The 57,671-nt window shown below is 71.2% G+C and carries 44 protein-coding genes, 2 tRNA genes and 1 riboswitch; of the genes, 15 read left to right on the top strand and 31 right to left on the bottom strand.

Features of this window, described 5'->3' with window-relative positions; all coding sequences use genetic code 11:
• The coding region (locus KUF83_RS01055; RefSeq protein ID WP_217452565.1) for an aromatic amino acid lyase at positions 1 to 553 on the bottom strand (553 nt) is incomplete at its 3' end.
• A 248-nt stretch (positions 554 to 801) separates the two neighbouring features.
• Between KUF83_RS01055 and KUF83_RS01060 the strand changes: the two genes are divergently transcribed.
• Entirely contained in the window at positions 802 to 1,230 is a 429-nt protein-coding gene (locus tag KUF83_RS01060) for a hypothetical protein (RefSeq protein ID WP_217452659.1), read from the top strand.
• A gap of 486 nt (positions 1,231 to 1,716) precedes the next feature.
• Here the strand turns inward: KUF83_RS01060 and KUF83_RS01065 are convergent, their stop codons facing one another.
• Positions 1,717 to 3,108, bottom strand: a complete 1,392-nt coding sequence (locus KUF83_RS01065) for a cystathionine beta-synthase (protein ID WP_217452566.1) — start codon at positions 3,106 to 3,108, stop codon at positions 1,717 to 1,719.
• A gap of 147 nt (positions 3,109 to 3,255) precedes the next feature.
• Here KUF83_RS01065 and KUF83_RS01070 point away from each other — a divergent pair, with 147 nt between their 5' ends.
• The 3 genes from KUF83_RS01070 to KUF83_RS01080 all read left to right on the top strand — a co-directional run bounded on the left by KUF83_RS01070 (position 3,256) and on the right by KUF83_RS01080 (position 7,106).
• Entirely contained in the window at positions 3,256 to 4,272 is a 1,017-nt protein-coding gene (locus tag KUF83_RS01070; RefSeq protein WP_217452567.1) for an SGNH/GDSL hydrolase family protein, read from the top strand.
• Positions 4,273 to 4,792: 520 nt separating this feature from the next.
• Positions 4,793 to 6,013 (top strand): acetyl-CoA C-acetyltransferase, encoded by a 1,221-nt coding sequence (locus KUF83_RS01075; protein WP_217452568.1) that lies wholly within the window; start codon positions 4,793 to 4,795, stop codon positions 6,011 to 6,013.
• Positions 6,014 to 6,314: 301 nt separating this feature from the next.
• Positions 6,315 to 7,106 (top strand): hypothetical protein, encoded by a 792-nt coding sequence (locus KUF83_RS01080; protein ID WP_217452569.1) that lies wholly within the window; start codon positions 6,315 to 6,317, stop codon positions 7,104 to 7,106.
• Positions 7,107 to 7,234: 128 nt separating this feature from the next.
• On the opposite strand, the gene KUF83_RS01085 is transcribed toward KUF83_RS01080, so the two are convergent.
• Positions 7,235 to 7,546 (bottom strand): hypothetical protein, encoded by a 312-nt coding sequence (locus KUF83_RS01085; protein WP_217452570.1) that lies wholly within the window; start codon positions 7,544 to 7,546, stop codon positions 7,235 to 7,237.
• A 102-nt stretch (positions 7,547 to 7,648) separates the two neighbouring features.
• Here KUF83_RS01085 and KUF83_RS01090 point away from each other — a divergent pair, with 102 nt between their 5' ends.
• On the top strand, positions 7,649 to 7,879 hold the full coding sequence (locus KUF83_RS01090; RefSeq protein WP_217452571.1) for a DUF4287 domain-containing protein: 231 nt from the start codon (positions 7,649 to 7,651) through the stop codon (positions 7,877 to 7,879).
• An 81-nt stretch (positions 7,880 to 7,960) separates the two neighbouring features.
• Here the strand turns inward: KUF83_RS01090 and KUF83_RS01095 are convergent, their stop codons facing one another.
• The 3 genes from KUF83_RS01095 to KUF83_RS01105 all read right to left on the bottom strand — a co-directional run bounded on the left by KUF83_RS01095 (position 7,961) and on the right by KUF83_RS01105 (position 10,520).
• Entirely contained in the window at positions 7,961 to 8,866 is a 906-nt protein-coding gene (locus KUF83_RS01095) for a Bax inhibitor-1/YccA family protein (protein WP_217452572.1), read from the bottom strand.
• Between the two features lie 184 nt (positions 8,867 to 9,050).
• Positions 9,051 to 10,226 (bottom strand): 4-hydroxybenzoate 3-monooxygenase, encoded by a 1,176-nt coding sequence (locus tag KUF83_RS01100; RefSeq protein ID WP_217452573.1) that lies wholly within the window; start codon positions 10,224 to 10,226, stop codon positions 9,051 to 9,053.
• Between the two features lie 211 nt (positions 10,227 to 10,437).
• Positions 10,438 to 10,520, bottom strand: a tRNA-Leu gene (locus KUF83_RS01105).
• A gap of 392 nt (positions 10,521 to 10,912) precedes the next feature.
• On the opposite strand from KUF83_RS01105, the gene KUF83_RS01110 reads away from it, so the two are divergent.
• Positions 10,913 to 11,683, top strand: a complete 771-nt coding sequence (locus KUF83_RS01110; protein ID WP_217452574.1) for an ABC transporter ATP-binding protein — start codon at positions 10,913 to 10,915, stop codon at positions 11,681 to 11,683.
• A gap of 66 nt (positions 11,684 to 11,749) precedes the next feature.
• A complete protein-coding gene (locus tag KUF83_RS01115) occupies positions 11,750 to 14,272 on the top strand; it encodes an ABC transporter permease (RefSeq protein WP_217452575.1) in 2,523 nt (840 codons plus the stop codon).
• A 67-nt stretch (positions 14,273 to 14,339) separates the two neighbouring features.
• Here the strand turns inward: KUF83_RS01115 and KUF83_RS01120 are convergent, their stop codons facing one another.
• From KUF83_RS01120 to KUF83_RS01185, 14 genes are all read right to left on the bottom strand, one after another.
• A complete protein-coding gene (locus KUF83_RS01120) occupies positions 14,340 to 15,629 on the bottom strand; it encodes a class I SAM-dependent methyltransferase (protein ID WP_217452576.1) in 1,290 nt (429 codons plus the stop codon).
• Between the two features lie 192 nt (positions 15,630 to 15,821).
• Positions 15,822 to 17,204, bottom strand: coding sequence for an NAD(P)/FAD-dependent oxidoreductase (locus KUF83_RS01125; RefSeq protein ID WP_217452577.1), 1,383 nt, complete (start codon positions 17,202 to 17,204; stop codon positions 15,822 to 15,824).
• A gap of 477 nt (positions 17,205 to 17,681) precedes the next feature.
• A complete protein-coding gene (locus tag KUF83_RS01130) occupies positions 17,682 to 18,632 on the bottom strand; it encodes a Ppx/GppA phosphatase family protein (RefSeq protein WP_217452578.1) in 951 nt (316 codons plus the stop codon).
• Between the two features lie 148 nt (positions 18,633 to 18,780).
• A complete protein-coding gene (locus KUF83_RS01135) occupies positions 18,781 to 19,302 on the bottom strand; it encodes a DUF501 domain-containing protein (protein ID WP_217452579.1) in 522 nt (173 codons plus the stop codon).
• Between the two features lie 29 nt (positions 19,303 to 19,331).
• A complete protein-coding gene (locus KUF83_RS01140; protein WP_217452580.1) occupies positions 19,332 to 19,808 on the bottom strand; it encodes a septum formation initiator family protein in 477 nt (158 codons plus the stop codon).
• A gap of 104 nt (positions 19,809 to 19,912) precedes the next feature.
• Positions 19,913 to 21,199 carry a phosphopyruvate hydratase gene (eno, locus tag KUF83_RS01145; protein WP_217452581.1) on the bottom strand — a complete coding sequence of 429 codons (1,287 nt, stop codon included), beginning with the start codon at positions 21,197 to 21,199 and terminating at the stop codon, positions 19,913 to 19,915.
• 404 nt (positions 21,200 to 21,603) lie between these two features.
• Positions 21,604 to 22,302, bottom strand: coding sequence for a transglycosylase family protein (locus tag KUF83_RS01150; RefSeq protein WP_217452582.1), 699 nt, complete (start codon positions 22,300 to 22,302; stop codon positions 21,604 to 21,606).
• Positions 22,303 to 22,306: 4 nt separating this feature from the next.
• Positions 22,307 to 22,477: riboswitch (cyclic di-AMP (ydaO/yuaA leader) on the bottom strand.
• 201 nt (positions 22,478 to 22,678) lie between these two features.
• Positions 22,679 to 23,602 (bottom strand): transglycosylase family protein, encoded by a 924-nt coding sequence (locus tag KUF83_RS01155; RefSeq protein ID WP_217452660.1) that lies wholly within the window; start codon positions 23,600 to 23,602, stop codon positions 22,679 to 22,681.
• Between the two features lie 208 nt (positions 23,603 to 23,810).
• Positions 23,811 to 25,097: a cytochrome P450 gene (locus tag KUF83_RS01160; RefSeq protein WP_217452583.1), complete on the bottom strand. Its 1,287-nt coding sequence runs from the start codon at positions 25,095 to 25,097 to the stop codon at positions 23,811 to 23,813.
• Positions 25,098 to 25,176: 79 nt separating this feature from the next.
• Positions 25,177 to 26,163: a nucleoside triphosphate pyrophosphohydrolase gene (locus KUF83_RS01165; protein ID WP_374105950.1), complete on the bottom strand. Its 987-nt coding sequence runs from the start codon at positions 26,161 to 26,163 to the stop codon at positions 25,177 to 25,179.
• A 49-nt stretch (positions 26,164 to 26,212) separates the two neighbouring features.
• Positions 26,213 to 26,860, bottom strand: a complete 648-nt coding sequence (locus KUF83_RS01170; protein WP_217452585.1) for a SurA N-terminal domain-containing protein — start codon at positions 26,858 to 26,860, stop codon at positions 26,213 to 26,215.
• A gap of 228 nt (positions 26,861 to 27,088) precedes the next feature.
• The gene (locus KUF83_RS01175) at positions 27,089 to 28,570 is read right to left on the bottom strand and encodes a serine/threonine-protein kinase (protein WP_302828471.1); all 1,482 of its coding nucleotides are present in this window, start codon (positions 28,568 to 28,570) and stop codon (positions 27,089 to 27,091) included.
• Positions 28,571 to 28,608: 38 nt separating this feature from the next.
• The gene (locus KUF83_RS01180) at positions 28,609 to 29,199 is read right to left on the bottom strand and encodes a hypothetical protein (protein WP_217452587.1); all 591 of its coding nucleotides are present in this window, start codon (positions 29,197 to 29,199) and stop codon (positions 28,609 to 28,611) included.
• Between the two features lie 143 nt (positions 29,200 to 29,342).
• A complete protein-coding gene (locus tag KUF83_RS01185) occupies positions 29,343 to 31,394 on the bottom strand; it encodes an N-6 DNA methylase (protein WP_217452588.1) in 2,052 nt (683 codons plus the stop codon).
• A 234-nt stretch (positions 31,395 to 31,628) separates the two neighbouring features.
• Between KUF83_RS01185 and KUF83_RS01190 the strand changes: the two genes are divergently transcribed.
• A complete protein-coding gene (locus KUF83_RS01190) occupies positions 31,629 to 32,396 on the top strand; it encodes a hypothetical protein (protein ID WP_217452589.1) in 768 nt (255 codons plus the stop codon).
• A gap of 182 nt (positions 32,397 to 32,578) precedes the next feature.
• Here the strand turns inward: KUF83_RS01190 and KUF83_RS01195 are convergent, their stop codons facing one another.
• The 5 genes from KUF83_RS01195 to KUF83_RS01215 all read right to left on the bottom strand — a co-directional run bounded on the left by KUF83_RS01195 (position 32,579) and on the right by KUF83_RS01215 (position 41,571).
• Positions 32,579 to 33,322 (bottom strand): GNAT family N-acetyltransferase, encoded by a 744-nt coding sequence (locus tag KUF83_RS01195; protein ID WP_217452590.1) that lies wholly within the window; start codon positions 33,320 to 33,322, stop codon positions 32,579 to 32,581.
• Positions 33,323 to 33,411: 89 nt separating this feature from the next.
• Entirely contained in the window at positions 33,412 to 34,155 is a 744-nt protein-coding gene (locus KUF83_RS01200; RefSeq protein ID WP_217452591.1) for an HNH endonuclease family protein, read from the bottom strand.
• A 148-nt stretch (positions 34,156 to 34,303) separates the two neighbouring features.
• A complete protein-coding gene (gene mfd, locus KUF83_RS01205) occupies positions 34,304 to 37,858 on the bottom strand; it encodes a transcription-repair coupling factor (RefSeq protein ID WP_217452592.1) in 3,555 nt (1,184 codons plus the stop codon).
• A 354-nt stretch (positions 37,859 to 38,212) separates the two neighbouring features.
• Complete coding sequence (locus tag KUF83_RS01210; protein WP_217452593.1) at positions 38,213 to 40,786, bottom strand: ABC transporter permease; 2,574 nt, start codon at positions 40,784 to 40,786, stop codon at positions 38,213 to 38,215.
• Entirely contained in the window at positions 40,783 to 41,571 is a 789-nt protein-coding gene (locus tag KUF83_RS01215) for an ABC transporter ATP-binding protein (RefSeq protein WP_217452594.1), read from the bottom strand. Before KUF83_RS01215 ends, KUF83_RS01210 begins: the two co-directional genes overlap by 4 nt.
• A 496-nt stretch (positions 41,572 to 42,067) precedes the next feature.
• Here KUF83_RS01215 and KUF83_RS01220 point away from each other — a divergent pair, with 496 nt between their 5' ends.
• A complete protein-coding gene (locus KUF83_RS01220) occupies positions 42,068 to 43,588 on the top strand; it encodes an MFS transporter (RefSeq protein WP_217452595.1) in 1,521 nt (506 codons plus the stop codon).
• 90 nt (positions 43,589 to 43,678) lie between these two features.
• Positions 43,679 to 46,090, top strand: coding sequence for a hypothetical protein (locus tag KUF83_RS01225; RefSeq protein WP_217452596.1), 2,412 nt, complete (start codon positions 43,679 to 43,681; stop codon positions 46,088 to 46,090).
• 45 nt (positions 46,091 to 46,135) lie between these two features.
• On the opposite strand, the gene KUF83_RS01230 is transcribed toward KUF83_RS01225, so the two are convergent.
• The gene (locus KUF83_RS01230) at positions 46,136 to 46,525 is read right to left on the bottom strand and encodes a hypothetical protein (RefSeq protein ID WP_217452597.1); all 390 of its coding nucleotides are present in this window, start codon (positions 46,523 to 46,525) and stop codon (positions 46,136 to 46,138) included.
• Between the two features lie 72 nt (positions 46,526 to 46,597).
• Positions 46,598 to 46,945, bottom strand: coding sequence for a hypothetical protein (locus tag KUF83_RS01235; protein WP_217452598.1), 348 nt, complete (start codon positions 46,943 to 46,945; stop codon positions 46,598 to 46,600).
• A gap of 230 nt (positions 46,946 to 47,175) precedes the next feature.
• Between KUF83_RS01235 and KUF83_RS01240 the strand changes: the two genes are divergently transcribed.
• Together KUF83_RS01240 and KUF83_RS01245 are read left to right on the top strand one after the other, a co-directional pair.
• Entirely contained in the window at positions 47,176 to 47,655 is a 480-nt protein-coding gene (locus KUF83_RS01240; protein ID WP_217452599.1) for a DUF485 domain-containing protein, read from the top strand.
• Positions 47,656 to 47,681: 26 nt separating this feature from the next.
• Positions 47,682 to 49,259, top strand: coding sequence for a cation acetate symporter (locus tag KUF83_RS01245; protein ID WP_217452661.1), 1,578 nt, complete (start codon positions 47,682 to 47,684; stop codon positions 49,257 to 49,259).
• A gap of 148 nt (positions 49,260 to 49,407) precedes the next feature.
• On the opposite strand, the gene KUF83_RS01250 is transcribed toward KUF83_RS01245, so the two are convergent.
• From KUF83_RS01250 to KUF83_RS01260, 3 genes are all read right to left on the bottom strand, one after another.
• Positions 49,408 to 50,295 (bottom strand): cellulose-binding protein, encoded by an 888-nt coding sequence (locus KUF83_RS01250; RefSeq protein ID WP_217452600.1) that lies wholly within the window; start codon positions 50,293 to 50,295, stop codon positions 49,408 to 49,410.
• Between the two features lie 234 nt (positions 50,296 to 50,529).
• A complete protein-coding gene (locus KUF83_RS01255; RefSeq protein WP_217452601.1) occupies positions 50,530 to 53,406 on the bottom strand; it encodes an SUKH-4 family immunity protein in 2,877 nt (958 codons plus the stop codon).
• Positions 53,407 to 53,413: 7 nt separating this feature from the next.
• Complete coding sequence (locus tag KUF83_RS01260; protein WP_217452602.1) at positions 53,414 to 54,409, bottom strand: SMI1/KNR4 family protein; 996 nt, start codon at positions 54,407 to 54,409, stop codon at positions 53,414 to 53,416.
• A 315-nt stretch (positions 54,410 to 54,724) separates the two neighbouring features.
• Between KUF83_RS01260 and KUF83_RS01265 the strand changes: the two genes are divergently transcribed.
• Positions 54,725 to 55,228 (top strand): YwqJ-related putative deaminase, encoded by a 504-nt coding sequence (locus KUF83_RS01265; RefSeq protein WP_217452603.1) that lies wholly within the window; start codon positions 54,725 to 54,727, stop codon positions 55,226 to 55,228.
• Between the two features lie 95 nt (positions 55,229 to 55,323).
• Positions 55,324 to 55,824 carry an SUKH-3 domain-containing protein gene (locus KUF83_RS01270; RefSeq protein ID WP_217452604.1) on the top strand — a complete coding sequence of 167 codons (501 nt, stop codon included), beginning with the start codon at positions 55,324 to 55,326 and terminating at the stop codon, positions 55,822 to 55,824.
• Positions 55,825 to 55,861: 37 nt separating this feature from the next.
• Here KUF83_RS01270 and KUF83_RS01275 read toward each other — a convergent pair whose 3' ends face one another.
• Positions 55,862 to 57,190 carry a sensor histidine kinase gene (locus tag KUF83_RS01275; RefSeq protein ID WP_217452605.1) on the bottom strand — a complete coding sequence of 443 codons (1,329 nt, stop codon included), beginning with the start codon at positions 57,188 to 57,190 and terminating at the stop codon, positions 55,862 to 55,864.
• A gap of 362 nt (positions 57,191 to 57,552) precedes the next feature.
• On the opposite strand from KUF83_RS01275, the gene KUF83_RS01280 reads away from it, so the two are divergent.
• A tRNA-Gln gene (locus KUF83_RS01280) sits at positions 57,553 to 57,628 on the top strand.
• Positions 57,629 to 57,671: the final 43 nt, after the last annotated feature.

Here is a 57,671-nt window from a genome sequence, read left to right on the forward strand (position 1 = left end):
CGCGCACACCGGTCGGCGCGTCCGCCCCCCGCCAGGGGTGCTCCCCCGCCAGGGCCAGCCCCAGCTGGGCCAGCGCCGCGATGTCCCCGGTCCCCACCGAGCCGAACTCGTTCACGACGGGGTACGCCCCGGTCTCCAGCGCCTCGCACAACGCGGTGACGACGGTGGGGCGCAGGCCCGCCCCGCCCGCGAGGAGCTGGTTGGCGCGCACGGCGAGCATCGCCCGGACCTGCCGCGCGGGCAGCTCGTCCCCGATGGCCCCGGCATGGCTGCGCAGCAGGCGCAGGCCGTGCTCGGCGGCCGCCTCGGTGGGCACGTCCTCGTTCCGGTTGGCGCCGACTCCGGTGGACCGGCCGTACACGCGGCCGGTCGCGGCGATGCGCCGGGCCGCGTCCCAGGACTCCTCGACGCGCTTCATCCCGTCGGCGGCGGGGACGGGCCGCGCGGACCCGTGGGCGAGTCGTACGACGTCGTCGACACACGTGCTGTGGCCGTCCAGCACCACGAGGCCGGTTGCTGCCGCACGCGGCTCGTCCGCATCACGGGACGCCATAGAGCGCACCCCCTTCGGTCCGGGAGACGGTTCCTGCCCGGCGGCCACGGGCAACAGCGTCCGGCACCGCACCATCGACAAGCTATTCACGTACGGAGAACTCTGCATGACTATATGCAGCCGGGCAAGGGACACCCCTGCTCCACGCCGTCCTCTCGGACCCGGTGGGGAACAGCCCAGTGCGGACCGGGGGGCTAACCCCCGTGCCAATAGGGCTCCGGCTCCCTACCTTGGACACCATGACCGGTATGGAAGCCCCCGACGCCGAACTGAAGAAGGAACTCGACGCCACCTTGCACGCACGCAGGGAACTGGGCGAGGAGTACGAGTCCGCACTGATCGACTCGTTCCTGGAAAAGGTCGAGCAGCGCCTGGACGGCACGGTCGACCGCCGCGTGCGCCGCCAGCTCGCGGAACAGCAGATGGCGGTGGCCCGCGACGCACGGTCCCCCAAGGGGTCCTCCGACTCCTGGGGCGAGCGTTTCGGCTTCGGCATCGTCTCCCTCGTCCTCGCGATCCCCCTGTCCGCCATCGGCGGCGGTGTCGCCGAGCTGCCCGGCCTCCTGGTCGCCTGGGCGGGCATCGTGGGGGTCAACGTGGTCCAGGCCGCGCGCCTCTCGCCGGACTTCTTCAGCAAGCGCCGCAAGTCCTCCAAGGACAGCGAGTGGGAGGGATGAGCCGCCCCGAGGCGATGCCGGCGGCCTCCTGCTGAGGGACCACGACGGCGGGCGGCCACGCCCGCGGGAGCAGCGCCGGTCCAGGCGTGACGAAGGGCCCGGTACCAGTCAGGTACCGGGCCCTTCGTGAAGCTTGCGCGGGAACCGCCGCACCCCCGTTGCCGGGGGGCGGGACGACGGCGGTCCCCGCGAGGGACGCGCGCCGGGTCAGGGCCGGGCTTACGCGTCCGTGGCGTCCATGGAGGTCCGGGAGCCGCTCCGGAAGGTCCTTGACGCCGTTTCGGTGCCGGCCCGGACGGGGAGCCTCCCCCAGCGCTGAACGCCTGGGAGGTACCTCCGCCGCCTTGCCGACATCCACCAATCTGCCGTACGCGTGTTAAGCGTGTGCTGCGCGGACGTGACGTGCTCGTACCACTTCCGCGAAGTTCCACCGTGATCGCTCACGCCGCAAGTTCCCCTCCGACGCCAGCAGTTCACCGGAACTTCCTACTGCCGACCACCCTTGGCCAGGAAGGACAGCAGGTCCTGCCGGCTGACGACTCCGGTGGGCTTGCCCTCGACGAGGACGATCGCCGCGTCGGCCCCGCCGAGCACGGTCATCAGGTCGCCGACCGGCTCACCGGAGCCGACCTGGGGCAGCGGCGCCGACATGTGCTTCTCCAGCGGGTCGGAGAGCGAGGCCCGCTGGGTGAACAGGGCGTCGAGCAGCTCCCGTTCGACGACGGAGCCCACGACCTCGGCGGCCATCACGTCCGGGTGACCCGCGCCCGGCTTCACGATCGGCATCTGCGAGACGCCGTACTCGCGCAGCACCTCGATCGCCTCGCCGACCGTCTCGTCCGGGTGCATGTGGACGAGGGACGGGATGGCCCCGTGCACCTTGTCGCTGAGGACGTCGGCGACCCGGGCGCTGGGGCCCTCGTCCTCCAGGAACCCGTAGTCGGCCATCCACTCGTCGTTGAAGATCTTGCTGAGGTAGCCGCGCCCGCTGTCGGGCAGCAGCACGACCACCACATCGTCCGGACCGAGCCGCTCGGCGACGCGCAGCGCGGCCACGACGGCCATGCCGCAGGAGCCGCCGACGAGCAGCCCCTCCTCCTTGGCCAGCCGCCGGGTCATCTGGAAGGAGTCCTTGTCGGACACGGCGACGATCTCGTCGGCGACGGTCCGGTCGTACGCGGTCGGCCAGAAGTCCTCGCCGACGCCCTCCACCAGATACGGCCGCCCGGACCCGCCGGAGTACACGGACCCCTCGGGGTCGGCGCCGACTACCTGGACCTTCCCGTCACTGGCGTCCTTGAGGTAGCGCCCGGTGCCGGAGATGGTGCCGCCGGTCCCCACACCCGTGACGAAGTGGGTGATGCGCCCCTCCGTCTGCTCCCACAGCTCGGGGCCGGTGGAGTGATAGTGCGAGAGGGGATTGTGGGGGTTGGAGTACTGGTCGGGCTTCCAGGCTCCGGGCGTCTCCTTCACGAGCCGGTCGGAGACGTTGTAGTACGAGTCGGGGTGCTCGGGGTCGACGGCGGTGGGGCAGACGACGACCTCGGCCCCGTAGGCCCGCAGCACGTTGATCTTGTCGGTGCTCACCTTGTCGGGGCACACGAAGATGCACTTGTAGCCCTTCTGCTGGGCCACGATGGCGAGGCCCACACCCGTGTTGCCGCTGGTCGGCTCGACGATCGTGCCACCGGGCTGGAGCGCGCCGCTCTTCTCGGCGGCCTCGATCATGCGCACGGCGATGCGGTCCTTCACGGAGCCGCCGGGGTTGAAGTACTCGACCTTCGCGAGGACGGTCGCCTGGATGCCGGCGGTCACGCTGTTGAGCCTCACCAGCGGGGTGTTGCCGACGAGACTGATCATCGAGTCGTGGAATTGCACCGTTGTCTCCGGAGCTGGAAAAGAAGTGGTCGGGGTGGTGCCGTCAGCCTAAGCCCCCTCCTGGGCGTTCACGTCGCGTTGAGATTGGCCGACGGTCTGTACGGGGCAAGGAGTGGGTGTACGGCTAGAAGGAGGTGGCGGCTTCGCATGACGAGTTTGTCGAGAGCGAGGGTGGCACGGCGGATCGCCGCGGGCGCGGCGTACGGCGGCGGCGGGATCGGGCTGCTGGGCGCGGCGACGGTCGGAGTGGTGCTGGCCGAGGTGCAGCTGGCGAAGCGGCAGGTGGGAAACGGGCACAGTCCCCGTCCGCCGAGCGCGGAGGGACTGTACGGGTATGCGTACGCCGGCTCGCAGGTCCCGTTGCGCCTGACGATGCTCGGTGATTCGACGGCGGCCGGGCAGGGCGTGCACCGGGCCCGGCAGACGCCGGGGGCGCTGATCGCGTCCGGGCTCGCCGCAGTGGCGGAACGGCCGGTGCGGCTGCGGAACGTGGCTCTGCCGGGCGCCCAGTCGGACGACCTGGACCGCCAGGTCGTCCTGGCCCTCGGGGACCCGGACGGGGTGCCCGAGGTGTGCGTGATCATGATCGGCGCGAACGACGTGACGCACCGGATGCCACCGACGCGGTCGGTCCGGCACCTTTCGGCGGCGGTTCGCAGACTCCGCACGGCGGGTGCCGAGGTGGTCGTGGGCACCTGTCCCGACCTGGGGTCCATCGAGCCGGTCCAGCAGCCGCTGCGGTGGCTGGCGAAGCGCGCCTCGCGTCAGCTGGCGGCCGCGCAGACCATCGGCACGGTCGAACAGGGCGGGCGGACGGTGTCGCTGGGCGACCTGCTGGGCCCGGAGTTCGCGGCGAACCCGCGGGAGCTGTTCGGCCCCGACAACTACCACCCCTCGGCGGAGGGGTACGCGACGGCGGCGATGGCCGTGCTGCCCACGGTCTGTGCCGCGCTGGGCCTGTGGCCCGCGGACGAGGAGCGCCCGGACGTCTCCCGCCGCGAGGGCTTCCTGCCCGTGGCACGAGCCGCCGCGGAGGCGGCCTCGGAGCCGGGCACGGAGGTGGCGGCCGCGATGCCCACGGGCCCGCGCGGCCCCTGGGCCCTCCTCAAACGCCGCCGCCGCAGGCGCGTCCCAGCCACAGACCCGGCCCCCACATCAGCCTGACCACACACTTCCCCGCTCCCGAAGGGTCGCGGGGAACCGAATGGCGACCAGGGCACGGAACCTGCCCCGCCAGGGGCGCCCGGAACGGCGTGGCGGCCAGGCCGCAGACCCCCGCCCCGTCAGGAGCACAAGGACCCTGCGGCGGCCAAGGCCACGGGCCCCCACCCCCGCCCCGTCAGGGGCGCGAGGAACCCCGCGGTGGTCAAGGCCGCAGGGCCCCCGCCCCGTCAGGGGCGCGGGGAACTGCGCGCCCAGCCCCCACCGAACCCGCAGCCAAATCCCAAGGGGACCGGGGGGCGAACCCCCAGGTGGCCCCCAGACCGAAGCCCAAGGGGGCCTGGGGCGAAGCCCAAGGGGGCCTGGGGGCAAAGCCCCCGGGGCTGGGACATGCAGCGAGGAAAAAGCAAGCGCTTGGAAAGTGCGTCCCGCGTCACACCCCCACCCCCGTGACCCCGCCCATACCTACGGGTAGCTTCCCAGTCAGGTCCGCCTACACCCTCGTAACGCCAATGGAGCCGTGATGCCCGAAGCCGTGATCGTCTCGACCGCCCGCTCCCCCATCGGCCGCGCCTTCAAGGGTTCCCTCAAGGACCTGCGCCCCGACGACCTCACCGCGACCATCATCCAGGCGGCCCTCGCCAAGGTCCCGGAGCTCGACCCGAGGGACATCGACGACCTGATGCTCGGCTGCGGCCTCCCCGGCGGCGAGCAGGGCAACAACCTCGGCCGCATCGTCGCCGTGCAGATGGGCATGGACCACCTCCCCGGCTGCACGATCACCCGTTACTGTTCCTCGTCGCTCCAGACGAGCCGCATGGCCCTGCACGCCATCAAGGCCGGCGAGGGCGACGTCTTCATCTCGGCGGGCGTCGAGCTGGTCTCCCGCTTCACGAAGGGCAACTCCGACAGCCTGCCCGACACGCACAACCCGTTCTTCGCGGAGGCGGAGGCCCGTACCGCGGAGGTCGCCGCGAGCGAGGGCGCCTCCTGGCACGACCCGCGCGAGGACGGCGTCGTCCCGGACGCGTACATCGCGATGGGCCAGACCGCGGAGAACCTCGCCCGTATCAAGGGCGTCACCCGCCAGGACATGGACGAGTTCGGTGTCCGCTCGCAGAACCTCGCCGAGGAAGCCGTCAAGAACGGCTTCTGGGAGCGCGAGATCACCCCGGTGACCACGCCGGACGGCACGGTCGTCAGCAAGGACGACGGCCCGCGCGCCGGCGTCACGCTCGACGGCGTCCAGGGCCTCAAGCCGGTCTTCCGCCCCGACGGCATGGTCACGGCGGCCAACTGCTGCCCCCTCAACGACGGCGCCGCCGCCCTCGTGATCATGTCCGACACGAAGGCCCGCGAGCTCGGCCTGACCCCGCTGGCCCGGATCGTCTCGACCGGTGTCACCGGGCTCTCCCCCGAGATCATGGGCCTCGGCCCGGTGGAGGCGTCGAAGCAGGCCCTCTCCCGCGCCGGTCTGACCGTCGGCGACATCGACCTGTTCGAGATCAACGAGGCGTTCGCCGCCCAGGTGATCCCCTCCTACCGCGACCTGGACATCCCGCTGGAGAAGCTGAACGTGAACGGCGGCGCCATCGCGGTAGGCCACCCCTTCGGCATGACCGGTGCCCGCATCACCGGCACCCTCATCAACTCGCTCCAGTTCCACGACAAGCAGTTCGGCCTGGAGACGATGTGCGTGGGCGGCGGCCAGGGCATGGCGATGGTCATCGAGCGCCTGAGCTAGTACCCGGGAACGCGTCCGAGCCGAAGACCCCGCACAGTAGCGGGAGTTGAACGCACAGTCACCGAAACGACCCGAAGTCCCGTAACCGCAGGGACTCCGGGTCGTTTTGTGATCCAATCTCCCCCAGGATGTGACCTATCTCCCTCCGGAAAGGGATTTACGCAGGTCAGGGCGGTTACGCAACTAAACACCAGGCCGAAAGTCCTGCCCCTTTCGTGACGTTACGCACTGACAGCTGGTTAGTCCGCCCTTCAAGCTGATGTAGGAAGTCGGGGGTCGACTTTGAACCGGGAGTACGTCAGTGAGCACCACGTCTCTTGCTCTGCTGCTCGCCACAGCCACCACCACGGCCGTGGGCGTCGCCGTTCTGCGCACCCTGCTGGCACTGCGCCGGCAGGTGGCCGCCCTGCACACCGAGCTCGCCCGGAGCCGTGCCACGGCCGTACGCGGCCTCGTGCCGGCCGCCCGCGGGACCGCGGACGCCGACGAGATACGCGCGGCGGTCGCCGAGGCGCTCGCCGAGGAGCGCGAGCGTGAGCTCGCCGAGGCCCGGGCGTTCTGGGCCGCCCAGGAGGCGCGTGACGTCACCGACGCGCCGACCCTGCTCGGTCTGCCCGACAGTGAGCTGTTCCTGCCCCGTCAGTCGGACTTCGCGGGTCTCGAACACCTGGAGCCGGTGACCGAGCCCGCCGCCGACGCCGACGAGTTCGCCGGGGACTCCCCCGAACTGGCCGCGGCCCGCCGGCGCCACCCCTCGCACCCCGACTTCGTACCGGTCCAGTCACCCGTGGCGAACGACCACGAACGTACGGTGGCCTGCCTGGAGGACCTCGCCGACTCCCGCACGGAGCTGGCGGACGTCCGTCCCGGCCCGCTCGGCACCCTCGACGTGTACGTCTTCGCCGACGGCACCACGCTCTGCATGACCCCGGGCCATCGTGAGACCGCCGAACGCCTCGCCGAGTCGCTGCGGACCGGCCACCCGCCGGTCCTGCTCGGCGGCTCGGGGGTCTCGGGCGCCTACGCCCTCACCTTCGAGTGCGGCGAGGAGAGCGTCTACGTCCTGGCGGACAGGGTCATAGCCTCGCTGTAGGGGTCAGGTCACGGCCTCGTCGTGACGGCACGCCCCGGCAGAAAGCGCCCCCTTCGAGGGGCGCTTTTTCATGCCGTCCGCGGCTCCGCCGCGTGGGCGCGACCGGCCACGGCCGGACCACGCACCCTTCAGATCCCCGCCCTCTTCTGCGCCTCCTCCACGAGGTTCACCGCCTCCATGACCTCGTCCTCGGCCGTCAGCACCTCGGCAAGATCGTTCCCGGCCACGGTGACCTGGTCCGCCGCGGCGAACATCCCCGCGTCGGGCATCTGGCGGGGGTCACGCGAGGGGTCCTCCAGCCGCTGGGCACGCAGTGACAAATCCCTGGCCAGCTCCAGCGCCTCGGCGGCGGCTCCCCGCTGCAGCCGGCTCTGCGGAGCGGCGCGCAACCGGTCGGCGAAATGTTCCACGGCCCGCGTCAAAGGCGTCGTATCAAGCACGCGCCGACCCTACGCGCCTCATCTGGACTGTTGCCAACGGGCCGACCCTCAGGCACGGTGACTTGAAGGACCGGCTTACATCCCATGCGTCCGGAGGCGCCGATGTCCCAAGTCTTCTCCGCGGAGACCCATCGCAATCTGCTCGCCCGCATCCCCCACTGCACCGGTCGTGAGATCTCCGACTGGCTGCGCACCGTCGACGAAGGCCCCGCTCTCTTCCGCTTCGAGGAGAAGGTCAGCTGGCTCCGCGCCGAGCACGACCTCGCGTACGGCCACGCCAAGGCAATCATCCACGAGTACGACCTGAGGAGGGCCGCGCGCAAACTGCTCTGAGCGGTTTCGCTCACCTCCTTCACCCGAAAATACCGAAGGGCCCGCGAACCTTGGTTCGCGGGCCCTTCGATCGTGGGTTCGCTAGTCGTTGCCGCTGAAGATGGCGACCAGACGCAGCATCTCCAGGTAGATCCACACGAGGCTCATGGTCAGGCCGAACGCGGCCAGCCAGGCTTCCTCGCGCGGCGCGCCGTAGGCGATGCCGTCCTCGATCTGCTTGAAGTCGAGCGTCAGGAAGAACGCGCCCAGGACGATCGCGAGGATACCCACGATCGCGCCCAGCGGGCCCATGCTGCGCAGGCCACCGTCATCGGCGACACCGAAGACGACCAGCAGCAGGTTGACCGCCATGACCAGCACGAAGGCGATCGCGATGGCCATACCGATGCGCGCGTACCGGGCGGTGACGCGGATCCAGCCCGCCTTGTAGATCAGCAGGGTGGCGCCGGACACCGCCATGGTGCCGAGCACGGCCTGGAAGGGCGCTCCGCTCCACCGGCTGTTGAACATCTCGCTGATCACGCCGAGGAAGACACCCTCGAAGGCGGCGTACGCCAGGATCAGCGCGGGCGAGGCCTTGCGCTTGAACGACTGCACCAGCGCGAAGACCATCGCGATGAGTGCTGAGCCGATGGCCAGGCCGAAGCTGCTCGACGTGACCGGCAGCAGGACCCAGGCGAGGACGGCGCCGACGGTGACGGTGCCGAGCGTCATGGCCGTACGCGCGACGACGTCGTCCATCGTCATGCGGCCGGCGGCGGGCGGGGCCTGCGGCGGTGCGCCGTGCTGCAGGTCCTGCGGGGCGTACGGGTTCTGAGCGTAAGGATTCTGCGCGTACGGGCTGCCGCCCTGCGGGGCGCCCTGCGCGTACGGGTTTCCCTGCGTTCCGACAGCGGGGCCCCCGGCCTGCGGCTGGGCGTTGAAGCCCGCGTGGCCGTTGTCGCGGCTGAACCCCCGTCGCGAGAAGACCGGGTTGCTGCTCCTCATTTCACTCCTCCATAGCCACCGTGCGTGGCCTTGGCTCAAGAGTAATGGGTAGGCAAAAGAAAGCCTCTAGTGCCTGGGGAGGATCTTTCCCCTCTTGTGACCGGGAACACCAGGGTTCGACCTGGCATTCCCCGCACCGTTACAACGCCGGTACGGACCCCTCCGGTTCCCCCGTCCGTGGCTTTCAGTCGAGGGCGAAGCCGGTGTACCCCTCGGCGAGGTCCTGCTCGGCGCCGTGCGCGGAGGCGAGCCGCTCCAGCCGGGCCAGCTGGATACGGTCGTCGAAGGGCGTCGCGTCGGGCGAGCGGTGCAGCAGGGTCGTCATCTCGTACGAGAACCGCTCGGCCTGCCACACCCGCCGCAGGCAGGTCTCGGAGTAGGCGTCGAGGAGCTCGCCGGACCCGGTCTCCCTCTCGTGCGCCAGCGCCCGCGCGAAGGTCACGATGTCCCCCACCGCGAGGTTCAGCCCCTTGGCGCCCGTCGGCGGCACGATGTGGGCGGCGTCACCGGCCAGGAAGAGCCGCCCGTGACGCATCGGCTCGTGCACGTGGCTGCGCATGGGGGTGACGGACTTGGCGGTGACGGGACCCCTGCGGAGCCGCCAGTCGTCGTCGGTCTCGAACCGGCGCTCCAGTTCGTCCCAGATCTCCTCGTCGCCCCACTCCTGCGCGTCCGTGCCCTCGGGCACCTGGAGGTAGAGCCGGGAGACGGTCGGCGAGCGCATGGACAGCAGGGCGAAACCGCGGTCGTGGCGGGCGTAGACGAGCTCGTCGTGCGAGGGGGGCACGTCGGCGAGGATCCCCAGCCAGCCGAAGGGGTAGGTCCGCTCGAAGACCCGTGTGAGCTCCTCGGGGATCGCCTTGCGGGCCACACCCCAGAAGCCGTCGCACCCGACGACGTACGCGCACTCCAGGACGTCCTCGCGCCCCTCGTGCCTGAAGCGCACCCGGGGGCGGTCGGTGTCGGCCCCCTCGACGGCCAGCGCCTCCGCCTCGAAGAGCACCGGTCCGCCCTCCTTGAGCTGGAGCGCGATGAGGTCCTTGCACACCTCGGTCTGGGCGTAGACCATGACGGACCGCCCACCGGTGAGCGCGGGGAAGTCGATCCGGTGGCGCCTGCGCGCGAACCGCAGCTCGATGCCGTCGTGGCGCAGACCCTCCCGGTCCATGCGCTCGCCGACGCCCGCGGCCCGCAGCACGTCCACGGTCCCCTGCTCCAGGATCCCGGCGCGCTGCCGCTGCTCCACGTACGCCCGGTCGCGGCTCTCCAGTACGACGGAGTCGATCCCCGCGTTGTGCAGCAGCCTCGCCAGCAGCAGGCCGGCCGGTCCGGCTCCGATGATCCCGACGGTGGTACGCATCGACACGCTCCTTCGCGCTCCGACGACCCCGGTGAGCGCCGCCAGCGTTGTTCGCTGAGTGAAGTTTTATTCACCACTTCGCTCACGTGAGTTTCCGACGGGTGGGGCCCGCTGTCAACGGTCACGCGGTGAAGTCTTCAATGAAGGATGCATCCTTCATCACGAGGTGCCGTGAGACGCCGGAGACGCCGGGGAACGGAAGTGTCGGAGGTGCCCGGAACCGGACTTGAACCGGTACGCCCGCGAGGGGCAGCGAGGTTTAAGCTCGCCGTGTCTGCATTCCACCATCCGGGCAGGCCATGGGCTCCGCGTCGAGTGATCCGAGCCTATCGGGACAGATCCCCCGAACAGCGGAAGGTCGGACCGATGTTGTCTTATTTTATTGACGTCTGAGGGTGCATCAGCCCACGGTACGAGCCATCCGCACTTGCCACATGCCCTTCGACCAACGTCGGACGGCTTATGTGGAATGACGTGATTTCACCGCCCGAACGAGCGGAACCTGACGAACCGTCGCCCATTCCCCCTCAGGGGTGGGTGTCATCCCCAGGTATGACACAGCGTCGCGCGGTCCGACCCGAGTCGCCCCTCGGAACCGGAACAGCGGGTGACTACACGGCGCGGATCGGCACCGACGATGGAACCAGTCGTCCACTCGTCGTCGTACCGACAAGGAGCACCCTTCCGTGACCACCACTCCCCTCGCCGACCGGACCACCCTGGTCGCCGCCCGCGCCACGGAACTGTCGAAGGTCTACGGACAGGGAGAGACCCAGGTGGTCGCTCTGGACCGGGTCTCCGTCGACTTCCGGCAGGCCGAGTTCACCGCGATCATGGGTCCCTCGGGCTCCGGCAAGTCCACGCTGATGCACTGCGTCGCGGGACTGGACTCCTTCTCCTCCGGCTCGGTCCGCATCGGTGACACCGAGCTCGGCTCCCTCAAGGACAAGCAGCTGACCAAGCTGCGCCGGGACAAGATCGGCTTCATCTTCCAGGCGTTCAACCTCCTGCCGACCCTCACCGCCCTGGAGAACATCACCCTCCCCATGGACATCGCGGGCCGCAAGCCGGACAAGGAGTGGCTGAACAGGGTGATCGGCATGGTGGGCCTGGCCGACCGGCTCTCCCACCGTCCCACCGAGCTCTCCGGCGGACAGCAGCAGCGCGTCGCCGTGGCCCGTGCGCTGGCGTCCCGCCCGGACATCATCTTCGGCGACGAGCCCACCGGAAACCTGGACTCGCGCTCGGGCGCCGAGGTGCTGGGCTTCCTCCGCAACTCCGTACGGGAGATGGGGCAGACCGTCGTCATGGTCACCCACGACCCGGTGGCCGCGGCGTACGCGGACCGCGTGATCTTCCTGGCCGACGGGCGGATCGTCGACGAGATGCTCTCGCCGACCGCCGACGGCGTCCTCGACCGGATGAAGGACTTCGACGCCAAGGGCCGTACGAGCTAGCCGCCACCGCGCCCTCGCACCCCGCCGCGTCTCGTCCCGCCTCCTCCTCCACCAGGACAGAAACCCATGTTCCGTACCGCCCTGCGCAACGTCCTCGCGCACAAGGCCAGGCTGTTGATGACCGTGCTCGCCGTCATGCTCGGCGTCGCCTTCGTCTCCGGCACCCTGGTCTTCACCGACACCTTCGGCAATGCCTACAAGAACAAGTCGGCGAAGAGCTTCGACCACGTCTCGGTCGCCATCCAGCCCGAAGGCGGCTCCTACGAGTCCGGTGACGACGGCGAGGCCAAGAAGCCGCCGCGGCTGACCGACGCCCTCCTGAAGAAGACCCAGGACCTGCCCGGTGCCGACTCGGCGATCGGCGGCGTCATGGACTTCACCGCACTCGCCGACAAGGACGGCAAGCTCGTCGGCGGCGACTGGGGAACCTCCGGTGCCAACTACTACCCCGGCAAGGACGGCAAGGACCCCCGCTACGACTTCACCGAGGGCGCGGCACCCAAGTCCGCCGGTGACATCGCGCTCGACTCCAGGACCGCCGGACGCACCGGCTACAAGGTCGGTGACACGGTCCGCTACTCCACCGACGGACCGGTGCGGACGGCGAAGATCAGCGGCGTCTTCGACACCGAGGACGGCAGCGTCCTCGCGGGCGGCAGCCTGGTGGTGTTCGACAACGACACCGCCATGAAGGTCCTCGGCAAGAGCCAGTACGACGAGATCGACGTGAAGGCCGCCGCGGGCACCTCCGAGACGGCGCTGAAGAGCTCGGTCGAGAAGATCCTGCCGAAGGAGACGGTGGCCCTCTCCGGTGCCCAGCTCTCCGCCGACCAGGAGGCGATGATCGAGGAGCAGACCAAGGCGATGAGCCAGGTCCTGCTCATCTTCGCGGGAATCGCCCTGTTCGTCGGCATCTTCATCATCGCCAACACCTTCACCATGCTGGTCGCCCAGCGCACCAGGGAACTGGCCCTGATGCGCGCCGTCGGCGCCTCGCGCCGCCAGGTGACGCGCTCCGTGCTCATCGAGGCGTTCCTCGTGGGCCTGGCGGCCGCGGTGACCGGTTTCGCGCTCGGCATCGGCGTGGCCATGGGCCTGGAGTCCCTGATGAACTCCGCGGGCGCCTCCCTGCCCGACGGGCCGCTCGTCATCGCCCCGACCACGATCGTCGTCGCGCTGGTCATCGGTGTGGTCGTGACCATGCTGGCCGCCTGGCTGCCGGGCCGCCGCGCCGCGAAGATCCCGCCGGTCGCCGCGATGAACAGTGTCCACGCGACGCCGACCACGCGCGGTCTCGTAGTCCGCAACACCCTGGGCTCGGTCATCGTCGCCCTCGGCGCGGTCATGCTGTTCATGGACGACAACTACGTGAAGGCCGGCGGCGCCGGAGTGATCCTCGTCGGGGTCATCGTCCTCACGCCGCTCCTGTCGCGCCCGTTCATCGCCGCGTCGGCCCCGCTCCTGAAGCCGTTCGGCGTCACGGGCAAGCTGTCCCGGCTCAACGCGGTGCGCAACCCGCGCCGTACGGCCTCCACCGCCTCGGCCCTGATGATCGGCCTGACCCTCATCACGGCGATGACGGTGGTCGCGACCTCCATGGGCAGCGCCATCAACAAGATGGCCTCGGACTCCCTGAAGGCCGACTACACCGTCTCCATGGCGAACTACCAGCCGCTGGCCCCAGAGGTCCGCGAGAAGCTGGACAAGCTCCCCGACGTCGAGGCGAGCAGCCCGTTGCGCCCGGCCTACGGCGAGCTCGGCGACTCGTACATCGAGGTCTCCGGCGTCGACGAGAAGGCCTTCGGCCAGCTGGTGAACCTCGACTTCACCAGCGGCTCCCTCGCGAACCTGACCGGCGCCTCCACGCTGGTCGACAAGGAGACCGCGGACGACGAGGGCCTGAAGACGGGTGACACCGTCCCGGTGAAGTTCGACGACGGCGAGACGGCCCGGCTGAAGGTCGCCGGCGTCTACGAGCAGAACGAGATGCTCAACGGTCTGTTCGCGCCGCTCGCCGTGGTCGACCCGCACCTGTCGAAGGTCACCGACCAGCAGGTCATGGTGAAGATGAAGGACGGTGTCTCCGACCGGGCCGAGGACGCCATCGTCAAGGCCCTGGGCGACAACCCCGCCATCAAGATCCAGGACAAGAACGCGATCAACAACGAGATCGCCGGCGCGATCAACCTGATGCTGAACATGCTCTACGGCCTGCTGGCGATGGCCATCCTGATCGCGGTCCTCGGTGTCATCAACACCCTGGCCATGTCGGTCTTCGAGCGGAAGCACGAGATCGGCATGATGCGGGCCATCGGTCTCGACCGTGCGAAGGTCAAGCAGATGGTGCGCCTGGAGGCGATCATCATCTCCCTGTTCGGCGCGGTGCTCGGCATCGGTCTGGGCCTGTTCATGGGCTGGGTGGCGGGCGACAGCATCTCCGGCACGGTGACGACGTACACCATGGAGATCCCGTTCGGCCGGATCGCCGTCTTCCTCTGCATCGCGGGCCTGGTCGGCGTCCTCGCGGCGATGTGGCCGGCGCGCAGCGCGGCGAAGCTGAACCCGCTGATGGCGATCAAGAGCGAGTAGTTCCTCGCGGTACGCACAGGAGCGGGGCCCCGGACGAGCGTCGTCCGGGGCCCCACTCACGTACGGCCTACCGCCAGGAGCGGGCGCGCAGCGGCATCCCCGAGGTGCCGGTGTCCGGGGTCTTCACCGCCAGCACCTGGTTCACGCCGATGCGGTTGCGCTCGAAGGCGAGCGCCGAGGCGGCCATGTAGAGGCGCCAGACGCGGGCCCGGCCGGGGCTGGTGAGACGGACCGCGGCCGGCCAGTCGGCCTCCAGGTTGGCCACCCACCGGCGCAGCGTCAGTCCGTAGTGCTCACGGATCGACTCGACGTCACGGACCTCGAACCCGGCGTTCTCCAACTGGCTCACGGTCCCGCCGACCGGCTCCAGTTCCCCGTCCGGGAAGACGTACCTGTCCATGAACGCGTCGAGTTCGTACCCCGACTCGTCCCGCCACGGGCGGCGCCCGATCTGGTGGTTCAGGAGCCGCCCGCCCGGCCCGAGGAGACCGAACAGCACCCGGGCGTACTCCAGGTAGCGCTCGCTGCCGACGTGTTCGGCCATCCCCACGGAGGAGATCGCGTCGTAGGGCCCGTCCGTGACGTCGCGGTAGTCCTGGACACGGATCTCGACCCGGTCGGTAAGCCCCTCCTCGGCGACGCGCTTGCGGGCGTACGCGGCCTGCTCCTGCGACAGGGTCACGCCGACGACGCTCACGCCGTGCTCGCGGGCCGCGTGGACCGCCATGGAGCCCCAGCCGCAGCCCACGTCGAGCAGCCGCATGCCCGGCCTCAGGTCCAGCTTGCGGGCGATGAGCCCGAGCTTGTCGCGCTGGGCGTCCTCCAGGGTGCCGTCCGGGGACTCCCAGTAGGCGCACGAGTAGACCATGGACGGTCCGAGGACGATCTCGTAGAAGTCGTTGCCGACGTCGTAGTGGTGGCTGATCGCGCGTCTGTCACTGCGCTTGGTGTGCAGATGGGAGCGTCCGCGGACCTCCTCGCGGGGCGGGGCGGGCGGCAGCGGCGACCCCGCCATCCGGACGAGCCCGCGCACGGCGGCCCGTACGCCGGGATCCCGCAGGGCCTCCCGCAGGCTCCTGGTGTCCTCGCCGCGCTCCCACACCAGCCCGGCCACCACCTCCAGAACGGCGTACAGGTCGCCGTCCACCGTCAGGTCCCCGGCGACCCATGCTCTGGCCAGTCCCAACTCTCCGGGTTTCCACAGAAGTCGGCGCAGGGCACGCCGGTTCCGAACGACGAGCACGGGGGTGCCCTGCGGTCCTGATTCCGAGCCGTCCCAGGCACGGATCCGGACCGGGAGCGGGGCTCCCAGCAACTGCTCTGTCAGCGCCTTGAGCCGCAGCGCCGCGTCCTGCATGAGGCACACCTCCGTGACGAGGAATCCCACAGACTCCAACACCACGTAAACACCAACGGGCCCGGAGCGCAGTCCCGCCAAAGGGTTATGTCTGCGCAAAAGGGCGTGTCGCCGCTCCCGGAAACGCCGAAGGGGCCCCCGCACCACGGATGGCGGGGACCCCTTCGGGACAGGCGTGCGGCGACCGGAGGGTCAGGAGGCCTTGGCCCTCTCCTCCGTCTTCGCGACGGCAGGAGCGGGCGCGGGCTTGGCGGCCTCGTAGAACTCCTCGCGAGGAGTCTCCATGGCGCCGAGCGAGACGACCTCACGCTTGAGGAACACGGCCAGCGTCCAGTCGGCGAAGACCCGGATCTTCCGGTTCCAGGTCGGCATGGCCAGCCCGTGGTAACCACGGTGCATGTACCAGGCCAGCCGCCCCTTGAGCTTGATCTTCATCTTGCCCATGACGATCATCGCGACGCCCTTGTGCAGGCCGAGACCGGCGACCGCACCCTTGTTGGCGTGGCTGTACTCCTTCTGCGGGAAGCCCCGCATACCGGAGATCACGTTGTCGCCGAGGACCCGCGCCTGACGCAGCGCGTGCTGGGCGTTCGGCGGGCACCAGGCGTTCTCGTTGCCGGCCTTGCGGCCGACGAGGTCCGGCACCTGCGCGTTGTCGCCGGCGGCCCAGACGTAGTCCGTGCCCTGCACCTGGAGCGTGGTCCGCGTGTCCACGTGACCGCGCGGGCCGAGCGGCAGACCGAAGCGGGAGAGCACCGGGTTGGGCTTGACGCCGGCCGTCCACACGATGGTGCTGGAGTCGACCTCCAGGCCGTTCTTCAGGACCACGTGGCCGTCGACGCAGGAGTCCATGGAGGTGGAGAGGTAGACCTCGACCCCACGTCCTTCGAGGTGCTCCTTGCCGTACTGGCCGAGCTTCGGGCCGACCTCGGGAAGGATCTTGTCCGCGGCGTCGACGAGGATGAAGCGCATGTCCTCGCGGGACACGCTGGTGTAGTACTTGGCCGCGTCGCGGGCCATGTCCTCGACCTCACCGATGGTCTCCGCGCCCGCGAAGCCACCGCCGACGAAGACGAAGGTCAGCGCCTTGCGCCGGACCTCTTCGTCCGTCGTGGAGTCAGCCTTGTCGAGCTGCTCCAGCACGTGGTTGCGCAGGCCGATGGCCTCCTCGATGCCCTTCATGCCGATGCCCTGCTCGGCGAGGCCGGGGATCGGGAAGGTGCGGGAGACCGCGCCCATCGCGATGACGAGGTAGTCGAAAGGCAGCTCGTACGCCTCGCCCACGAGGGGGGAGATCGTGGCGACCTTGCGGTCCTGGTCGATGGTGGTGACCCGGCCGGTGAGGACTTCCGCCTTCGGCAGTACGCGTCGCAGCGGGACGACGACGTGCCGGGGCGAGATGCTGCCGGCTGCGGCTTCGGGGAGGAAGGGCTGGTAGGTCATGTACGACCGGGGGTCGACGACCGTGACGGTCGCCTCGCCGTAGCGCATCTTCTTGAGGATGCGCCGAGCTGCGTACAGGCCTACGTACCCACCGCCTACTACGAGGATCCTGGGACGCTCCGTGGTGCTCATGCCATCGAGTATCCACCCGCCTCAGGGGGGTCGCTCGTGCGCCCCTTCACAAGCTCCTTCACACCATCTGCTACACTCCGCCGCCCACGTGACCCAGGTCATGCATCAGCAGGGGAACCAGCGCCCGGTTCGGGCCGTTGTCAATGCCGCGTGAGCTGCCGCTCCGCCTCTTCGAACCCCCTGAACCACTCCCCTTTTTCATACGATCGCAGCACCCGCGGAACGCCCTGTTGATCATGCTCCGGGCCCGCCCGCGCCACCCATGGGGCCTACGGGGGTGAAAACATCGCCCATCAGGGCCGATTCTCTTGTGAAGAACTTCACGAAGTTTTCCGACGGGGTGTTGCCGGGGGCGTCCGGAAGGGCTCTCAAGGCCTTCCGGAGGCGCTCATACGTTATCCGACCTGCTCAGCCGAGGCTACCAACGGGTAGCAAAGAGGGCCCGGCTCGGGCCCGCTGACGCCCACCGAGACCTGCTCAGGCCCCTGCGGCGACGGACCAGGCGATGCCGTCGAGGATGTCGTGCTCGCTCACGACGACCTCGTGCGCGCCGGTCCTCTCCATGACCGCGAGCAGGACGAGGGCGCCCGCCCCGATGACGTCGACGCGCCCCGGGTGCATCGAGGGGATCGCGGCCCGCTCGGTGTGCGTGGAGGCGAGCAGCCCCTCGGTGATCTCGCGGACGCGGTCGAGGGAGACCCGGGAGTGGTGGATGGCCTCGGAGTCGTACTCCGGAAGGTCCTGGGCGATCGCCGAGACGGTGGTGACGGATCCGGCGAGGCCGACGAGGGTGCGGGCCTCGCGCAGGGGCACGGTCTCCTCGGCGAGGTCGAGGGCCGCCTCGATGTCCGCGCGGATCGCCCGGATCTGCTCCTGGGTCGGCGGGTCGGTGACCACCCCGTCCCGGACGAGGTGCCGTTCCGTCATCCGTACGCAGCCGATGTCCACCGAGCGGGCGCCCCGCACGTGGTCGTCGCCCACGACGAACTCGGTGGAGCCGCCGCCGATGTCGACCACGAGGTAGGGCCTGGCGAGGTCGTCGCGGCCCGTCAGCTCCTTGGTGGCGCCCGTGAACGAGAACTCGGCCTCCTGGTCGCCGGAGATGACCTCGGGCTCCACTCCCAGGATGTCGAGGACACCGCGGACGAACTCGTCCCGGTTCTCGGCGTCCCGGGAGGCCGAGGTCGCCACGAAGCGCAGCCGCTGCGCGCCGTGCTCCTTGATGACCGCCGCGTACTCCCGGCAGGCCGCGAAGGTGCGCTCCAGGGCCTCGGGGGCGAGCCGTCCCGTCCGGTCGACGCCCTGCCCGAGCCGGACGATCGTCATCCGCCGGTCCAGATCGACGAGTTCACCGGTCGCCGGGTCCGCGTCCGCGACGAGCAGCCGGATGGAGTTGGTACCGCAGTCGACGGCAGCGACGCGTGTCATGACGTGGTCTCCTGTTGCGATCGTTCGTCCCTGTCGAGGGCTCCGCCCCGGACCCCCGCTGCCCGGCCTTCTCCAGGGGCGCGGGGATCCGCGCGACCGGCCACGGCGGGCCCGCGCCCGGCACACCCGGCCCCGCCCGGCCCGGCGTTCACTCCGCCGGCGGCACCACGCACGCGCCCTTGCGCCACCACTGCGGCAGCATCGCGATGGCCTCGTCGCCCAGGGGGTTGACCCCAGGACCCGCGGCCAGCGAGTGCGCGACGAGCACATGCAGGCACTTCACCCGGTCCGGCATCCCGCCCGCGCTCGGAAACCCTTCGAGGACCTCGATGGAGTCACGGCGGGCGATGTAGTCGTCGTGAGCGGCCCGGTAGGCGGCGGCCAGCTCGGGGTCCGTGGCGAGGCGGTCCGTCATCTCCTTCATGACCCCGTTCGCCTCCAGCGTGCCGATGGCGGAGGCCGCGCGCGGGCACGTCAGGTAGTACGTGGTCGGGAAGGGCGTGCCGTCGGGGAGCCGGGGAGCCGTCTCGACGACGTCGGGCTGCCCGCAGGGGCAGCGGTGCGCGATCGCGCGCAGCCCGCGCGGCGGCCGCCCGAGCTGCTGCTTGAAGGCCTCGACGTCCGCGTCGGTGGGCTCGGTGCGCGGAGTGGGCTGCGGGGGCGTTTCCATGCTGTGGGGTCTGCGTCCTTCTGGTCAGGTCACTGGTCGGAGGCGTCGGCCTTGTCGACGCCGTCCCAGACGTTGGCGTACCAGGCCCGGTCGGCCGCCGTCTGATCCGTACGCGTCTTCTTCGCCGCGTCGGGGTCGATCACGATGTAGCCGGTCTCACCCGGCATCACGTAGTGCAGCCGTTCCCGGATGCGCTGCTCGGCGTACGCGTCGTCCTGCCACCGCGCCTTCAGGTCACGCAGCTGCTCGACCCGCTCGCGGGCCTGCTCGCGCTGCTGCTGGAGGTCGGCGACCTCGGCACGCTGGGAGACGTACTGCCTTATGGGATAGGCGAGGGCCACGACGAGCGAGCAGAGGACCAGGGCGAGGAGCGCCGCGCGGCCGGTCAGCCGTGAGCGGTGCGCCTGCCGTTTGGTCTGGGAGCGGTAGACGCGGGCCGCGGTCTGCTCGCCGAGCGCCCGCAGCCTGGTCGCGGTGGAGAACCGGTCACGGTCCTTCACAGCCATCTGTCCCGCCTCCCCGATACGTACGTACGTCCCCGCACACGGTACGGGACCGGGTACGGGGACGTACGTACGACGGGGCTGTCACCCCATGTCGCGGGCCGGACTCAGCCCTTGTAGCGGGGGAACGCGGAGCGGCCCGCGTACACCGCGGCGTCGTCGAGGATCTCCTCGATGCGCAGCAGCTGGTTGTACTTGGCGACGCGGTCCGAGCGGGCCGGGGCGCCGGTCTTGATCTGGCCGCAGTTCACCGCGACGGCGAGGTCGGCGATGGTGACGTCCTCGGTCTCGCCGGAGCGGTGGGACATCATGCACTTGAAGCCGTTGCGCTGGGCCATCTCGACGGCGTCCAGCGTCTCGGTGAGCGAGCCGATCTGGTTGACCTTGACGAGCAGGGCGTTGGCGGAGCCCTCCTCGATGCCGCGGGCGAGGCGCTCGGGGTTGGTGACGAAGAGGTCGTCGCCGACGATCTGGACCTTGTCGCCCAGCTTCTCGGTGATGACGTTCCAGCCGGCCCAGTCGTCCTCGTACAGCGGGTCCTCGATGGAGACCAGCGGGTACGCGGAGACGAGCTCCTCGTAGTACTCGGTCATCTCGGCGGCCGAGCGGGACTTGCCCTCGAACTCGTACTTGCCGTCCTTGTAGAACTCGGACGCGGCGACGTCCAGCGCGAGGGCGACCTGCGTGCCGGGGGTGTAGCCGGCCTCCTTGATCGCCTCGACGATGAGGTCGAGGGCCTCGCGGTTGGAGCCGAGGTTCGGGGCGAAGCCGCCCTCGTCGCCGAGACCGGTGGACAGGCCCTTGGTCTTCAGCACCTTCTTGAGGGTGTGGTAGACCTCGGCGCCCCAGCGCACGGCCTCGGAGAAGGACTCCGCGCCGATCGGGGCGATCATGAACTCCTGGATGTCGACGTTGGAGTCGGCGTGCGACCCACCGTTGAGGATGTTCATCATCGGGACCGGCAGCAGGTGCGCGTTCGGTCCGCCCAGGTAGCGGAAGAGCGGCAGGTCGCTGGCCTCGGAGGCCGCGTGGGCGACGGCGAGGGAGACGCCGAGGATGGCGTTGGCGCCGAGCGAGCCCTTGTTGTCGGTGGCGTCCAGGTCGATCATCGCCTGGTCGATGAGGCGCTGCTCGGTGGCGTCGTACCCGACGAGCTCCGGGCCGATCTGCTCGATGACGGCGAGGACGGCCTTCTCGACACCCTTGCCGAGGTAGCGGTTGGGGTCTCCGTCACGGAGCTCAACAGCCTCGAAGGCACCGGTGGAGGCGCCGGACGGGACGGCGGCACGACCCGTGCTGCCGTCGTCGAGGCCGACCTCGACCTCGACCGTGGGATTGCCTCGGGAGTCCAGGATTTCCCGGGCTACGACGACGTCGATGGACGGCACGAGCATCTCCTTCTGGGATGTGACGCAAGCTACGCCGGGCCGAAGGGGCCCGGTTGGGCGCAGGCCTGGGGTGGCCCTGCGGGACGAGCCTAACCGGCCGCCGGGGGTCGGCCGGCCTTCGACCGCCCCCTGGACAGAACCGAGAGTAAATTGTTTCCGAACGGAACAAAGCCGGAACGAAAAAAGCCCCGCCCCGGTGCGTACGGGGGAACACGCACCGGGGCGGGGAGCCCGTGGGGGACGGGGGTGGCCCTCACGGGACCTCCACTATGGGGGACACGGATGTGAGGGCGCTGTGGTTCAGCCGCGATTCGACGGCGGGCCTCAGTTCCGGCCGAGGCTGAGCGGCCAGGGCCTCGGCCGGGACATGGCGCCCCGCCGGTCGAAGTGGGGGTCGCGGCCGCCGGACGTCACTTCAGGTGGAGCTGCTGACCCGGGAAGATGAAGTCGGCGTCGTCGACGATGTCGTCGTTCAGCTTGTACAGCTTCTGCCAGCCGCCCTTGACCTTCTCCTTCGTGGCGATCTCGCTGAGGGTGTCACCCTTGACGACCTTGTACTCGCCGTCGCCCTTCTTGACCTTCTTGCCGGTCGGGGTCTCGACGGTCTTCTTCGCGGTCGAACGCTCCTGGGAGCGCGAGGCACGCTGCTCGGAGGACTGCGAGTCCTGCTGCTGCGACTGCGAGGTGCTCTGGCCGGAGTCGCCCGAGCCGGAGGGGGCCGCGCCACCGCCGGTCGAGGCACCCGACAGGCCCACGCCACAGCTCGGCCAGGCACCCTTGCCCTGGCCCGCGAGGACCTTCTCGGCGACGGCTATCTGCTGGGACTTGGAGGCCTGGTCGGCGGTGGAGGCGTACGCGGTGCCGCCGTACGCGGCCCAGGTGGAGGCCGAGAACTGCAGGCCGCCGTAGTAGCCGTTGCCGGTGTTGATCGACCAGTTGCCGCCGGCCTCGCACTGGGCGACGGCGTCCCACTCCGAGGCGGTGGCGGCGGAGGCTCCCGTGGCGCCCATCAGCGGGACGGCGACGGCGGCGGTGGTGACACCGGCCAGCGTGGCGATACGGGTGGCCTTGGACGGGCGGCGGTGCTTGCCCTTGCTCGAAAGCAGCATGAAGTGATCCCCTCACCGACGCCTGCGAGGTGAGCTGTCGGGTTCGGGCCGAGTGAGTTGCCCGGCCGCGCGACACTGCTGTCACGCGGCTTAACCCCAAGCCGTACCTGGTCTCGACGACCGGGTCCGGCACTTACCTTGGGTCCCCCGCTCCTGCCTACGGCGCTTGACGCGACGACTGTTCCCGTACGGCCGTTGGCAGGATTCGGCGTTGCGACCGTCGGGGCTCACGAGTGGCGAGCGGTCACGACCGTAGACACGGAATCCACCGGATTTCAAAGACGATCAGGCTCTTGAGATCCATGTCTCACTTTCACCAAACCGGACATTCAGCGCGAACTACCGCTGGTTTTCGCCCGATTCGGCGCCTTGGTCACTACTTGCTCGCCGCGGGCTCACTGCCGAGGTCGAGCCTCTGACCGGGAAGGATGAGGTCCGGGTCGGAGCCGATGGTCTCCTCGTTCGCGGCGTAGAGCGCGCGCCACCCGCCCTTGAGGTCAAGGGAGTCGGCGATGCTCCAGAGACTGTCCCCGGAGCGGACCCCGTACGAGCCGTCCTCGGTGGCGACGCGCGAGGCGCTGTCCCCGCGGGAGGCGTGCCGGCCGGCGGAGTCGCCCGCGCGGGCACCGGTGGCGTCGTCGGCGCTGCCGCCGCGATGGCGGCCGGATCCGTCCGCGTCCGCCGAAGCGTCGCCGCTTCGGGACGACTTGTCCGAGTCGTCACCCTTCGTCGCGTCGCCCGTGGAGGAGCTGTCCGCATCCTGTGCGTCCGCGTCGGCGTCACTGCCGGAGTCGTTCGAGGAACTCGTCCCGCTGTCGGCGGACGAGTCGGACTTCGTACTGTTGTCACTCTTTGTCGCGTCCGGGTCGGGCGACGGACTGGCGGAGTCCTCGGCGAGGCCCGTGTCGACGTCGGCCGAGTCGGAGCCCTGCGTCAGCCCGGCGACGAGACCGCAGGTCGCCCAGGCGCTCGTCCCCTTGGCCGCGAGGACCTTCTCGGCGACGGCTATCTGCTGCGAGCGGCTGGCCTGGTCGGCGCTCGGCGCGTAGTCGAGACCGCCGTGACCCTCCCACGTCTCCTGGCTCATCTGGAGTCCGCCGTAGAGGCCGTTGCCGGAGTCGGCACTCCACGAGCCGCCGCTCTCGCACTCCGCGACCGCGTCCCAGGTGGTACCGCTGGCGGCACTCGCACCGGACGCGCCGAGCAGGGGGATCGCGATGGCCGATCCGGTCACGCCCGCCGCGACGAGGAGCGCCGGAGCCTGGCGGGGGCGACGGTGACGACCGTTCCCGGAGAGCATGCGATGGCCTTTCACGTGACAGCAGGGAATGCGCAAAGGACACAGCGGATGCTGCCGTTTGCGACTGCTGCGACGGGTGGGACCAGCCGCATTGATGGGTGAACGTATAGGCACTCGAACTCTTGTCACAAGTCGATGCAGGGCGGATAACGTGAAGATCACAAAGTTGACGGCGTCTCACGTTCCGTCGGGTTCGGTGATACCCCTCTCAGGACTTCGCGACCGGGGTGAACTCCACCGGAAGCGTGCGCAATCCCCGCATGATGAGCCCCCCACGCCACCTCAAATCGGCGGAATCCCCCGCGAGTTGCAGGTCGGGCAGGCGGGTCAGGAGTGTGTTCAGCGCGGTCTGGCCCTCCAGCCGGGCCAGGGGCGCGCCGAGGCAGTAGTGGATGCCGTGGCCGTAACCGAGGTGCTGGTTGTCACGGCGGGAGAGGTCGAGGGTGTCGGGCTCCGCGAACCGCTCGGGATCGCGGTCGGCCGCCGCGAGCACGACGAGTACGGGGTCTCCGGTGGCGATGTCCTGGCCGCCGATGCTGAGCCGTTCGGTGGCGAAACGCCAGGTGGCCAGCTCCACGGGCCCGTCGTAGCGGAGCAGTTCCTCGACGCCCGTCTCCAGGAGGTCCGTGTGCCCGGCCGCCAGCGAGCCCTGCAGCCGGCGGCGCTGCTCGGGGTGGGTGAGCAGCGCGTACGTGCCGTTCCCGATCAGGTTGACGGTTGTCTCAAAACCGGCGAAGAGAAGGATGAAGGCCATTGCCGCGGCCTCGTTCTCGGTGAGGTGCTCGCCGTGGTCCGAGGACCGGATGAGACCGGAGATGAGGTCCTCGCCCGGGGCGGGCCGGTCCGTGAGTTCCTCGCGCTTGCGGTGGATGAGCTCGGCGAGATAGCCGCGCATCTTCTTGACCGACCGGGCGACGCCGCCTCTCGGTCCTCCCCCGTGCCGGATCATCATCCCGGCCCAGTCCCGGAAGTCGTCCTGGTCCTCGCGCGGGACGCCGAGGAGATCGCAGATGGCGTGGATGGGGAGCGGGAAGGCGAACTCGTGGATGAGGTCGGCCTCCCCCTTCTCCGCGAACCCGTCGATCAGCCGGTCCGTCAGCTCCTGGACCCGGGGCGCGAATTCGGCGACCCGCCGGGGTGTGAACGCCTTGCTGACGAGCCGCCGGAGACGGGTGTGGTCCGGCGGGTCGATGTTGAGCAGATGCGTCATCAGCTCGGCCTTCCGCTCCCCCGGAATGCCCGTCTTGCCCTTCGCGTGCGCCGGTTCGGCATGATGCGCGGGGTTCTTGCTGAGCCGGGCGTCGGCGAGGGCCTGCTTGGCGTCCGCGTAACGGGTGACCAGCCAGGCCTCCACTCCGCTGGGCAGCTTCGTCCTGTGCACGGGCTCGTGTTCGCGCAGCCACGCGTACGCCGGGTAGGGGTCGGTGGCGAACTCCCAGGTGAAGAGTTCGGGGGCGGGATCCCCCGCGGGCGGCTCAACAGGTGTTTCGGTCACCTCTCGACGGTATCGGCAGGGGTGACGTGAGCCCGCCCGGCGTCTTCACGGACCGTGACCGCCCTCCGGGGCCGGACGGTCAGTCCTCGCCGGCCCGTATCGCGTCCCGGTAGGCCCGCGCCGCCGCGCGCAGTGCCGCCTCCGGGTCCACGCCCTGTTCCTCGGCCCGCACCGCCAGGGCCAGCAGTTCGTAGCCGACGCCCTCGCCCCGGGGCAGGGCGACCTCGAGGCCCGCCGTGCGGGCGCGGGACGCCAGCTTGGCGGCGAGCGCGAGACCGGGCTGGCCGAGGGGGACGCCTTCCGTGACGGACGTCCGCTGCTTCTCCACCGCCTTGGTGCGCAGCCAGTGCTCCTTGACCTCTTCGGGGGTCGAGGCGCTCTCGTCGCCGAACACGTGCGGATGGCGGTGGATCAGCTTGGTGACGATGCCGGCCGCCACGTCGTCGATGGAGAAGGGCTCCGATCCGTCCTCCGGGCTGCCCTCCTCGGCGATCCGGGCGTGGAAGACGACCTGGAGCAGTACGTCGCCGAGCTCCTCGCGCAGCTCGTGCCGGTCGCCCTCCTCGATGGCCTCGACGAGTTCGTACGCCTCCTCGATGCCGTACTTGGCGAGGCCCTTGTGGGTCTGCTGGGACGACCAGGGGCACTCGACGCGGATGCGGTCCATGACCTGGACGAGGTCGAGGAGCCGGGCGCCCGGCAGGTCGTAGGAGGCGGGGAGCAGTTCGAGGTCGGGCATCGGGACGCGGCCCGTCCCGGCGAGGCGGGCCAGGCCGTCGGTCAGGCGCGGTTCGCCCTCGCCGGTGGCGACGACCGCGACCGTGTGCCCTCCGGCGCAGGCGTCGACCAGCTCCTGGGCGTCCGGCGCGACCTCGTCGACCTGGACGCCCGCCTCGCGCAGGTACGGCAGCTGGGGGTGCGCGCCGTCCGCGCACAGGACGCGGTCGGCGCCGTGCAGCGCCTGCCATGCGGGCCAGGACAGCAGTCCGGGCGCGACGCGGTGGCTGGTGGTGAGCAGGACGATGCGCCCCGGGCTGGATGCGTTCACACCCCGAACGTAACCCACGCCGCCGACAAGATGGTCATGGCTGTGGACAGCGCGGGGGTGCCCGGTGCTAAGCCGATTCGCGGCTTCCTGCCGAGGTGACCTCGCGCAGCCACGGCAGCTTGGCGTCGACGCGGCTGCTCTTCTCGACGTCCCAGGTGCCGTAGCGGGGGTTCAGGTCGACGCCCAGCTTCTTGGACGCCTCCGACAGCGCCTTCCAGAAGGCGGGCTGGCTGGTCTCCGTGCCGAGCGCGGTGGCCAGCTTCTGGGCCTCGATCTGGACGCGGAGGTTGTCGTCGAGCCGCTCCGGCGGGACCCCGTACTGCTGGAGCCAGGCCACTTCCAGGGCTTTGGCGTCGCCCGCCTGCTGTTCCAGACCCGCGCGGGCCTGCTGGATCTCCTTGCGGGTGACGGTCACACCGGCGTCCTTGGCCGCCTGGTGCAGGACGCGGTCGAGGACCATGCCGTGCAGGGTGTCGCGGGTGAGGCCGCCGGACTTGGCGATGGCCTGCTCGTACTGCGCCTCGCCCGTGGTGGCGGCCCGCTGCGCGGTCCGTACCTCGTTCACCCGGTTCTCCAGCTGGGAGACCGTGATGCGGTCGGCGCCGACGACGGCCGCGGCACCGGGGTGCGCGTCGTTGCCGCAGGCGGCGAGGAGGGGGGCCGCGGTGACGAGTGCGGCGGAGAGGAGGAGCGCGGTGCGACGGCGGCGGTGCAAGGAGAACCTCCTGTAGGAGATTGTGCGGCGGTGCACAAAGTCTTGCGGTGATCGATGGTAGGCAGGGGACCGGCTCTCGGCCACCCATTCGACCCAACGATTCGCCTGGACTTCGGGCACCGTTGCGGAGTCGTCTCCATCCTCACGCGCCACGGCGGTTGCGGGCGGTGACCTCGACCGGCGCGTCCCCGTGGGTCGCGATAGGGCCGCTCGACCCGGCGGAAGGCGTCAGCCCCGGACCTGGCCCAGCCACTGGAGGGTCCGGCTGATCTCCGCGACCAGGGGATGGCCGGGGCCCCGCAGCCGTTCGACGTCGTACTGGAGCCGGGCCAGGGTGTCGTGGGCGGCGGCCCGGTCGCCGAGGGCGAGAAGCAGGTGTCCGATGCGGCGGCGCACCTCGAAGGACAGTTCGGCGTCCTGGGCGACGTACTGGTTCTCGTAGTACGGCAGCAGGGCGCGGTACTCGGCGAGCGCCGCGGCGGGTTCGCCGAGCTGTTCGAGGCACTGGGCGGCCTCGTAGCGGAAGCGCAGGGACTGGGGATCGGCCTGGCCGGCCTCGGTGGCCCGCTCGTCGGCGAGGCGGCGCAGCTCGGGCAGGGCGCGGCGGTACTGGCCGTCGTCCATGAGCGTGGCCGCGTACTGCTTGCGCAGGGTGCGGACGACCGGGGAGTGCTCGCCGTGCTGGGCGGCGGCGGCCGGGAGGATCTGGCCGAGGATGTCGACGGCCTGGGTGATGCGGCCCTCGCCGAGGAGGCGCTTGACCTCGTCGACGGCTCCCGCGACATCGGGTCGGTCGACGGCGGGCGCGGCCTGCGGCTGCGCCGCGGGCGTGCGGGCGCGGTCCGGCCAGGGGGCGTGCGGGCGCAGGAAGGGGCGGGTGGGATCGAGCGGGCCGCCGGTCGGGACCCCGCGCGCGGGGAGCAGCGGCAACAACTGCTCGTACGTCTCCTGCGCGGAGTCCGGGCGGTGCTGGGGGTCCTTGGAGAGCAGCCGCAGCACGAGGGCCTCGAGCGCCTCGGGCACCTCGGGGCGCAGCCGGCGGACCGGCAGGGGCGGCTCGTAGAGGTGCCGGTGCAGCACGCCGAGAGCCGTGGAGCCCGAGAACGGCACGTCCCCGCTGAGGAGTTCGTGCAGCAGCACCCCGAGCGCGTACAGGTCGGTGTACGGGCCGACCGCGCCGCCCATCGCCTGTTCGGGGGCCATGTAGGCGGGCGATCCGATGGGCGAACCGGTGTGCGTGAGGCGGGTCGTGTCGGTGTCCATCACCGACGCCACGCCGAGGTCGAGGACGGTGACCGTGCCGTCCTGCTTGATCATCACGTTGCGTGGCTTGAGGTCGCGGTGGACGATCGGCACGGCGTGCACCGCGGAGAGCACGGCGCACAGCTGCGCGGCGACCGAGACGGCCCACTGCCAGGGGTACGGGTCGTGTTCGGCGAGGTGGTCGGAGAGGTCGGCCCCGTCGACGTACTGCATGACGAGGAACAGCTCCTCGCCCTCGCTGCCCGCGTCGTGGACCGTCACCAGACCCGGGTGGTCGACCTGCGCGGTGACGCGGCACTCGCGCACGAAGCGGCGGCGCAGCTCGTCGGCCTCCTGGCCCGCGACCTTGTCCGGCCGCAGCAGCTTGACCGCGACGCGCCGGTCGAGGCGCTGGTCGTACGCCGTCCACACCTGGCCCATGCCGCCCTGCCCGATGAGCGTGGACAGTTCGTAGCGGTCGGTGATCACGCGTCCCGGTGCCGCGGTCACCTGCCGTCCTCGTGCTTGCGCAGGTAGTCGCTCAGCTCGTCGAGCTCGGCGCGCACCTGGTCGATACGGGCGGGCGCGGGGCGCTGCGGCGGCGGAGTCGGCGCGGCCGGCTGGGGCTGCGGTACCGGGGCCATCGGCGGCACCGGCGTGTGCGGGCCGGTCGTGGAGGCGTACGGCGACTGCGGGTAGCCGTACGCGGACGCCGGGGTCTGCTGGTGCGGGGCGTATCCCGCTGCCGCGTAGTTGAGCTGGTGGAAGTGGCGGATGTCCGCCGCGAGGTAGTACGAGATCACGGCCACGAGAGAGCCCAGGAGCAGGGCGAGACCCAGCCAGCCGCCCACCGTGTGGATCTCTTCGCCGGGCTCGGTGCCGATCAGGACGAGACCGAGGACCTCGGCCGCGAAGGTGGCCACGAACAGGCCCCAGTCGAGGGACTTGCGGGTCACGAGCGCCAGGCGCAGCATCATCGTCCAGCCCAGCAGGCCGAAGCTGCACACGGAGATCACCACGAAGAACACGCGCAGGAAGACCAGCAACCCGGTCGGGGGTGGCGGCTTCACCGGCTGCGCCTGGCCGTGGCCTTGCATGGTTGCTCCTGGAGGCCTGATGGGGACGGACGGAGGTACGGACGTACGAGTGCGGAGTCCGAGCGTATAGGCCGACAAGGACAACTGGTCCCGGGTTGTACCGAACCGTTGTCGTGCTGATCACCCGGCCCGCCCCACCGGTCTCAGCCGGGCTCGACGGTGCCGTCCGTCAGGCCGTCGTACATGCCGCGCACCAGCTGTTCCCCGAGGTGTCCCGCGAGCCGCAGCGCCTCCTCGAACTCGGCGAGCGCGCGGAACCGTTCGCCGTACGTGCGCTGCTGTTCCAGCGGCAGCCTGGGCAGTTGGAGACGGCGTACGTCGAGCCGGGTCGCGGTGGACGCGTAACTGCTGGCCTGGCGGTTGTTGGCGGTGCCGCGCAGGAACCCGGCGAGGAACCACGGGTCGAGCGCGGCCGGGTCGGGCCGCAGCAGCGCGAGGTTGCGGCCGAGGGCCGCGCCCGCGGTCGCCCCGTCGACGACGCGCGCGACGGAGCCGCCGCCTAGCACGGGCACGACGACGTCGCCCGGCTCGGTCAGCACGGGTTCCTCGTCGCTCTCGGGCAGCGTTCCGGACGGTGCCGCTCCGGCGAGGACGTCGTGGTCGGTGAGGACGGGCACGCGCGCGTGGCCGCCGTTTCCTCCCGTACGCAGCTGGAGTGCGCCCCCGCGCGCGAGTTCGCCGATCGTGGTGAGGGGCCAGCGGGTGGGCCCGCGCGGGTCGGCGGGGGGCGGGGTGAGGCGGCCGGTCAGCCGGAGGGTCTCGCCCAGCCGGTCGCGCACGTCCGCGAGCCGTTCGGCGCCACCGGCCGCGGGGGGCGGCAGATGGCGGGCCGGGGCCAGGTCCACGTCGTCGTCGAGGAGTTCGATGACCGGTACCGAGCGGCTGAGGCCCGGCTGCTCCGGCGCGGTGCCGGTCCGGTCGAACGGGCGCCAGGCGTCGAGGACGGCGGTGCGCACGGCCTGCCAGTCGAGGCCGCCGCGGGTGTCCGCGGTGAGAGCGCCGGTGTCGGCGAGCAGCACCTCGGGCTGGGTGGGCTGGGCCGTCACGGCGGGCCTGCGCAGCACCCACAGATGCAGCGGAATGCTGTACGGGGGCGCCGCGCCCGGCGGCAGGGCGATCACGGCGCGCAGGGCCCCGCGGCGCAGCAGGTCGGCACGGATGCGGCGGCCGGAGCGGCGGGAGGCGACGGCGGGCGGCATCAGGAGGACGGCGATCCCGCCCTCCTTGAGACGGGCCAGCGCGTGCTGGACCCAGGCCAGTTCGGATTCGGTGCGGGCCGGGAAGCCGTACTCCCAGCGGGGGTCGTAGGCGAGCTCGTCATGGCCCCAGTTGCGCTCGTTGAACGGCGGGTGGCACAGGACGGCATCGGCCCGGAGGCTGCCGTGGGCGTCCTCGCGCAGGGTGTCCGCGGCGGTGGTGCGCACGGTGGCCCGGGTGTGGAGGGCGAGACGCAGTGCCGTCAGGGCCGCCAGTTCGGGCGCGCTGTCCTGGCCGTGGAGGTGCTGCTCCCGGGTGCCCCTGGTGTCCTGTGCGGCGGCGACCGCGCGCAGCAGGGCGCCGGTGCCGCACGCCGGGTCGAGGACGGTCACGGCGGGTCCGGCGAGGTCGGCCATGAGGGCGGCGAGGCCGGTCGGCGTCAGCGTGTACTGGCGCGGGTTCGCGTCGAGGTGCCGGCCGAGCAGGAACTCGTACGCCTTGCGGGCGCCCAGCTCGGCGGCGAGGTCGGCGGCGGCACGCAACAGCGGTACGGACGGCCGCAGTCGGTCGGCGGCCGGTGTGTCGACGGCCCGCCTGCGGATCGCGCCGAACCGCGGGGTGAGGACCTGGTCGAGGGAGGTGGGCAGCAGTTCGGCGAGGCGGTCGTCGGAGCCCGCGCTCAGTTCCAGCCAGACCGTGGGCCGGTCGTGGACGAGCAGGAGGGCGCAGCCGACGTGGACCAGGGCGGTGACCGGGCCCTGCGGATGCCCGGCGAGCTGCTGCCAGACGCGCTCGCGCAGGGGGACCTCGGCCAGCTTGCCCTGGGCGCTCAGCCAGTCCTCGACCTCCGCGAGCGCGAAGGAGGGGCTGGTCTCGGTGCCTCCGACGGGTTTGGGGAAGTCGGCGTGCCGACGGCGCCAGTTGCTGACGGCGGCGCGGCCGACTCCGGCGAGCCTGGCGATTCCGGCCGCGGTGACCTCTGTCCCGTTCTCCTGCACCGGTCCCGGCTCCCCTCGTCCTGACGTGTGACGCCGAGCATACCGACGTACGCAAGATCTACCGATTCACGGCCGTGTACGCAACCGTGCCCGTGAATCGTGTTGACTCGGTTCACAGGCTCTGCTGTGATTGACCCACTCGCTACGCCGAGGGCGTCGCGAGCGTCGTCGTGACCGTCGCCGCCCTCACCACCACCGCTCTTCTCCGCCCGCCTAGACATCCAAGGAACTGTCATGCGCCGTACCGCACTTGCCGCTCTCTGCCTCGCCGCCGCCACCGTCTCGCTCACCGGCTGTCTGCCCGGCGACGACAAGGCGGACAACAAGGCGGACAGCAAGCCGTCCCGCAGCAAGCCGAAGGACCCGTTCGCCGGGCTGACCGGCGGCGAGATCGCCGACCGGGCCGTGGAGGCCACCTCGAACGCCTCGTCATTGCGCATGAAGGGCGGCATCCAGGAAGACGGCAGCCGCATAGACCTGGACATGGCCCTCGACAAGAAGGGCCGGTGCGCGGGCACGATGAGCGCGGACGGCGAGGGCAAGGCCGACCTCCTCATGACCGGCGACACCCTCTACATGAGGTACGACGAGAAGTTCCTGCGCGCCCAGGGCGACGGTGCGCCCAAGGAGGAGACCGACGGAGTGGTGGCCATGCTGGCCGGCAAGTGGACCAAGATGTCGGCGACCGGCTCGGACGCCAAGGACGTCGCGGGTTTCTGCGACCTCGACACCGTCCTCGCGGACTTCGAGGACGTCAGCTCGGACGCGACCCGCGGCAAGGCGACCACGGTCGACGGGACCCCGGCGGTCGTCCTGCACGAGAAGGACGGCAAGGACACGTACACGCTGTACGTCGCCACGGAGGGCAAGCCCTACCTGCTGAAGGTCGTGAGCAAGTCCGCCAAGGACCCGGGCACGGTCACCTTCAGCGACTTCGACACTCCGGTCCCGGTCCAGAAGCCCAAGGGCGAGGTCATGGACCTGGACGCGATGGGCGGCTGACGGGCCGGGGCGGAGCGTGGACGGAGCCCGGACCGTACGGTCCGGCGGGGCCGCTCCCCGCCGGACCGTACCGTCCGGGAGCGTCGCGAACGGCGTGCCCCGCAGGACGCGTCCCGCACGGATCTGCCCGAACGGCGCTTCCCGGACGGCACTTGCCGAACGGTGCTTGCCGAACGGCGTACTCAAAGGGCGTGTCTCACCCACACGTTGGGCTCCACATACACCGCGTACCCGCGCGTGGGCTCGCAGTGCACCGGCACCAGCGCGCCGGGCACCTCGACCTGGCCCTCCTGGTCGAACGGCAGCCCCGTCCATGCCCGCCACTCGTCGAGCGACGCGGCGACGGTCATGGACGCCGGGGCCACCGCCTCGACGCGTGCGCCCGCCCGGACGTGGACCCGCAGCCACGGGTCGTGCGGCAGCCCGTCCCCGCGGGTGCGGAACGCGTACTCCTCCATCGCCGTACGCGGCTCCAGATGCTTCGCGCTCGGCCGCACCGGCGCGACGACCTCGTCGAAACCCTGCGCCCGGGCGGAGTCCCGCATCGCCGAGAGCATCCGCGCCGACAGGCCGGTGCCCTGGGCGTGCGGGGCGACGACGATCGAGATGGCGCTCACCGTGTCGGGTGCGATGCCGTAGCGCCGGTCGGCGAACGCCCACAGCAGCACTTCGTCCCAGCCCCGCGCGGGCAGCTCGCCCCGGTCCTCGTCCCCGAGCGCGAACGGCACGCTGTAGGCGTGCGCGACCACCTCACCGCGCTCGTCCTCCGCGAACAGCACATGCTCCGGCAGTTCCCTGGCGATCCGGCCGTAGTGGGCGTTGCCGACGAGGTCGTTGCGCAGGAACTCGGGCCAGGTGTCGGCCATCCCCGTCACCCGGCCGTGCATCTCCGGACACTCGGCGAGGCTCGCGATTCTCAGCTCCATGCCGGACACCGTAGGCACCGGCCCGGCCTCCGCGGAACCGTTTTTGCCCGGGCCCGGGCCCTGGCCCCGGCCCGGGCGACGCGGCTCGCTCAGCCCGCGTGGAACCGGCTCGGGGCCCGCGTGGAGGTCCCGCCCGAGGGGAGCCGCTGCCCGGGGCAGGCGGACAGCACCCGCTTCATCGCGGTCTTCTCCGCGGCGGTGACCCACAGCCCGTACTTCTTCTTCACGGCCACCTGCCGGGCCACGTACGTGCAGCGATACGCCTTGTGGGGCGGAAGCCAGGTCGCGGTGTCGCCGTCACCCTTGCTGCGGTTGCGGCCGGCGTCGACGGCGAGGAGGTTCAGCGGGTCGTTGGCCAGCGCGATCCGCTTGCTCGCGTCCCACTTCTGAGCGCCCTTCTGCCAGGCGTCCGACAACGCGACGAGATGGTCTATGTCGACCTCGCTGCGGCCACCGCGCACGAAGGTGACGTCCTTGTCGGTGTACGGGTCCGGATCGAGCGTCCCCGACCTCACACTGCAGTCGCCGTCGCTGAACTTCACCTCTTTCAGGTCCCGCTTGAGGATGTCGTCGCGGGTGTCGCAGCCGTTCGAGTCGGTGTCGGCCCAGGGGCTGCCGAACTCGTCCCGGTCGTACCCCGTCTTCGGGGCCCGCCCCTTGACGGTCAGTGAGTCGACAGCGGTGAGGGCGGCCCCGCCCGCGCCCGCGGTCTTCTCCGGTCCGGCGGATCCGACCGTCTCCGCGGTGCAGCCGGTCGCGGCGAGCAGCAGCGCCGCGACACCGGCGACCCTGGTCCAGAGCGTCACGGGCGCTCCCTCCCCTTGCTTGCCCATGGCCGCCCCGAGCGGGCGGATTCCTGGATCTCACCGTACTGGCCGGGGACCGGCGCAAGAACAGCAGGCGGGCCGCATCACAGGGACTTCGGCGGGCACGTGGCGCACCACCGGCGTGACCACGGTGGTGCGCCGCCCCGCCGGGGTCTCACGACCCCAGGATCGAGGCCAGGAACTCCCCCGTCCACCCCAGCAACTCCCGTCCGACCAACGGCTTGCCGCCGACCCTCGCCGTCTTCGGGCGGGGCACCAGCACCTGGTGTGCGGCCGGCTTGATGACGGTTCCGGGATACAGCCGCTTGAGCCGCAGCTCCTGCGACTCCCTCAACTCCACCGGCGCGAAGCGGATGTTGTTCCCCTGGAGGACGATGTCGCCGACACCGCAGGCCCGCGCGAGCATCCGCAGCCCCGCCACCAGCAGCAGGTTCTCCACCGGCTCCGGCAACTTGCCGTAGCGGTCGACGAGTTCCTCGCGTACCGCCTTGACGTCCTCCTCGGAGTTCACGGCGGCGATGGACCGGTAGGCCTGCAGGCGCAGCCGCTCGCCCGGCGCGTAGTCGTGCGGGACGTGCGCGTCGACCGGGAGCTCGATCTTGACCTCCAGCGGCGGCTCCTCCTCGACCCCGCCCTCCATCTGGGCCCGGTAGTCCGCCACCGCCTCGCCCACCATGCGTACGTACAGGTCGAAGCCGACTCCGGCGATGTGGCCCGACTGCTCGCCGCCCAGCAGGTTTCCGGCTCCGCGGATCTCCAGGTCCTTCATCGCCACGTACATGCCCGCGCCCATCTCCGTGTGCTGGGCGATGGTCGCGAGACGCTCGTGGGCCGTCTCCGTCAGCGGCTTCTCCGGCGGGTACAGGAAGTACGCGTAACCCCGCTCCCGTCCGCGGCCCACCCGGCCGCGCAGCTGGTGCAGCTGGGAGAGGCCGAAGTTGTCGCCGCGCTCGACGATCAGCGTGTTCGCGTTCGAGATGTCGATGCCCGACTCCACGATGGTCGTGGAGACGAGGACGTCGAACTTCTTCTCCCAGAAGTCGACGACGACCTGCTCCAGGGCCTGTTCGGACATCTGGCCGTGGGCCGTCGCGATGCGCGCCTCCGGCACGATCTCGCGCAGCCGGGCCGCGGCCCGGTCGATCGACTCGACGCGGTTGTGGATGTAGAAGACCTGGCCCTCGCGCAGCAGTTCCCTGCGGACCGCCGCACCGATCTGCTTCTCCTCGTACGGGCCGACGAAGGTCAGGACCGGGTGCCGCTCCTCCGGGGGTGTCGTGATCGTCGACATCTCCCTGATTCCGGTCACCGCCATCTCCAGGGTGCGCGGGATCGGGGTCGCGGACATGGTCAGGACGTCGACGTTCGCGCGGAGCTTCTTCAGCTGCTCCTTGTGCTCGACACCGAAGCGCTGCTCCTCGTCGACGATGACGAGGCCGAGGTCCTTGAACTTGGTCTCCGAGGAGAACAGGCGGTGGGTGCCGATGACCACGTCCACCGAGCCCTCCCGCAGGCCCTCCAGGGTCGCCTTCGCCTCGGCGTCGGACTGGAAGCGCGACAGGGCCCTCACGTTGACCGGGAACTGCGAGTAGCGCTCGCCGAACGTCCCGAAGTGCTGCTGCACCAGCAGGGTGGTGGGCACGAGGACGGCGACCTGCTTGCCGTCCTGCACCGCCTTGAAGGCGGCGCGGACCGCGATCTCCGTCTTGCCGTAACCGACGTCGCCGCAGATCAGCCGGTCCATCGGGACCGTCTTCTCCATGTCCTCCTTGACCTCGGCGATGGTCGTGAGCTGGTCGGGCGTCTCCGTGTACGGGAACGCGTCCTCCAGCTCACGCTGCCAGGGCGTGTCGCCGCCGAAGGCGTGCCCGGGCGCAGCCATCCGGGCGGAGTACAGCTTGATCAGGTCCGCCGCGATCTCCTTGACGGCCTTCTTCGCGCGCGCCTTGGTCTTCGTCCAGTCGGCGCCGCCGAGGCGGTGGAGCGTCGGGGCCTCGCCGCCCACGTACTTCGTGATCTGTTCCAGCTGGTCGGTCGGGATGTAGAGGCGGTCGCCGGGCTGGCCGCGCTTGGCCGGTGCGTACTCGACGACGAGGTACTCGCGGGTCGCGCCCTGCACGGTCCGCTGGACCATCTCGATGTAACGGCCGACACCGTGCTGCTCGTGGACGATGTAGTCGCCCGTCTCCAGGGTCAGCGGGTCGATGGTCTTGCGGCGGCGGGCCGGCATCCGGGCGCCGTCCTTGCCGGCGGCCTTCTGCCCGGTGAGGTCGGTCTCGGTCAGCACGGCGAGTCCGAGCGCCGGGTCGACGAACCCGAAGTCGATCGAGCCGCAGGCCACCTGGACGACCGAGGGGGTCAGCGTGCCGAGGTCCGACTCCAGCCGGGCCGCGATGCCCTCGCCGCCGAGCACTTCGACGGTACGGGCGGCCGGACCGTGCGCCTCGGTGACGAAGACCGTGCGCCAGCCCTCCGCGAGCCAGCCCTTGGTGTCGGCGAGGGCCTTCGCGGTGTCCCCGCGGTAGGTCTCTGGCGCGTGCATCCCGAGCTTCAGCGTGTCCCCCGCCGTGTCACCGGCGAACGTCTCCGCGAGCGCCTCGTCGGCGGCGAACGGCGACACCGACCACCACATCATGTCCAGCTCGCGGGCCCGCTCCCGGACGTCCGCGATGGACCACAGGGACGCAGCGTCGACGTCGATGGGGGCCTCGCCGCCGCCCGCCGTGGCCGCCCAGGACGCCTGGAGGAACTCCTGCGAGGTCGCCACCAGGTCCGCGGCGCGCGTGCGCACCCGCTCCGGGTCGCACACGAGGGCCATGGACCCCTTGGGCAGTACGTCGATCAGCAGTTCCATGTCGTCGACGAGGACCGGCGCGAGGGACTCCATGCCCTCGACCGCGATGCCCTCGGCGATCTTGCCGAGCAGTTCGCCCAGCTCCGGGTGCTCCTCGGCGAGCCGGGCGGCCCGCTCCCGTACGTCGTCCGTGAGCAGCAGCTCGCGGCAGGGCGGCGCCCACAGCCCGTGCTCGGCGACCTCCAGGGACCGCTGGTCGGCGACCTTGAAGTAGCGGATCTCCTCGACGTCGTCGCCCCAGAACTCCACGCGCAGCGGGTGCTCCTCGGTGGGCGGGAAGACGTCCAGGATCCCGCCCCGTACGGCGAACTCGCCGCGCTTCTCGACCAGCTCCACCCGGGCGTACGCGGCTGCCGCCAGAGCCGACACGATGTCACCGAGGTCGGCGCTCTGGCCGGTCCGCAGTGCCACCGGCTCCAGGTCTCCCAGGCCCTTGACCTGGGGCTGGAGGACCGACCGCACGGGGGCGACCACCACGGAGACGGGGCCGGTCTCCGGGTCGTCGGGGCGCGGGTGGGCGAGCCTGCGCAGGACGGCGAGCCTGCGGCCGACGGTGTCGCTGCGCGGGGACAGCCGCTCGTGCGGCAGCGTCTCCCAGGACGGGTACTCCACGATCGTGTCGGCCGGCAGCAGCGATCGCAGGGCGGCCGCCAGGTCCTCGGCCTCGCGGCCGGTGGCGGTCACCGCGAGCACCGTGCGGCCCGCCTCCCGGGCCAGTGCCGCGACCGCGAACGGCCTGGCGGCGGGCGGTCCGACCAGGTCGACGTGCATGCGGTTGCCGTCGCCGGCGGCCTTCACCGCTTCGGTGAGTGCGGCGTCCTTGACGACGGCGTCGAGCAGACCGTGCAGGCTCATGAAGGGGTTTCCGTCCGAGGATCTGAAGGAGTGGGTGCGGGGTGGGCGAGGCCGGTGGGCAACGCGAGCCGCCCGACACGTCTGACGGGCCGGGGGTGTCCAGGGTACGACGCCGGGGTCCTCCCCGCCCGCGCCTGTGGACAGCGGGGGCTCCCCCTGAACCTCCGCTGCGCGGCTCCCTCGCCCCCGGGTCTTCAGGGGCGCGGGGAACTGCGCGACCAGCCCCCACCGGCCCGCAGCCGACAAACAGCCCGGTGCCGGAGAGTCCGCAGACTCTCCGGCACCGGGCTCCCCGTCCCCCGTCCCCCGTCCCACCACGACCCCCGTCCGTGGTGGACGCTCAGCCGGCGGCAGCTACTCCGTCGCGATGGCGTTCAATACGTTCATCCGCCCCGCCCGGAACGCCGGCACCAGCGCGGCGAACAGGCCCACGAAGGCCGAGCCGATGAAGACCCCGATGATCGTCGGCCAGGGGATGTCGAGGACCTTCAGGCCCTCCAGGGCGAGGAGCTGTTGGGCGGTCGCGCCCCAGCCCATGCCCAGGCCGAGGCCGAGCAGCGCTCCGAAGAGGGCGATGACGACCGACTCCAGACGGATCATGCGGCGGAGCTGGCGGCGGGAGAGGCCGATGGCGCGCATCAGGCCGATCTCGCGGGTCCGCTCGACGACCGAGAGGGCCAGGGTGTTCACGACACCCAGGACCGCCACGATGATCGCGAGGGCCAGCAGGCCGTAGACCATGTTCAGGAGCTGGCCGATCTGGTCCTTGAGCTCCTGCTTGTAGTCGGTCTGGTCACGGACCTGGTACTGCGGGTACGCGTCCAGGGACTTCTTCAGGGCCGCGTACGCCGTCTCCTCCTGGCCTTCCTTCGCCGTGGCGAACATGATGTCGTTCGGCGGGATCTTGTCGGCCGGGACGTACTGCTTCATCGTGGCGATGCTCATGTAGCGGGAGCCCTTGTCGATGACCACGTCGTCGTCCGTGATCGCCCCGACCTTCAGCTTCGCGGTCTTTCCGCCCTTGAAGGCGACGGTCATCGTGTCGCCGACCTTCACGCCGTGCTTCTTGGCGTAGAGGGAGCCGACCGACATCGCGTCCTTGCCGTACGCCGCCGACAGTTCACCGGCGGTCGTCTCGCGGCGCAGATCGCTCGCGTAGGTCGGGTCGGCGGCCGTGACGTCGCTGTCCTCCGTCTTGCCGTCGGGCGAGGTCAGCTCGGCCTCGATCTGCTTGTAGCTGGTGACGTGCGCCATGCCCGGTGTCGACTCGATGGCCTTCTGGGCCTGGGGCACGATCCGCTGGTTGCCCTGGACGATGAAGTCCGTACCGACCGACTTGTCGAGTTCCTCGGTCGCCGAGGCCACCATCGAGGAGCCGACCACGGAGAGGCAGGCGACCAGCGCGAGGCCGATCATGAGGGCCGCTCCGGTGGCGCCGGTGCGCCGCGGGTTGCGCAGTGCGTTCCGTTCGGCGAGGCGCCCGACGGGACCGAAGCCCCGCAGCAGGACCGCGCTGAGGGTCCGGACGACGCCGCCCGCGAGCAGCGGGCCGATGATGACGAACCCGATCAGCGTGAGCACCACACCGGCGCCCAGCATCATCGAGCCGTCGCTCGCCTTGTCCGCGCCCGCCGCCGTGAGGAGGGCGGCGGCGCCGGCACCGGTGAGGAGGAGGCCGATGGTGCCCCGGATCCAGCCGGCCCTGCCGTCGGCCGGTGTCCCGGCGTCGCGCAGTGCGGCCATCGGGGAGACCTTGCCCGCGCGGCGGGCGGGGAGGTAGGCGGCGAGGACGGTGACGACGATGCCGAGGACCAGGCCGACGACGGGGGTCATGGTCTTCACGGTCAGGTCGGCCGTGGAGAGGTTCATGCCCATGCCCGACATGAGCTTCATCAGGCCGATCGCGATGCCGACGCCCGCGGCGACCCCGAGGACGGAGCCGACGACGCCGAGGAACAGGGCCTCGACGAGCACGGACCGGTTGACCTGCTTGCGGGACGAGCCGATGGCCCTCATCAGGCCGATCTCGCGGGTGCGCTGGGCGACCAGCATCGAGAAGGTGTTGATGATCAGGAAGATGCCGACGAGGAAGGCGATCCCGGCGAAGCCGAGCATGGCGTACTTGATGACGTTCATGAACTCGCCGATGCCCTCGCGGTTCTCGTCCGAGAGCTCCTCCTGCGTCTGGACCTTGAGCGCCTCGTCGGATCCCGTGAGGACCGTGGAGACGTTCCGCTTGAGCTGGGTGTCCGTCACACCGGCGGCCGCCGTGACGTTGATCTGCGTGAACCGGCCGGTGGCGCCGAGCAGTTCGCGCTGCGCGGTGGCGGTGTCGTAGTAGACGACGGCGGCACCGGGGTTGGTCACCTTGAAGGTGGCGATGCCGACGATCTTCGCCTTGAAGTCACCGGTGACGGCGATGGTGCGCAGCTCGTCACCCATCTTGAGGTGGTGCTTGTCCGCGGTGTCGGCGTCGACCATCACCTCGGTGGGCCCGCGCGGGGCGTGCCCGGAGGTGATCTCCATCGAACGCAGGTCGTTCTTCGTCCAGTTGCCCGCGATCGTCGGGGCCCCGGTGGTGGATCCCATGTTCTTGTTGTCGCTGTTGACGACGGTCACGTTCAGCGAACTGACCGCGCCCTCGGCGGACTTGACGCCGTCCGCCTTCTGCGTGCGGTCGATGACCGAGGCGGGCAGCGACTCCGGCTTGCCGTTCTGCGGATCTTCGTTGTTCGAGGCGGCCTTCGGGGTGACCGTGACGTCGGAGGAGGTCGTGGCGAAGAGCTTGTCGAAGGTCGTGTTCATGGTGTCGGTGAAGACGAGCGTGCCGCACACGAACGCCACCGACAGCATGACCGCCACGGCCGACAGGGCCATGCGTCCCTTGTGCGCGAAGAAGTTGCGCCGCGAGGTCTTGAAGACGGTCATGACGTACGCCCCCGGGCGTCGAAGTCCTTCATGCGGTCGAGGACGGCGTCGGCCGTCGGCCGGAGCATCTCGTCGACGATCCGTCCGTCGGCCAGGTACAGCACGCGGTCCGCGTACGAGGCGGCGACCGGGTCGTGCGTCACCATCACGATGGTCTGGCCGAGCTCGGTGACCGAGCGGCGCAGGAAGCCCAGCACCTCGGCGCCGGCTCGGGAGTCGAGGTTTCCGGTCGGCTCGTCACCGAAGATGATCTCGGGGCGGGCGGCGAGGGCGCGGGCCACGGCCACGCGCTGCTGCTGGCCGCCGGAGAGCTGGTTCGGCCGGTGCTTCAGGCGGTCGGCGAGCCCGACGGTCTCGACGACCTGGGCCAGCCACGCCTTGTCCGGCTTGCGCCCCGCGATGTCCATCGGGAGCGTGATGTTCTCCAGCGCGTTCAGCGTCGGCAGCAGGTTGAACGCCTGGAATATGAAGCCGATCCGGTCCCGGCGCAGCTGCGTGAGCTTCTTGTCCTTGAGGCCGGTGATCTCGGTCTCGTCCAGGTGGATCCGCCCGGAGGAGACCGTGTCGAGGCCGGCGAGGCAGTGCATCAGGGTGGACTTGCCGGACCCGGAGGGTCCCATGATCGCGGTGAACTGGCCCCGCGCGATGTCCACGTCGACATGGTCCAGGGCGACGACGCGGGTCTCACCGGAGCCGTACGCCTTCACGACCTGCCGTGCCCGTGCGGCAACGGCCGTACGCTCTCCAGTGCCCCCGTGCCTGGGAATGGTTACAGCCGATGTCACGGTATGTCTCCTAAGTCGGTCACTGAAAAGACAGTGACGGTCTGCGGTTGCCTGCGTCGGGCGGTCGTGCCGTGCGATTACGTCGTGCGGCCGAGCTGTACAGCCGTGCGGTGCGGTCGTGCCGTTCGGTGATGACCACAAGTCTCGTGGCCGAGGGCTGCCCCCGCGCTGGTGCTCAGCGCAGTCTTCTGCTGGGGAAAACCCCACCCCCGAAGGTGCGGGACACCGCCCTCAGCGGCATAAAGCCAGGTTAAGGACGGCCCAGGCGCCTTCTCGTCCTCCGGCGGTACGAACCCTCCCCGAGCCGTAGTACGGAGGTCCCCCTAGGGGCTGTCCACCCCACGGTGGAGGCCCTCTCAGGGGCACCTCCACCGTTGAGTCCAGTCAGCGTCCACCCTCCCCCGACGTGAGGCTCAAGTGGGAGAGTGTCCACCGGCAGATAGATGCAAGGGGAACGAATCAGGTCCCGGGCCCGGGACACAGGGGGAGGCATCCGGTGGACGGCACGACACCCGGGATACGGAAGGCGACGGCGGACCGCTCCCGGACCCCTCGTGGACGCCGGGCCGTCGTCGCCTCCCTCATGCTCTGCATGGGACTGGCCGCGCTCGACTCCACGATCGTCTCGACGGCCGTCCCGCAGATCGTCGGCGACCTCGGCGGCTTCTCCGTCTTCTCGTGGCTGTTCTCCGGCTACCTGCTCGCCGTGACGGTCACGCTGCCCGTGTACGGCAAGCTCTCCGACACCTTCGGCCGCAAGCCGGTGCTCATCGCCGGCTCGATCCTCTTCCTCGTCGGGTCCCTGCTCTGCGCGCTCGCCTGGAACATGGCCGCGCTGATCGCGTTCCGTGTCGTCCAGGGTCTCGGCGGCGGCGCCCTCCAGGGCACGGTCCAGACACTCGCCGCCGACCTCTATCCGCTGGAGCAACGCCCCAGGATCCAGGCCAGGTTGTCCACGGTGTGGGCCGTGTCGGCGGTCGCGGGGCCGGCGCTCGGCGGAGTGATCGCCGCATACGCCGACTGGCGCTGGATCTTCCTCATCAACCTGCCGCTCGGCGCGGTCGCGCTCTGGCTCCTGGTCCGCCACCTCCACGAACCCCGGCGCGAACGCGACCGCGGGACCGGCGGGCGCCACCGCGTCGACTGGGCGGGCGCGCTCACGGTGTTCGCCTGCGGCGGCGTACTCCTCATGGCCCTGGTGCAGGGAGGGGTGGCCTGGCCGTGGTTCTCACTCCCCTCAACAGCCCTGTTCGGTACGGGACTTGCCCTGGTCGGCGCTCTCGTCGCCATCGAACGCCGGGCCGCCGAACCGATCATCCCCGGCTGGGTCTGGCGGCGCCGCACCATCGCCGCCGTGAACCTGGCACTCGGCGCCCTGGGCCTGCTGATGGTCGCGCCGACGGTCTTCCTCCCGATGTACGCGCAGTCGGTGCTCGGCCTGGCTCCGACGGCCGCGGGCTTCGTGCTGTCGGTCTGGACGCTGAGCTGGCCGGTGTCCGCCGCCCTCAGCCAGCACGTCTACCGCCGCATCGGCTTCCGCAACACCGCGATGCTCGGCATCGGCGCGGCCACGCTCGTCCTGCTCGCCTTCCCCTTCCTCCCCTATCCCGGCGAGGCCTGGCAGCCCACGGTTCTGATGCTCCTGCTCGGCGCGGCGCTCGGCCTCTTCCAGCTCCCCCTGATCGTCGGCGTCCAGTCGACCGTGGGCTGGTCCGAACGCGGCACGGCCACGGCCTCCGTCCTCTTCTGCCGCCAGACCGGCCAGACGCTCGGCGCCGCCCTCTTCGGCGCGGTCGCCAACTCGGTGCTGGCCGCCCGGCTCGGCGGTGCGGGCGACCTGGACTCGGTGACCCGGGCCCTCGACTCCGGCACCGCCGGCGAACACGTGCGCCGCGCGGTCGCCGACGCCGTGCACTCCGTCTACTTCGGCGCGGCCTGCGCGGCCGGACTCGCCTTCCTGGTCCTGCTGTTGCTCGCACCACGCCGTTTCCCGGTGCTCAAGAACCCCGAGGACTGACCCCGAAGGGACATCCCGGACACCATGTCAGGGGTGCGGCCCTCCTCGCGGCGGACGCCCGGCACCGCCCCGCCCGGGTGTCCTGGACCCATGGGACTGAACAGGCGTACGGCGATGAAGGCCGGCCTCTTGACGACCGCGGCGTCGGCACTGGGCCTGAACCCGGCGCGTCCACAGGGCACTTCGCCGCCCCTGGCGCTCACCGTGCAGGGCGAGGCGGCGGCCCGGACGAACATCCCGGTCGTACGGGACCGCCGCGCGTCCGGGGGCAGATACCTGGCCCTGCGGACAGGGAAGAGGCCCGGCCGGGAGGGCTGGTACGCCACGTATGCGGTCCGGGCTCCCGAGGCGGGCGTGTACGGGCTGACCGCCGTCGCCACGGCCCCGGTGGAGACCCCGCACACGGAGGCGGCGGCCTCGTACCTCCAACTCGCCCTGAACGACGGCCCCTTCCATGAGATCGCCCGCTCCCAGCCCTACTGGTACGAGTCGAAGCCGGCCTGGGGCGACCTCTCCGTCCTCGACCTCGGTGAGCTCGAACTCCGGCGCGGCGAGAACACGTTGACGTTCCGCGTGACGGAGCCGACGGTCCTGGAGTCCGGCACGGCGTACGCGCTCGCGCTGGACCGCTTCACGCTGAAGCGGCGGGCCGGGGTGGAAGTGCGCGAGGTGTCCGTGGGCGAGGGGACGCTGAACACGTACCGCCACGGCGGAACCGCGAGCCTGACCCTCACTCTCGACGGGCGCCCCGGCCGCCCGCAGAGGGTGCGCCACACCGTCGTCGACCACGTCGGAAAGCAGGTGTCGGCGGGCCACGCGACGATCCCTGCCGGAGAGACGGTGACGAAGGTGCCGCTTCCCCAACTCCCGCCCGGCAACTACCGCGTGACGGCCTCCGTCGACGGCGTCGGGTCCGTCACCGCTGTGACGGGCCACTTCGCGTGCCTGCCCGCGCTCCCCGCCGTGTCCGGCCCCGCGAACCGCTTCGGCGTCAACGTCTGGGCCACCTCCCTCGTGCCGCCCTCCCGCCTGGACGCCTTCGCCGCGGCGATGAAGGACATGGGCGCGGGCTGGACACGGGACGGCCGGTCCTGGCCCGCCGCCGAGCCGGCACCGGGCGCGTACGACACGGCCCACCACGACCGGGTCACGCAGGCGATGCGCCGCCACGGCCTCTCCCCCCTGGAGGTCCTCTCACCGGCCCCCGAATGGGCCATGACGGACGCCTCGCTCCCCCTCCCGGCGGACCTGCGGCACGCGTACCGCTACGCCCACCGCATCGCCTCCCGCCACCCCGCCGCGATCCAGCTCTCCAACGAACCCGACGTGGACGTCACCAGCAGCACGGGCGACGCGCACGCGGCGTTCGTGAAGGCGGCGGCCCTCGGCGTCGCGGACACCCCGGACGGCCCGCTGGTCGTCCTGCCGGGCATCGCGCAGGCGGGCAGCTTCCAGGACCTGATGCTGGAGAACGGCGTGGTGCGGTACGCGGACGTGTGGGCCTTCCACGGCTACCCGGACCCGGCCGAGCAGGGCGAGCCGACCTTCCCCGGAGCAGCCGACGAACAACGCGAACTGGCCGAACGGCTCGGCGCGGGTGACGTGCCGCGGTGGATGACGGAGTGCGGCGCGTTCTTCGCGGTACGCCCCGGCGTCGATCTCACGCCCGCCCAACAGGCGGTCCAGGCACGCTACTTGGTCCGCTCGACGGTGGAGGGGCTGGCGGCGGGGACCAGCCGCCAGTTCTGGTTCGCGGGCCCGCCGCTGCACGACGACGGCGTGTACTTCGGCCTGCTGAGCCGGGACTTCCATCCGCTACCGGCGTACAGCGCGTGCGCGGCCCTGACATCACTGCTGGGCGAGGCGCACTTCGCCGGACCGGTGAGCGGGCTGCCCGCCGGGGCGGCCGGCTTCGAGTTCGACTCGGGCCGGGGCGAGTCGGTCCGGGTCCTCTGGGCGGCGCAGCCGGTGCGGGTTCCGGTGCCGGGGGCGACCGTGTACGACGTCATGGGCGGCCCGGTGCCGACGTCCGGGGGTGCGGTGACGGTCTCCCTCGACCCGGTGTACGCGGTCACCCGGGCCGCCCGCTTCACGGCACACCCGACCCCAGCCCACCGAGCCCCCCTCTCCCCCGCCGAACACATCGTCCTGAGCCAGCGCTACTCCGCCCGGAACGCCGCCCCCAACAAGGACAACGGCGACGCGGAACCCCCGCTGGGCTACCGCCTGTCCCGCCGCACCCGGATGTCCCTGGACGTCTACAACTTCGGCACCGCCTCACGGACGGTGACGGTACGGGTGCCACGCCCCGGCGGAGGCTGGTCGCTGCGGCCTCAGGGCCCGACGCGGGTCGAGGTCCCGCCCCGGGGCCGCAGGACGGTCGACTTCACGGTCACGGCGGCAAGCGGGGTCGCCCGCCGGACCGACCACCGCCTGAGGTTCACGGCGACGCTCGACGGCGAGGAGGTACCGCCGTCGGTGTCGCTGGTCCAGCTCAAGTAGGGACCGGCAGCGAAGCCCGACCAGCGGCCCGCCCGGACGGCTTCGTCACTTCTCCCGGTCGAACCAGGCCACGGTCTCCGGCAGGAACAGCAGCACCATCACAGGTGCCCCGAATGCGATACGCAGAGCGGCGTCCACGAACTCTCCGGGCGCCGCTGCATCGAAGGCCTGGTTGAACGACCCCACAAGGACGAACAGCATCACCACGAACGTCGTGAGCCGAACGCCGTTGCGCGCACCGCCGTCGTACGTCAGGGCAAGCAGCGCGCACACCCAGACCAGAATCCACGGAGTGATCATGTTCCCCACCCCGTAGGACGTCAGCCCGCCCGACAGAGCAAGCATGACAACCAGCCCGGCGAACGCCAGCCCGAACAAGAGCAGTTGGGCCCCGCGTACCGGGCGAGGCATCACGGATTCACGCACGTCACTCATTGATTTCCTCTGCTTGCGAACTGTCGGATGCCGCTGCCGGACTTCCGGCAGCGGCATCCTTCCTCACACGGCTCACTCAGGTGCGTCGCGGTCCAGATACGGCTCGAGATACTCCAGGTATTCCCTGTGCTCCGCTCCGATGGCCGCGGCGTCGATGTCCCGCAGGGGCGTCAGGTCCGCGTCGCCGATCCTGTCCGCGGTGTCCATTTCGGACAGAGCGTGCAGTTGTGCCTCCAGGCACACCCCTGACTCCTCGAAGGACGCCATCATCGCGAGTGTCCCGGCGATGGCCCGGGCCTCCTTCGGGGAGTAGCTCCGCATCCAGTCCTCGACACGGTCACTGCCGGACTCCCGAACCCGCCGGTCCTCACTGACCAGTTCCCTGATCAGCTCGGCCAGCTTTCTGCCACCGATGCTCATCGTGATCCTTTCAGGTCAGTACGGCAGCTAGTACCGGCTGGGCGGGGAAATGGCGTCACACCTGAGGGTTAACGCGGGTAACACCCCAGGTCAACGAAGCAAGCGCGTACCGACCAGCCAGTTTGTCGAAACCCTCGCGTATCCGGCTACCGCCGAGTAGCGTGCGTGCTCGCTCACCCCCCGCTCCCTGCGGTCCGCACCCGGGCCCGAACCACGCAAGGAGAACCGGGATGTCCTACGACACGTCCCCGTCGTACCCCGTTCCACCGCACCATCCGCCCCGCAACTCCTCACCGTCCTACCCCACCTATCCGAACGAGCCCGCGCAGCCGACGTATCCCTGGGCGCCTCAGCAGCCGGAACCCGAACCCGCCGGGCCGCAGCGCCACCGCCACGCCGCTCTCGGCCGGCACAGCGATCTCCGTGTCCTGCGCACCGCGTACCGGTGGCAGCGGCGCGTGGCCACCCTGGCGGCGCTCGGCTACTTCACGCTCTTCCTCGTCCTGTCGGCGTCCGCGCCCTCGATGATGGCGGGCGAGGTGACCGGGGGCCTGACCCTCGGACTCCTCCTCGGCCTGCTCCAGGTCCCCGTGACCTGCGGGGCCATCGCGCTGTACGAGTACACCGCCCGCCGGGGCGTGGACCCGATCGCCGAGCGCATCAGGAAGCAGGCGGAGCTGGACACCAAGCGGGCGGAGGCACGCCGGTGACCGGATTCAGCAGTTCCGCCCAGGCGATGTCACTCGTGGCGTTCACCGTCGTGGCCACCATCACCCTGCTGCTCTGTGTGATGACCGGCCCCGACCGGGACGACCTCGACGAGTTCTACACCGGCTACAGCAGCCTGTCCCCCATGCGCAACGGCCTTGCCATAGCGGGGGACTACATCTCCGCCGCGACGGTCCTCGGCACCGGCGGCGTGATCGCGCTCTTCGGGTACGACGGCGTCGTACTCGCCCTGAGCACCGCGCTGTCCCTCATGCTCCTGATGTTCCTGCTGGCCGAACCCCTGCGGAACGCGGGCCGGTTCACCATGGGCGACGCCCTGGCCCGGCGGATGCCCGGCCGGGCGGTGCGGATCGCGGCGTGCGCGGCGACGCTGGCCGCGCTGCTCCCCCTGATGCTCGTACAGCTGGCCGGCACCGGCGACCTGCTGGCGTTCATCCTCGGCTTCTCCAGCGACGGGCTGAAGACGGGCTGCATCGTCGGTCTCGGCATCCTGATGATCAGCTACGCGGCGATCGGCGGCATGAAGGGCACCGCGCTGATCCAGATCCTGAAGATCGTGATGCTGCTCGGCTCGGGCGCCGTCATCGCCGTGCTCATCCTGAACAAGTTCGACTGGGACCTCGGCGGCCTGTTCGGCCAGGCCGCTCGCAACAGCGGGGCCGGCTCCGCGTTCCTGAGCTCCGGACTGCAGTTCACCAGCGGGCCCAGTCCACGCCTGGACATGATCAGCTCGGAGCTGACGGTCGTGCTCGGCGGGGCCTGCCTGCCCCACATCACCATGCGCATGTACACGGCGGGCAGTGCCCCTCAGGTGCGCCGGTCGCTGTCGTGGGCGGTGCCGGCCGTGGCGCTGTTCGTCCTCGTCATCACGGTCGTCGGATTCGGGGCGACGGCACTGATCGGGCGGGAGGCCATCGCGGTCGCCGACCCACAGGGCAACACCGCGTACCTGCTGGGCGCACGGGCCGCGTTCGGGGCGGACGTCTCGACGGCGGAGACGTTCCTCTTCACCACCGTCACCGCAGCGATCTTCCTGACGGTCCTCGCGTCCGTCGCCGGAATGATCCTCGCCTGCGCCAACTCCCTCGCCCACGACGTCTTCGCGCACGGCAGGAAGCAGCTCTCGCCGCGCCGCGAGATGACGCTGGCCCGGGCGTCCGCGGCGGCGGTCGGCATCCCGGCGATCGTGCTGGCCACCCTCGTCCAGCACCACAGCCTGCAGCCCCTGGTCACGCTGTCGTTCTGTCTGGGGGCGTCGGCCATAGCGCCCGCGCTTGTCTACAGCCTCTTCTGGCGCCGCTACACCCGGGCCGGTCTCATGTGCACGCTCATCGGCGGCTCACTGAGCACGCTCATCCTGATGACCGGCACGAACCTCGTCTCGGGCTCCCCCATCTCCGCGTTCCCCGACCACGACTTCACCTGGTTCCCCTTCACCACGACCGGCCTCGTCTCCATCCCGCTGGGCTTCGCCCTCGGCTGGCTCGGCACGGTGGCCTCGGGCCGGGAGAAGGCGGAGGAACACCGCAAGCGGTACGAGGCCGTGGAGGGCTGGATCCTCGCGGGGGCGGTACGCAAGGAGTGAGCGGGCACGGGTGACGTGCGGGCCGGTGGGGGCACAAGCCGGGGCGCGGCCCCGCTTTTGAGGGGCGCGGGGAACTGCGCGGCCCGCACCCACCGGCCCGCACCCGCACCCGCACCCGCACCCGCACCCGCACCCGCACCCGCAAGGACTACTCCGCCGCCGCCCGCCCCGTCAGCGCGGCGAGACTGCTGCGTACGTGGTCCATGTGGGCCTGCACCTCGTCCCACTCCTCGCTGTGTTCGCGCAGGACGCGTTCGGTCTCGCGGGCGACGCGTTCCTCGCGGACCCCGGCCTCGGCGAGGAGTTCGGCGGCGCGGGCCTCCGCGTCCTCCTGGAGGTGACGGGCCGATTCCTGGGCCTCGGCCAATGCCCGCCCGGCCGCGGCCAGATCCTCCTCGGCGCGCGCGACGAGTTCCTCGTGGCGCGCGTCGAGGGCGGCCTCACGCTCGGCGGTCTCGCACGCGGCCCTCTCCCAGCGCTCGGTGTGCTCCTTCTCCTGCTCGGCGAGCAGGGCCTCGGCGCGCCGCCGTGTCTCGCGCAGCGCGGCCAGCGCCTCACCGCGGCCCTCCTTCACCTCGCACCGCGCGGAGATCCGCATCTCGTCGGCCTCGGCCTGCGCGGCCAGCAGCCGGTGCCGGGCCCGCTCGTCGGCCTCGCCGCGCACCTCGTCGGCGGCCGCACGCGCGTCCGCACGCACCCGCCCGGCCGCCGCCTCCGCCTCCTCCACGACTCGGCGCGCCTCCCGGCGCGCGCTCTCGCGGACCGCGGCGGCCTCCTCCTCACCCAGCTCGAACAGTCGGCGGGCCCGGTCGCCGAGCGACTCGTACGTCTGGGGGGCGAGCCCCCGCACGACCTCGCGCAGCCGCAGCGCCTCGGACTCCATCTCCCTGGCCAGCACGGTCAGCCGGGCGGCCCGCTCCCACGCGGCGTCACGCCCCGCCGAGAGCGCCGAGGCGTACGCGTCGACCTGGTCGGGACGGTAACCACGCCCCCGTACCGCCTCGAAGCCATGAGACGACACCGATGCGCTGCTCATCCTCGAATCCCCTCTGGCGTACGACTTCGGCGTACGACGTACGCCATGATGTGCCGCACATCTTGGTGGATCAGACGGAAGTGTTCATAACGCGACACTCCGCGCATACCTCCCGGAGGGCCTCCGGCAGGGGCTCCAGCCGGGGCACCACGGAAAAGGCCCGGCCCGGTCTGTCGACCGGGCCGGGCCCTCACACTCGTCGCCGCCGCACGGGCTCGGCGCTCTGACGCTCCGTCAGAGCAGGCCGTCCCACATCTGCTCCAGCAGGACCGACCACCAGCTCTCCGGCGACCCGAGAGCCGCCGGGTCGATCGCGGCCAGCTGCGCCTGGAAGTCGACGGTCCAGCGGCCCGCCTGCTCCTGGTTGAGCCCGAAGCGCAGACGCCACATCCGCCCCAGCAGGGCGAGGCTGCGCGCGAACTCGGGCAGCCCCGTGTTCACGAACTGCGGCGGTACGGAAGCGCCGCCCGGCCCCGCCTCCACCGGCACGGCCACGATGTTCGCCGTCCCGTACTGGACACAGATCGCCTTGCCGAAGTCACTGCCCATGACGAGGTACGAGCCCGCGTCGGCACTCGGCTGCACGCCACGCTCCTGCGCCAGTTCGGCGAGCGTCGGCACCGGACGGCCCGGCTGGGCCTGCGCCCAGAAGAACGGGTTCATGTCGACGGGCAGCCCGGCCACCACCAGGGTGTGGGCCACGATCGGCGGTACACCCTGCCGGGACACGGCGGCCTGGTCGAACCGGAACAGGCCCGGCCCGAACGCCGCCGCCAGCTCCTGCCCGATCGCCTCCGGCGGGATCGGCGGCGCGGACTGCACCGGCAGCAACGGCGCCCGTACGGGACCGGGCCTCGCCGGGCCGTCCGCGACCTGGTGCAACTCGCCCTGGTGCGCGAGCAGTTGGGCCATGCCCTGCTGACGGCTCGCATGGTCGGTGCCGTACGAGGCGATGCTCGTGATCCGCGCCTGCGGCCAGCTCTCCCGGATCATCCGGGCGCAGTACGCGCCCGGCAGCTCGCAGGACTCCAGCTCCGTGTGCAGCTCCAGCACCTGCTGCGGCGGCACGTTCATCGCGCGCAGCTCGTGCAGGATCTGCCACTCCGGGTGCGGGGTGCCCGGCGCGGACCGCCGGATCAGCTGCTGCTCGCTGCCGTCCTGGGCGCGGTAGCGCAGAACCGCCTGGTAGCCGGGGCCGACCGTGGGCGGAGCCTGCTGGGGGTAGCCGTAGGCCGGGGGCTGCTGACCCGGCACGGGCTGGCCGGGGAAGGGCCGGCCCGGCATCGGCTGGCCCGGGAAGGGCTGCTGGCCGGGCGCGTGCGGAGCGGGGGGCGGCATGCCGGGAGCTCCGTGAGCGCCGGGCGGCATCCCCGGCGCACCGGGAGCCGGGGGCGGCGGAGGAGCCGTGCCCGGACCACCGACCGGCGGACCGGCCAGCATCGTCGCCGCATGATGGACCCCACCGGGCGGCGTACCACCGGGCGCACCCGGACCACCCGGCGCACCCGGCGCACCGGGAGCGCCCGGAGGCTGCGGAGCACCAGGACCACCCACCGCCGGACCGGCCAGCATCGTCGCCGCATGGTGAACACCACCGGGCGGCGTACCACCCGGAGCACCAGGAGGACCACCGGGCGCACCCGGACCACCCGGCGCACCGGGAGCACCGGGAGCCTGCGGAGTGCCGGGGCCGGCCGGCCGGCCCGGTGCTCCCGGACCCGCTTGACCCGTGTGACCCTCGGGCCCGTCGGGGCCGAGCTGCGAGACGAGTTGCGTCGGTACGTACCCGCCGGCCGGAGCGCCGGGCGCACCCGGACCGGACGCCGGAGCCGGGCCGCTCGGCCGCGCGCCCGGCGTACCGGGGGCGCCGGGAGGCGGCGGCGTACCGGGCGAGACCGCACCCCGCGCGCCACGCGGCGGAGCCTGTGCCTTGCTGGTCGCGGCGTCGGCGATGTCACCGGCGTTGGGCGGCAGCGGCCGGCCGGCCGCACCCGAAGGAGCAGGCTGCCGCGGTGCGTCGGAAGCGGCGGGCGGCTGCGGGGCGCCCTGCGGATAGCCGTAGGCGGGGGCACCGGGAGGCGGCGTGCCGGGCCCGGCGTTCTGCGGATGGCCGTACGAGGAGGGCGCGGGCGGCGGCGTGCCCGGCGCACCCGCCCCCTGCGGCGCGGGGCCCTGTGCCCCCGGACCCTGCGGGAAGGGCGGCGGGGCCTGCTCGTCCACCGCGGGCGCGACGGCCGTACTCGGCAGCCGGCTTCCACCGGAGATCAGCTTGGTCCTGGCCTCGGGCGTGGGCGGCGTGGTGTCGTCCCCCACATCCCTTATCTGCGGGGCGTACACCGTCGTGGGCAACGGCACGGAACGGTCGTCCCCCGGCTCCGCGTTGGTGTCGGTACCGGCCCACGGAGTGGCGTCGGCGGGCACTCCGGATCCGGCGGACGCGTCACCGGCGGCGGCGGGCCATGCCGTGCTCCCGCCCGGAGCGGCGGGTGCCCCCGCACCGGACGCCGCCGACGGACCGGCGGGAGGCCCCGGCAGCGTCTCGGGCATCGAGCTCCCGCCCCCGGCGCCGCCCTGACCGGCACGGGCCGCGTCGACGGGCGGGGTGGCGTGGCCGATCGGGGTGGCATCGACGGGCGGGGTGGCGCCCGCGGACGGAACGGCGTCGCTGACGGCGGCAGCGGGCCGGGACCCGGCCCCCTCGGACGTACCACCGGACGTCCTGTCCCGGCGATCCGGGACACCCATCCGGTCCGCGGCCTCCTGGAGCCACTCCGGCGGCGTGAGCAGGAACGACGTCTGATTGAGGTCGACGCGCGCGGGAGGCGCCGGCGTCGCGTCGGACACCGGGTCCGACAACCCGTACTCCTCCTCGTAACGGCGGATCACCTCGCCGACCGGCAGCGAGGGCCACAGCGTGGCCTCCCCGCTGTCACGGGCGATGACGAGCCGCTGGGCGCCGCCGTCGGACCGCGGACCGTCGGCCCGGTCCTCCGCCCACACCACGAACCCGAGGTCGAACTCCCGGACCCGCACCTCACGGTGCTGGTAGCCGGGCAGATCCCCGTTGATCCACTCTTCCGCGCGCTCCTGCGCCTGCGCGAAGGTCACCATCGGACGCTCACTCCCCCACCGAAGACACGGCGGACACCGGCACGGCCCGCGCGAAGCCGCCGTCCACCATCAGGTTCGCCACCGTCTCCAGCTCGGGCGGATTGCCCGCGAGCCGGGACAGGAACTGATCGAAGTCGTCACCACAGGGCAACAGCAGCCGCTGTACGCGTTCCGCGGGCGGCCACGCGTCCTGGTCACGGGCGTCGTCGTACGCGCAGAACCACACGGAGCCGATCCGCTCACCCTTCACCTTCACGGCGAGCAGCCCGCCCTGCACGAACCCGACTCCCAGATAGTCCTTGGTGAGATGGTCCCGCAGGCACTTGTTGACGTAGACGAGGTCGTTGACGGCGGCCTCGTCCCGCACGGTGAAGAACGGCTGGTCGACCAGCAGCCCCAGCTCGGCGTCCAGCGCGGCCCCGACGGGCGCGCACCCGCCGGCGGCCTTCAGGAAGGACCGGTACGCCCCCGGCAGCCGGTACCCGAGATCCTCCTCGACCCCCACCACCTGCTGCTCGGTCACGGCCACCGCCGCCTTCGGCAGCCCGAAGTGCGCGGGCCGGGTCTCCTGCAGCGGCCGGGTGCCCCGCTTCTCCTGGTCGACCGCCGCCGTGGCGAGCCCGCCGTGGTGCCGCAGCAACGCCTTCACCTCGACCGGCACGAGCTCCAGCCGCCGCGTCGACGGCACGTGGTGCCAGGTCCAGCCGTGCGGAGTGGCGACCGCCGGAATGGTGTCCCACAGGTCATGGCCGGAAGCCGCCATGGCGGCGTTCGCGGACACGTAGTCGGTCAGCCGCAACTCGTCGACGCCGAACCCCTCGGGCGGCTCCGCGATCTCCGCGGCCGCCCGCGCGTAGAGCGCGAAGTCGGGAAGGCCGGCGTCGTCGACGCGTACCCCTCTCGGGTGACGGGCCGCCCGGACCGGGTCCGGGAAGTGAACCACCTGCCCGGCATAGGCCGCGTTCGGCGGCGCGGCTTGCTGCCCGAGCCGACCTGTCGTCATGGCGGTTGCCCCCTGCGGCGTTCTGATGGATCGCGGATGTCGACAGCCTATGCGGTGGAACGACACCGGTCACCGGGCCTCCGGTTCCGTACCGGCCAAGGGCCCTCCGGTTCCGTGACCTGCCGTCATCGCGCCGTGACGGTACGACGAAGACCGCGCGTGTCGCACCGCCCCAGCTTCCGCACCAGCCACGGAGTTTGGCACTCTGTCCGAGCACCGGGGGATGCGGTAAGAGCCTGTGTCCACACCCCGGCCGGGGTGCACGCCGCCCGGCCGGGGTGCGGACACAGGCTCTACAGGGGAGGGAACAGGACAGTGAGCGCGACACAGACGGGTACGTCCGGAGATCCACGGGTCGGCTGGAGCAGCACCGAGGCGCCCACCGCCCCGGCCCTCCTCCACCGCCGTGACGGCATACTGCCCACCATCGCCGCCGCCCTCTCCGTACGAGGCGCCACCCTCACGGGCACGGCGGGCCGCGGCGACCAGCCGCCGCCCCTCCACCCCCTGGTACGGGACTTCCTCGACACACTGACGAGCACCCAGCGCGACCGCTTCACGGGCCGCTGCGCCGAAGCGATCCTCATCTCCCGCCACCTCAGCGCGGCCGACGCGGCCCGCTCCAAACGGGCCGCCCGCAAACCCATGACCAACGGCGAGGCACGCAAGTCCCTCAAGCAGGCCAAACTCACCGCCCGCCGCATCCGCGAGGACGGCGACCCCCTGCACGGCAGCTTCGCGCCACCGTGCCGCTCCTGCACCGCGCTCAGTGCCCACTTCGGCGTCCGCGTCGTCGACCCGACAGCACAGGAGAACTGACAGCCGCCTCCCACCCGCACGAAGGCGCCACCGGCGCCACCCGAAGCAGCCCGCCGAGAAACCCAGCGGCAGCTCAGACCGATCGCGAAGGGCAGATGCACACCGAACGCACCGCCACCTCCACCACCCGCTTCTCCGTGCAGGTCGACGCCGTGCTGCGCGCCTCCGGATGGCAACCGGGCCGGTGGGACATAAGGCAGGCCGAGTTCTGGGCCGACGCCCTGCGCAGCCACGAGTCCCCGGCGGGCCACCGCCACGCCGTGTTCCCGGCGGCCGTCGAGGCATGGGCGGAGTTCGGCGGCCTCCACATCACCACCACCGTCGCCGGCCGCCAGATCGCCCCGTGCCCCCTGCACCTGGACCCACTGCACGGCCTGCACATGGCCCGCACCCTCGCCGACCTCGGCAGGGCCCTCGGCACCGAAGTGGCCCCCCTCGGCGAGGAGACCGACACCAGAGCCCTGCTGGCCATCGACGCCGAAGGCCGCGTCTACACCCTGGACCACACGGGCGACTGGTACCTGGGCACGGACATCGACCAGGCCCTGACCACCCTCATCTCGGGCCGGGAACCGGTACGCCTGACGGCCGGCTGAACGGACCCGCCCGGCCCCGCAAGCCGTGAGCCGCGGCTCAGCCCTCGGCGGGAATGACCGCCGACACCCGGAACCCACCGGCGTCCGTCGGCCCGGACACGAACACCCCGCCGAGGCCGACGACCCGCTCCTTCATCCCGAGCAGTCCGTTCCCCCCGCTGGGCAGCCTGGCGTCGGACGCGGCCCCCGGCTCCGGTGGCGCCCCGTTCTCCACCTGCATCGCGATCTCGGCCCCCCGGTGCGCCAGCCGCACCCGGGTCTTCGCCCCCGCCGCGTGCTTGTGGACGTTCGTCAACGCCTCCTGCACCACGCGGTAGGCCGTCTGCTCCACCACGGCCGCATACGCCCGCGGGTCCCCCTCCACGGACAGGTCGACGACCATTCCCGCGGCGGCGGACTGCCCCACCAGCTCGTCGAGATCATCGATGCAGGGCCCGTCCCCCGACTCGTCGTCGACGGCCCGGGACGCGGCCGCCGCCGCGGCCGCACCCACGGCCGCGAGAGGCACGCTCGACGCGGACGAGGCCCCCGCACCCCGCACCACGCCCTCCTTCGTACGCAGAACTCCGAGCATCTCCCGCAGCTCGGTCAACGCCTGACGGCCCATGTCACCCACGAGCGAGGCGTTCTTCACGGCCTTCTCCGGGTCCTTGCGGGCCACCGCCTGCAACGCGGCCGCGTGCACGACCATCAGGGACACCCGGTGCGCGACGACGTCGTGCATCTCACGGGCGATCCGCGTCCGCTCCTCGTTGCGCGCCCACTCGGCCCGCTCCTCGGCCCGCTCCGCGAGCAGCTGCAGCTCCCGCTCCAGGGAGTCGGCCCGCTCCCGCAGACTCTCCATCAACCGCCGCCGCGCCCCCACGTACAACCCGAGCAGCAGCGGCGGCGCGGTCATCCCCAGGGAAGTGGTGATCGACACGAAGGGCACGAACCAGTCCCCCAGCGCCACATCACCCCGCACCATCCCCTGGTGCGCCCTCACATACGTGACGATCAGCATCCCCACCATCGACATGCCCGCGAGGGCCCCGATGATCCGCCTGGGCAACTCGGACGCCGACAGCGTGTACAGCCCGACGAGCCCCATGAGGAACCCCATCTGGGCGGGCGTGATGGCGATCGACACCAGGACGACGGCGATGGGCCACCGCCGCCGGAACAACAGCACGGACCCGGCGACCGCCCCGAAGACCATGCCCGCCGACACCGGTATCCCGGCCGCGTCGGCGAACGGGAACCCCTCGATCGCGCACTCCACCGACGACACCAGTGCGAGGCTCCCGTCGAGCACCGCACTGCGCCACCTCCCCCACCACCACGGGCCGGTCAGGGCCGCGGTGTGGTCTTCCCCCGTCGTGGTCATGACTCCAGCCTACGTTTGCCCCCCGCCCCTTTTCCGGTGAGTTTCCCGGACTGGCCTACACCACTCCGCGTAATCGAACAGAAGCGAAACAGCCCGGAATCCCTCGAACTGCTGAATCGCACCCCGTTCGACACCGGAAGCGCCCATTCCGCCCGGCCGGTACACGCAGGGAACTTTCACGTGGCACGTGCGCGGACTTCGGGATGCGGAGTTCGAAGGGGTGCGGGGGCAGGCAATGGCCCTGCGCCGCGAGGGCTGCAGCCTTCGGCGGCTTGTACCGTCGCATCGAAGGGTCTTGGTACGGCATAGTGTTGGGTGCTGACTCGGCGACCTGACCCAATGTCCGGTTCAGCCCAGTTCCATCCCCCATGGTGTAATCAGGCAGCACTGCGGTTTTTGGTACCGTATGTTCAGGTTCGAATCCTGATGGGGGAGCCACGCACCCCCGGGCCCTGACATCCCTGTCAGGGCCCGCTCTCAT

Origin of the sequence: Streptomyces sp. BV286, from assembly GCF_019090165.1 — a bacterium.
Classification (GTDB): Bacteria; Actinomycetota; Actinomycetes; order Streptomycetales; family Streptomycetaceae; genus Streptomyces.

Bases quoted from the DNA above. Each gene is read 5' to 3' on its own strand.
- KUF83_RS01060 (WP_217452659.1), top strand. From the start codon at position 802: ATGGAAGCCCCCGACGCCGAACTGAAGAAGGAACTCGACGCCACCTTG.
- KUF83_RS01070 (WP_217452567.1), top strand. From the start codon at position 3,256: ATGACGAGTTTGTCGAGAGCGAGGGTGGCACGGCGGATCGCCGCGGGC.
- KUF83_RS01075 (WP_217452568.1), top strand. From the start codon at position 4,793: ATGCCCGAAGCCGTGATCGTCTCGACCGCCCGCTCCCCCATCGGCCGC.
- KUF83_RS01090 (WP_217452571.1), top strand. From the start codon at position 7,649: ATGTCCCAAGTCTTCTCCGCGGAGACCCATCGCAATCTGCTCGCCCGC.
- KUF83_RS01095 (WP_217452572.1), bottom strand. From the start codon at position 8,866: ATGAGGAGCAGCAACCCGGTCTTCTCGCGACGGGGGTTCAGCCGCGAC.
- KUF83_RS01100 (WP_217452573.1), bottom strand. From the start codon at position 10,226: ATGCGTACCACCGTCGGGATCATCGGAGCCGGACCGGCCGGCCTGCTG.
- KUF83_RS01115 (WP_217452575.1), top strand. From the start codon at position 11,750: ATGTTCCGTACCGCCCTGCGCAACGTCCTCGCGCACAAGGCCAGGCTG.
- KUF83_RS01120 (WP_217452576.1), bottom strand. From the start codon at position 15,629: ATGCAGGACGCGGCGCTGCGGCTCAAGGCGCTGACAGAGCAGTTGCTG.
- KUF83_RS01125 (WP_217452577.1), bottom strand. From the start codon at position 17,204: ATGAGCACCACGGAGCGTCCCAGGATCCTCGTAGTAGGCGGTGGGTAC.
- KUF83_RS01130 (WP_217452578.1), bottom strand. From the start codon at position 18,632: ATGACACGCGTCGCTGCCGTCGACTGCGGTACCAACTCCATCCGGCTG.
- KUF83_RS01135 (WP_217452579.1), bottom strand. From the start codon at position 19,302: ATGGAAACGCCCCCGCAGCCCACTCCGCGCACCGAGCCCACCGACGCG.
- KUF83_RS01140 (WP_217452580.1), bottom strand. From the start codon at position 19,808: ATGGCTGTGAAGGACCGTGACCGGTTCTCCACCGCGACCAGGCTGCGG.
- eno (WP_217452581.1), bottom strand. From the start codon at position 21,199: ATGCTCGTGCCGTCCATCGACGTCGTCGTAGCCCGGGAAATCCTGGAC.
- KUF83_RS01150 (WP_217452582.1), bottom strand. From the start codon at position 22,302: ATGCTGCTTTCGAGCAAGGGCAAGCACCGCCGCCCGTCCAAGGCCACC.
- KUF83_RS01155 (WP_217452660.1), bottom strand. From the start codon at position 23,602: ATGCTCTCCGGGAACGGTCGTCACCGTCGCCCCCGCCAGGCTCCGGCG.
- KUF83_RS01180 (WP_217452587.1), bottom strand. From the start codon at position 29,199: ATGCAAGGCCACGGCCAGGCGCAGCCGGTGAAGCCGCCACCCCCGACC.
- KUF83_RS01190 (WP_217452589.1), top strand. From the start codon at position 31,629: ATGCGCCGTACCGCACTTGCCGCTCTCTGCCTCGCCGCCGCCACCGTC.
- KUF83_RS01195 (WP_217452590.1), bottom strand. From the start codon at position 33,322: ATGGAGCTGAGAATCGCGAGCCTCGCCGAGTGTCCGGAGATGCACGGC.
- KUF83_RS01200 (WP_217452591.1), bottom strand. From the start codon at position 34,155: ATGGGCAAGCAAGGGGAGGGAGCGCCCGTGACGCTCTGGACCAGGGTC.
- mfd (WP_217452592.1), bottom strand. From the start codon at position 37,858: ATGAGCCTGCACGGTCTGCTCGACGCCGTCGTCAAGGACGCCGCACTC.
- KUF83_RS01210 (WP_217452593.1), bottom strand. From the start codon at position 40,786: ATGACCGTCTTCAAGACCTCGCGGCGCAACTTCTTCGCGCACAAGGGA.
- KUF83_RS01225 (WP_217452596.1), top strand. From the start codon at position 43,679: ATGGGACTGAACAGGCGTACGGCGATGAAGGCCGGCCTCTTGACGACC.
- KUF83_RS01230 (WP_217452597.1), bottom strand. From the start codon at position 46,525: ATGAGTGACGTGCGTGAATCCGTGATGCCTCGCCCGGTACGCGGGGCC.
- KUF83_RS01235 (WP_217452598.1), bottom strand. From the start codon at position 46,945: ATGAGCATCGGTGGCAGAAAGCTGGCCGAGCTGATCAGGGAACTGGTC.
- KUF83_RS01240 (WP_217452599.1), top strand. From the start codon at position 47,176: ATGTCCTACGACACGTCCCCGTCGTACCCCGTTCCACCGCACCATCCG.
- KUF83_RS01245 (WP_217452661.1), top strand. From the start codon at position 47,682: ATGTCACTCGTGGCGTTCACCGTCGTGGCCACCATCACCCTGCTGCTC.
- KUF83_RS01250 (WP_217452600.1), bottom strand. From the start codon at position 50,295: ATGAGCAGCGCATCGGTGTCGTCTCATGGCTTCGAGGCGGTACGGGGG.
- KUF83_RS01255 (WP_217452601.1), bottom strand. From the start codon at position 53,406: ATGGTGACCTTCGCGCAGGCGCAGGAGCGCGCGGAAGAGTGGATCAAC.
- KUF83_RS01260 (WP_217452602.1), bottom strand. From the start codon at position 54,409: ATGACGACAGGTCGGCTCGGGCAGCAAGCCGCGCCGCCGAACGCGGCC.
- KUF83_RS01270 (WP_217452604.1), top strand. From the start codon at position 55,324: ATGCACACCGAACGCACCGCCACCTCCACCACCCGCTTCTCCGTGCAG.
- KUF83_RS01275 (WP_217452605.1), bottom strand. From the start codon at position 57,190: ATGACCACGACGGGGGAAGACCACACCGCGGCCCTGACCGGCCCGTGG.